The sequence below is a fragment of the Anaerococcus obesiensis genome (genome assembly GCF_016599815.1).
Taxonomy (GTDB): domain Bacteria; phylum Bacillota; class Clostridia; order Tissierellales; family Peptoniphilaceae; genus Anaerococcus; species Anaerococcus vaginalis.
This window is the reverse complement of the sequence record NZ_CP067016.1, coordinates 1,499,460-1,557,130: the sequence shown is the minus strand read 5'-3', so window position 1 is coordinate 1,557,130 and position 57,671 is coordinate 1,499,460. Positions and strand designations below refer to the sequence as shown.

The following is a 57,671-nucleotide window of genomic DNA, read 5'->3' as shown; positions in this document are numbered from 1 at the left end:
GCTTCAGATTTTTTGTAAGTTTTTTTAACAATTGGAAAATCTTCTTTTATTAGATTTTCCATCTCTTTTTTTATTTTTTCTATATCTTTATGTAAGATTTTAAAATTTTCAACTGATAAGTATAAGCAATTATTAACAGAATATTCTATATTAACTTTTTTGTTTTTATAAATTTTTTCTATTGCAAGCATACAAATCAAAGCTATGGTAGATTCATAGGATAAATTTGCTATGTGAGTATATTTTTTTATTAAATCTATTTTGTCATCTTGAGAAATTTCATAATTAAGATCTACAATTTTACCTTTCACATTTGCTAAAACATAATCTTTAAAATTATTTGGGTATTTTTCTTTTATAATTTCATATAAAAATTTTTTATTTGTTTTTAAAAACTCATCATTTAATAAGATTTCCATAGAAGACTTCCTCTTTTAGGTCATTAATTTTTCCTACTTGTCTTGAAATAAATATTTTTTTATCTAGATATGATAAATCTTCAATAAAATCAAATTCTAATTTGTAGGCTAATAGAGCTTGATTTTTAAGATTTATTTTTTTATAATCTATATTTGATTTACTATATTTTCTATCGCCGATTATTGGTGTAGAATTTTTGCTTAATGAATATCTAATTTGATGGGTTTTTCCAGTAATAAGCTTACACTCTAGTAAAGTAAAATTATTTTTTGTTTCTAGAGGATGAAATTTTGTAATAATCCTTTTTCCATCTTCTTTTTCTTTTACCATGTTTTTATTTTCATTTTTTGAAATTCTAGTATCAATTTCAAAATCTTTATGAATTTCTCCTTCAACTATAGTAAGGTAATATTTATTTATCTTTCCTTGACGAATTGCTTTGTTAAGACTTCTAAGTGCTTTTGCATTTTTTGCTCCAATAATAAGCCCTGCAGTATTTCTATCAAGTCTATTTACTATACTTGGTTTAAAGGTTAAATCTCTACTGTTTACCTTGTTTGTTTTATATAAATATGAAGTCATCTGATCTACTATATTATTTCCATAATCATTTTTATTGGCAGCATGAGATAAAACTCCAGATTTTTTGTCGATTATAATAATATTTTCATCTTCATATATTATATCAAGGTCAAAATCACTAGCTTTAAATTCTTTTTTTCTAACCCATTTTTTGTAATCTTCATCTTTAATATACATTGTAATAATATCGCCATTTTTGACGAAATCATCTTTTTTTGCTCTTTTATCATTTATTTTAAAATTTTTCTTTCTAATATTTTTTTGAATAAGTGATAAGGGAGCATTTTGTAAATATTTTCTTAAAAATCTGTCAAATCTTTGATTTGCATCATTTTCATTAATTTTAACTTCTATCATATTAATATGATTTATTAACATAGGAATCAATCATAGATATTTTTGCTTCATCCAAAAAACATTCTCTCTCTTTTAATTTTTGAAGAAGATTTTTATTTTTTGAATGCAGTATCAACTTATCAAAATCTTTTAGATATATCTCAAATATTTCACCTGTTAATCTTTTTGATTTTAATTTTATGAAATAAGCTTCTATATCCTTATAATCTATCAATTCAAGCAATTTTTCTGTTGCTAAATCTTTTAAATAATAATAATTTTCCCTATTGTTTATTTCTTGTTGATATTTTTTCTTTTTTCTAGAAATAAAAGTAAGAGCCATTTGATTAGATCTTTTTGCCATTATATTGTAATACTGATAATTATATACAGCTTCTAAAACAGAAGAAATATTTGAAAATGGTTTTAAATCAAGCTTTACCAAATACCTATAATTTAATTCTAAAAATTCATCTTTACCAATTTTTTGATTAGTTAATAAATCAATGCTTTCCTTTCTCCATTTATTGAAAGATTCTAATTTTTTTACTTCATCTAACATAATATCAAAAAACCGTCTCTTAGAGACGGCTTAAATTTAATCTAATAATTTTGTTTCGTGAATTTCTGCATCAAGAGATTCAGGTATATCACTTGACTTACAATCTAGGCCAAGATAAATATCTACATTACATTCATTTGAAAGTTTAGTTAAGTCATCTGAAAGTTTCTCAATATTTTCACTATTAATATCAATTATATCGTAGATACCATCAATATAAATTTTTCCAATATCATAATCTCTTGCTAATATTCCAGCTATAAATCCTCTAAAAGATTCTACAGAATCTATAAAAAAGTTTGAGGCATCAATTAGTCTTACAGAATGGTCAAGTGAATAAATTTGTTCATTATCACTATCAACAAATACTATATTTGTGTTTCCTTTACCTTTTTCATCATTAGCTTGGTCTATTAACCATTTTGTTTTTCCACTTCCTGATGGTCCTAATACTAAATAAATCATTTCATCTCTCCCTTTAATTTTTTATATTCTTTTTGGCAAGTCATATCGCCTTGAAAAATATTATTTTCGTTCATATAATCTATAATTTCATCTCTAATCATCCACCATGAACAGTTCCAATTACAAAAAACAGAATCTTCTTTAGGTGCTCTTCCTACAAGTCTTTGTATTGCTACATCCTTATTAATATATCTCAAAAACAAAATAACATTTTTTTGATAATCTTCTTTTGAGGGCATTTTAAATTCATTGTTTTGATACATTTTTTCAAGTTTTGTATTTTTTATTACAAACAAGGAATGAATTTTAACCTCTTTTACTCTAAGTACATTAATAATCCTAGCAGTTTCAATTATATCTTCATCATCATCCCAAGGAAGTGATAAGATAACATGAGTACAAATCCTAAATCCATATTCATTTATCATATTGCAAGCTTTTATAAAGTCAGCCAAATCTTCACATCTATTAAGAATATTTAGAGTTTTATAATTTGCAGTTTGTAAACCCAATTCTATGATTATATCAATCCCTGTTTTTTTTGAAAAATCACTTAAAAAATCTAATTTTTTATATGTGATACAATCACTTCTAGTTGATATTGATATAGCTACAATATATTCTTTGTTGCAAGCTTCAATAATATTTTTAAATTTTTCGAACTCTACATAAGTATTTGAAAAGTTTTGAAAATAGGCTATGAACTTTTTTGCTTTATATCTACTACCTATATAATTTTTATTTATCTCTAATTGCCTATCAACTGTCAAAAATGAAGGTAAATTTTCAAAACTTCCCCCACTTTCCGAGCAAAAAATACATCCTTTTGTACTTTTTTCTCCATCTCTGTTTGGACAGGATAAAGATAATTTTACAGGTAGTTTATATACCTTTTGTCCATATTCTAATTTGTAATATTCTGATATAGGAAAATATGGTAAATCCCTATTCATTTAAATCACTATCTTCTAAATCACTTTCGTATTCACTTACAATCTCATCAATTGTATCGTAATCCCAATAATGTGAAAATAAATGATATATTTCATCAAGTTTTTCTTCATCTTCTAAAGAATTTAATTTGATTTCTCCGCTTTCTTCATCCTCTAATTCATACAAGAGAATAATAAGTTCGCTGTTTTCAGAATCAACTAAGGCTATATAATCAACGCCATCTACAGAAAATATATCAATTAAATAACATTGTCTTGGATTCTCTTCCAATTGCAATTCAATTATTGCTTTTCCTTCATTTTTTTCAAACTCAATTTCATGATTATGAATTTCTAATTTTTTTGACATCTTCACTCCAAATTTTTATTTAGTTTAAACAAAACTTCCTTAATTAAAGAAAAAGTTTTTAAAATATCTTTAAAATCACAAGCAGAATTTATCATATCCACTTGTTTATATTTTACCCCAATTGATATCATATTAACATTAAATTTATAAAAAATCAGGTTGCAGTCTAAAGAATATTGTGTTTTTATTATCTCTAAATTGCTCTTATATAAATAATCATAGGTATCTTTAAATATAAGAGCCAGATCATTTTCTTTATTTTGCCATGAAGGAATTGATAACCTATTTGTAAATTCTCCCCCATTAATATCACTAGCAAGCTTAGTTTGTTCTAACATTCTGCTTAAACTTTCTTCTGATAAAGACCTAAAAATCATAACAGCATTTAATTTATAACTTGAAGTTCTTACTTTTGTTAAAACCGAAGAAGAGATTGTGGTTTTTGTATTACTATCTACAGAAAATGTTCCATTTAATGATAATTCAACGAAAGAAGCTATGTGATTGTATGATTCTTGAGTCATTGGATAAAATTTTAATTTATCTATCTTCTTTATTTCAAATTTTAAATTTGGTTCAATTTTTAAATTTGCAGTTAAATATTCGCTTTCAAATAAATAAAATACATCTAATAAATCATTTTCGAATTCATTTTTACAAACTAAGTCTACAAAACAATAGGATGGTGTTTTGTCGTGCTTGCCACCGCCTTCAATATTAATTACATCTAAATCAACTTTTGATTTTATTTTTCTAATAAAAGTCATCAACATTTTTATTGTATTTTTGAAAACATTATTGAAATCATTAGAAAAATTATCGCCAGCTATATTTTTAAGACTTATTCTATAAATTAAATTATTTTCTAAGAAACTTTCTTCTTCAATTTCTTTCCTATTTATAGGAATTCCAACTGTACTAATCGTATGTGAAGCAAAACTTTCTGCTATGCAATCAGATTCATTTAAATTTAAATTAATAATATTTTTTGATCTTATAACGGATCTTAAAACAGAAAAATCTTTATTATAATCATTTATATAATTATTTGTTAATAAAATATCAAAATTATTTATACCTTCTTCCAAAAGCATTGTTATCGATAAAATCCCGCTTATTTCAGTTGGATTTAAATTTGTTTCAAATGAAAAATCTTCATCTTCCTTAATTTTAATAAAAGAAGATTGGTTTATTTTATCACTAATATTTAGGTGTAAAACAGCTTTAGAATTTTCATTTTTTATATAATAACAATCGTTTATTAAAAGTATAACTAATTTTCTTTCCTTAGCTTTTGACAAAACGAATTTTATAAGTGATTTTTTATCATCAATTACTTTAATATATTCACTTAAATCTTTTGCAATTGCCCTTAGCTTATTGGAATAATTCGACTTTTCCATAAAATTTCCTTCTTAGTAATATTTTTTAACTTCTACCTTCTCTTTGATTTTTCTTGTTTTTTCTAGATATTTTTCTTGTCTTTTTATCATCAAAAGTGTATCGTGAATTCTATCTTTTATTTCATCAAATTCTGGTAAATACTCATCATGTGTATGGTCTAATTTTATTATATGATAACCAAATTGTGTCTTTACTGGTTTTGAAATTTCTCCCTCTCCTAGTTTATCAAGGGCTTCTTCAAATTCTTTAACCATAGTTCCTTTTGGAAATTCTCCCAAATCTCCATTTTTTGAGCCATTATCTTTTGAATATTTATTAGCAGCATCTTCAAAACTTAAACCATCATTTATTTCATTTAAAATATTTTTGGCACTTTCTTCATCGTCTACTAAAATATGACTTGCTCTGTAAGATTTTGGTTTTTTTACCACTTCTTTATTGTTATCATAATAATTTTTAATTTCTTCGTCGCTTACTTCTATGCTTTCAAATAATTTGTGCATTGCATAATTTTTGAGCATATTTTCCTTTGTTATTTCTAACTCTTTGGTAAATTCTTCATCTTCGTCTAGTTTATTTTCTAATGCATCTATATACATCAATTCTTGATTAACTAATTCGTCTGTAATTTGATGAATTCCTTGTGGATTCAAAAATTGTTGTCCGCCTTGCATTTGTGTAATAAAGCTTACAACTTCTTTTTGACTAATTTTTTTACCATTTACTTCTGCTAATATATCCTTATTTTTTTCTGTCATTTTACCTCTCCAATAATTGTATTTTTTTAGGATAAATCTTAATATATTTATCTTTATAAAGTCTACCTATAGCTCTTTTATAGGCAGATTTTGAAAATCCAAATATTTTATAAATCTTATCAGGAGATGACTTATCTCCCAAATTTAAGAAACCATTATTTTCTTCCAAATAATCTAATATTTTTTGACAATCATCATCTATTTCAAGATAAGATCTTTTTCTATTAGATAATTCAATTTTACCATCTTCTCTTACTTCTTTTACTCTTAATTTTAAAAGTTCTCCCTCAATATGAACTCCATTTAATTCTTTAATTCTAATTAACGAGTCAAATTGATTATTAATCGCAATGAAAGCTCCTATATGTTTATTTATAGAATAAATTCTTCCTTCAACAATATCATTTTCTTTAAAATTATGGTCAAACGATAACATATCCCTAATTTTGCTTGTAAGAATAGGCATATTTTGATCATCTATGATAAGTCCAACTGGATAAGTCATATCCTTAATAATCCTATAAGTTTTCTCACTAGCTGGCATTAATAATTTTATTTTATCTTGATATAAAAAATATGCTCCATTTTTTTTGACATCTATACACTTTAAACTATATATTTTTCCACTTTCAATATCAAGATTTATGCTTGCTCTTAAAGTATTATTCTTATCAAAATAAATATATGTCTTTATTTCATCGCCTTGTTTGTATTTTTTTACTTCATTTTTGTCAATTATAGCATCGCCATACTTTGTTTGTATGTATGCCTTATTTTTATTAAATCTTTTTATTTTTAAATTTTTAATTTAAATCACTCCCATTTATTCAAAAACTTGATATGTAAATCCTTCGCCTAATACTTCTGATATAGCATGAGTAAAAACAAATGCATTTTTGTCAATTTTTAATATATCATCTCTAATAGGTATGTATTTTCTAAAAGGAACTACAGTTAGTATTATATTTCTTTCTTTATGAGAAAAACCTCCCTCTGCTTTGTAAAGGCTTACTCCTCTTCTATATTTACCCAAAATCATTTTATTAATTTCATCACTATAATCACTAATAACAGTAATGGCAATTTTTCTTCCTAATCCTTGTATGAAATAATTAAAACCAAATGATTGAATAATAACAGATAAAACCGCATACAAAGCAGTTTCTACACCAAATTCTTTGACTGCCATCAAAACTACAAGAGAGTCAATCATAAATAAAGATTTTGCTACTGTAATATTAAAATATTTGTTTATGATTGCAGCAATTATATCTGTTCCTCCAGAAGATGCATCATTAAAAAAAATACAACTTAAAGAATAAGATACAATACCTGCACCAAAGAATACGTTTATTATCAAATCATCAGTTAAAATTGTTTGTGGAAAATATCTTTCAAAAAACATTATAGCCAAGGAAATTATTGATGCAGACAAGACCGTCTTTTTTCCAAAATCTTTTCCCATAAGTAAAAAAGCCATAATAAATAAAATTATATTTAAAATTAAATACCATTGTCCAACCGTGAAAAAATTAAAAAGTTTTGCCATAATTAAAGAAATTCCAGTGACACCACCTGGTGCAATATTATGTTTTACTAAAAAAAAATACAATCCGAACGCTAATAATATTGAATTAAATCCAATATTAATAAATTTTATTAAATTTTTTGCCATACTTTCTTTCCTTTTGTAAATATTTATATAAATTTTATCATATTTTTTAATTTTCTACAATAAATCAAAATTTGATTTTAATTTACAAAAAAATAAAAGGCTAAAAAAATTTACTTTCTTAGCCTCTTTATAAAATTTATTTTGCCCATGTAGGAATGATTTCTGAAAAATTATCATACATATTTAAAATCGCTTCAATTTCTTGCTCATTTAAATATGGTTCTTTTTTATCTCTAATATCAACCAAAGATTCTAGAATATAATAAACTTGGTAGAAACTTAATAGCCTATAAAATTTTCTTGAAATCACTTCATCGTTATGATAAGAATCAAGAACTCCTTTGGCAAATTCAGGATATTTTATAGCAATTTTATTTATATTTACAAAATCACTAACTCCATCTCCAATTTTAATTTCTTTTAAGCCTCTAATATCAATTTCCCCATCATCAAATATCCTAATATTTTTTTCACTAATATTTTGATACAAAGAATTAAATGCAGTATTTTTGCATATATATTTATTTGAGGTCAAATAATCAATCAAAATATAATCGTTATTATCATTAATCTTATTTAACCCATGCCTATAAAGTAAGAAATTGACTTTTGTATCTACATTTTTATACCAATCAAATCCATCATACTCATCAATTTTTTTGATATGAATATTTTTTAGAATTTTACCAAATTTTATACCAATATTATATATTTCATCTTTTTTAAGCTTATCTAAATAATCTCCCAAGGAAATTTCATCCCTGTACTCAAATATTTTGTAAGATTTGTTAATATCTGGCATTATTCCTATTTCAAATAAATCCAAAGTATCTAATAAATCTATACTTTTTAGATAATTATTAATAATTTCTTCTTTTTTTAATTTATCAAAATCATCCATTGAATACAAACCCAAAACATAAGATTTTTCATTTGAAATCACTCTAATTTTATTAGATGAAATATCCTCGATTGAAGATATATTTTTAATTTTATCTGTAAAAAATTTGGTTCTTTTAATAATATCTAGAGATTTATCATTCATTTTTTTATCCATTAATTATGTTTTTCTATTGACTCCTCAACATCTTTAACATCTTCTAAATCTAAAATAGTTAAGGCAAATTTTTCTTCTTCTTTAAAATTAGAATTTAAAATAATATCTTTAACTTTTGGAAGTTTTGAAGCTGAGCCTGAAAATTCGTCTAATCCAAGTCCTAACAATAGTTTTGTTGCCTTTGTATCTGAGGCAAATTGTCCACACATTCCAGTCCATTTTCCAGCTTTGTGACTTTCATCAATAACATGTTTAATAGATCTAATTACTGCTGGATTAAAATTGTTATAAATATCTGAAATATTTTCATTTCCTCTGTCACAAGCTAAGGTGTATTGGGTAAGGTCATTTGTTCCTATTGAAAAGAAATCAGAATATTTTATTAATTTATCTGCCATAATAATTGAAGCTGATGTTTCAACCATAATTCCAAGATCTATGTCTTTATTATAAGCAATTCCCTCTTTATCAAGGTCTTTTTTCAATTCTTCAAGTATTAGTCTAGTTTGTTTTATTTCATCAGTTGAAATTACAAAAGGAAGCATTATTTTTAAATTTCCATAAGCTGATGCTCTTAGTAAAGCTCTTAATTGGTCTTTAAAAATATCTTGGTGGTCTAGGCAAAATCTAATTGCTCTGTAACCTAAGAATGGATTTTCTTCTTTTGGAAAATCATAATAATCAAGCCCCTTATCTCCACCTATATCTAAAGTTCTTACAACCAAAGGTTTTTCTCCAAGCATTTGTGTAGCTTCTTTGTAAACTTCATATTGTTCTTCTTCTGTTGGGAAATGATCATTTTCCATATATAAAAATTCTGTTCTAAATAAACCAACCCCATCGCAACCATGTTCAATTGCTACTTTTAAATCTTCAATATTTCCAATATTTGCAGAAACTTCACAAACTTTACCATCCAAAGTTTTAGCTTCTAGATTTTTAACTTTTTCAAGTCTTTGTTTTTCTTCTTTTTCTTTTTCAATTAAATTTTTATAATCTTCTATTTCTTTTTCGCTAGGATCTACAATTAAAATTCCTTGATTTCCATCAATTATTGCTAGCTCTTCGCCTTTAATATTACTTGAAACATCTTGCATACCTACAAGCGCTGGAATATCTAAATTTTGTGCAATTATTGAAACGTGAGAAGTTTTTCCTCCAAGGTCTGTTGCAAATCCTAAAACTTTTTCCTTATCCATATTTGATGTATCAGAAGGTGTAAGTTCCTTAGAAATAATAATGCATTCTTCATCTAATTTTGACAAATCTTTAGGTACAACATTTTTAATTTTGCAAAGAACTTGAAATCCTATATCTTTGTAGTCATCAGCTCTTTCTTTTAAATATTCATCTTCTAGAGCTGACATAACCATTACCATTTGCTCAACTGTTTCATTTGTAGCAAGCTCAGAATTTTTATTTTCATTTTGAATTTTTTCTTTGATTGTATCTACAAAATAAGGATCTTGTAATAATTCCTTATGTGCTCTAACAATATTTAAAACTTCTTCATTTTGTTCATTTTTTTCTTTGTAATCTAAGTCGTTGAAATAGGAACTGATAGCATCTTCTACTTTTTTATCGTGTAAATCTTTATCTTGATCACTAATATTTGACTTATCAATAACTAATTCTTCTTTACTAAATAGAAAAAGCTTTGCAATAGCAACTCCATTTGAAGCTATAATACCTTTTAGTTTATTAGACATATCTTAAATTTCCTTTCTATTATAAAAATATAGGGGTACTTGATGTACCCCTTAATTAATTATTCTGATAAGTTATCTATAAAATCAGTTAATTTATCTGCAAATGCTTCTTCGTCTTCGCCTTCAACTATGATACCAATTTCTGTACCTTTTGAAATTCCAAGACTCATAACATTGAAAATGCTTTTTGCGTTAGCTTCTTTTCCATCTTTAACTAATTTTACATCACCTGGGTAATTTTTTACAAATTGAACCAAAGATGCTGCTGGTCTTGCGTGAAGACCTGTTTCGTTAGTTACAACAATTTTTCTTTCTGCCATAATTGCCTCCTAAATTATTATATTATTATTTTAACATTTAAATAAGTTACATTCAACTAATGCTTTTTGTACTATCTCTTTCTATTAATTGAGCATCCAAAACCCAATCATTTTCTAGTATATCTTCTTCGCCTCTTATTCTTTTAATCAAAGCCCTTATTCCTATTGCTCCTATATCATAATTTGGTATAGAAACAGTAGTTAATTTTGGTCTGTATACTCTAGAAATTTCAAAATTTCCAAATCCTGCTACTGAATAATCTTCTGGAATTTTTATATTGTTATCATAGCAATATGAAATAAATCCAACTGCAGTTTGATCGTTATAAAAGCTTATAGCACTTACATTTTCACTTTTAGCTTGAGATATAACTTCTTCCCCAATATTATACCCATCATCACTATTTTTTCCATCAGCTTCTATAATAATAGATTTTAAATTATTTTCATTAACAAATTTTTCATATCCTTTGATTTTTATATCAGTTAAATAATTATGTTCTTTTAAAGTAACGTAAGCAATATTTTCATGCCCTTGTTCATATAAGTATTTTGTTAATTCATATTCTTCTTTTTCATAATCTATTTTTACAGTGTTTATTTTTTTGAAATCGTGGAATTTATCTAATAATAAAAATGGTATTTTATTATCTCTCAATTTAACTAGAATTTCTGCAGAAATATCTTCACTTATTACTACAATTCCTTCAACTTGTTTTGTTGACAAAAAGTCTATCGCATTTTCTAGAGAATTATCATCTCCATAAGTACTTGAAAGAATTATATCGTATTTATACAAGTGACCAATTTCTTCAACGCCTCTAATTAGTTGAGCCATATATTCAATTCCAATATCTTCAACTATTACACCAATTAGATTAGATTTTTTCATAACCAAACTTCTTGCTAGTTCGTTAGGTTTAAAATCCAATTTGTTAATTGCATCTAGTACTTTTTTTCTTGCTTCAGGACTAACAGGTTTTGAATCATTCATTACTCTCGATACAGTGGAAATTGATACACCTGCAAGTTTTGCTACATCTTTAATTGTAGGTTGTGCCATATATGCTCCTTTCATTATTAAACAATAATAAAGGCCATCAAATGATGGCCTATCTTCCTGATATTACGCTTCTAACTATATCAAACACATCCATAATTAATGACGCATAATCATTTATTGAAGCAATTCCTTCTCCAAATGTATCAGTTGTATCTATTACGCTTTCTCCAAAATAGTTCACTGTATCTTTTATATCTACAGTTATATCACTTACATTAGAAATAGCCAGATTTGCATTGGATATAGCCATTTTTAGGTTAGGATCAGAAACTAATCCATTTACATTTTCTACTAAAATATTTGCTTGATCAACCAAGTTTGGTAGTTTATTTATTACATTATCTAAATTATCTTCATTTTTGTCAACAATTTTTTGAATAGATTGAACCAAACCTGATGCTTTTTTCAAAAACATAGCAAGAAATACAATAGCGATTATGCCTACTAATACTAAGATAATATCTCCTATTAATCTTAAATTTATGGTAACCATTATCTACTCCTTACTTATTTTTTTTATCTTCTGCTCTTCTTACTTCTCCAGCTTTCTTTTTAGTATCTTCTGCTACTTCTTTAACTTCTTCTTTGCCCTCTTTGACGTCTTTTTTAGCTTCTTTTGCGCCTTCTTTTGCAGCATCTTTAACGTCTTTAGCATCTTCTTTTAATTTTTCAGCTTCTTCTTTAACATCTTTTGCATTATCTTTTAGATTTGCTTTTGTTTTTTCATAAGTATCTTTAACTACTTTTTTTCCTTCTTCAAAGCCTTCTTCAATTGGTTGTAGTTCTGTATATGCTCTATCTTTAAAATCAACGTATGATTCTTTAGCACTTTCTACAAAATCATTTGTTGTATCTTTAACTTGATTAATTGTGTTATCAACAGAATTAACTATATCTTTTCTTAAATTTTTACCAGATTTTGGTGCAAGTAATAAACCAGCAGCAACTCCTGCAACAGCTCCAACCAAAGCTCCTTGAGCTCTCATTCTGCTATCATGATTTTTCATTTTCCAAATTTCATATTTAATTTCTCTTTGTTTTCTTTGTGCTTTACTTTCAATATAATCAGCTATACTCATATTAACTCTCCTTATTTATTATTTTTTAAATTTTTGTTCTTATAAATTTATACCCACTATTGGATAAAAACAACAAAATATAAAAAAAATCCAAGGCGGCCCTATTATTTAATACCTTCGCGTAAGTGAAGGTGGGTTTGCTGTTTGAAATATCTGACTTCCACTCAAAGGAGGCTTGCCATCAAAGTCAAAACTCCGCAATCCCTTATAAATGTTGTAGGTTTAAATTTGGACCTTGCCCCTTGGAATACCTTTATTATATATCATGAAAAGCATAATTGCAAATTAGCTATCGCCTCTTAAAAGGCTAGAATTTAAATATTTATCAAAATTTGGTCGTGATAATATCGTTATTTTTTCTTCATCTCTAAATCTTATAAAACTTACCTTGTATGAATGCAATAAAAACCTATCCAATTTATATTTTGAACCATAAAGTTTATCTCCAATTATTGGATGATTTAAATTTGATAAGGAAATTCTAATTTGATGAGTTTTGCCTGTATAAATTTTGCAATAAATTAAGGAAAATTTATCGTATAATTTTATATTTTTAAAATATGTTTTTATTTCATAGCCTTCATCTGCTATTTTCATTTTTTTATTATTTTCATCATAATTTATCTTCAAAAAAATTGTTTTATCTATTTCTAAATTCCCTTCTACAAGCGCCAAATATTCTTTATTAAAATCATTATTTTCTATCAATTTTTGGTAATATGCTTGGGCATAAGGATTTTTTGCAATCAAAATAATTCCTGATGTATTCATATCTAGCCTATTTATAAATCTAACTTGAGATTTTATATTATTTTTCAAAAAATAATAGCTAATATAATTTGCCAAACTTTCTTGACCTTTAGAATTTACAGTAAGATTTGCGTCTTTGTCTATAGCAATTATATCTTGATCTTCATATAAAATTTCAAGCTCTTTATTTATCGGCTCATAATTAAGAATTTCATCTTCAATAATTATTTTAATATTGTCATCTGGATTTAATTTAATATTTTTTTCTATTTTTTTGTCATTAACCAAGATAGAATTTTTAATTATTTTTTTGTAAGCCCTATTTGAAATATTCTTATCTAACAAGAATTTTTTTAAACTAATCTTTCTATCTGTTTTAAATTCAATATATTTCATTTTTTCCTCAAAAATTTTTTTATGTTATAATTAATTATATCTTAAGAAAGGTAAGTAACAATGAATAAAACGATTAATATTTTCAAAAATAAATCTAGATATACTAAAAATATTTATAATAAAACTAGAGCAATATTAAAAGATTTTGGATATGAAATTTCTAATAACTATGATCCAAACGCTTGCTTAAACCTTGTTATTGGAGGAGATGGAACGTTTTTAAACGCTGTAAAGCTTTCAAAATTTTCTCAAATTCCTTTTATAGGTATAAACACAGGACACTTAGGTTTCTATCAAGAAGTAAATCCTGACAATATTGAAGATTTTGTAAGAAGATTATCTGAAAAAAATTATTATATGGAAAAACTTGCAATTCTCGAATCAAATATTGGTAATAATAAAATTAATGCTGTAAATGAAGTTGTAGTAAAAAGCAATAGAAATCAAATTGTAAGGCTTAGACTTTTCATTGACGGAAATTTTATAGAAAATTTTTCAGGAGATGGTCTAATAATATCTACTCCTCATGGTTCAACAGCTTATAACTTATCATCAAACGGTGCAATTTTGCACCAATCTCTTGAGGGCTTTCAACTTACACCAATCGCTCCTATTTTTTCAAGTTTAAATAGGTCATTAAAAGCACCAATAATTTTGCCAAAAAATGCTGAAATCGAAATTAACGTAAGCAAAAGAGATAATTATCACACAGTTTTTTTGTTTGATGGCAAAGAATATAAGACAAATAGTTTTAAAATAAGCACAAGAATTTCTAATAAGGAACTAAAAAAGCTTATTTTAAATAAAAACCATTATTGGTCTAATATAAAAAATAAGCTTTTGTAAATTTTTTTAATTATAACTATTTAATCACAATAAAAATGCTTTGGATATATTTTTTTATACCAAAGCATTTTTTAATTATTTTAATTTAGATTGACGTTATTTACAATACTTGTAATTAACTCTCCTGCAATTGGAGCAGCTGTAATTCCTGCCGTATCATCAGAATCTTCAATAACAATAGCAAAAGCTAATTTAGGTTGATAAGCTGGAGCAAATCCAACAAACCAAGCATCTGTTGCTCCGTTTTTTTTATCAGCTGTTCCAGTTTTTCCTGCTATTTGTACAGTTCTGGTGTATGCATTTGTTCCCGTTCCTCTATTTACAACATCAACCATAAAATCTCTAATATAATTAGAATTTTCTACACTTGTAACATCTGATATAACTTTACTTTCACTTTCTTTTATTATTTTTCCATCTTTGTTTACAACATTTTTTACAAGTCTTGGTTGCATCATTTTTCCATTATTAGCAATTGTAGATGCAATCATTGCCATGTGAAGCGGAGTAACTTCTGTCTTACCATATCCAAATCCTGTCATAGCTAAATCAACTTGATTTAAATCATCAAATGGAATTTTGGAATTTATTTTTTCTATATCGAACTTATAATCCTTATTGAACATATATTTTTCAGCTATTTGTTTATAAAAATCTTTACCTAATTCATCTGTTTTTGATGCAAAATAAGTATTAACAGAATTTAAAAACGCTGATCGTAAATTTAAATTCCCGTAAGAATATCCACCATAATTTTCTATATCATATCCTTGAATTTTAACTTTTCCTGTATCGTTATAATGAGTATTTAATTTACTTTCTAATATTGCATTAGCAGTAACAATCTTCATTGAAGAACCAGGTCTATAAATTCCTTGACTGGACCTATTAAGCAAAGGTGCATTTGTATTTTGAATTAACATATCCCAATCTTGGTCTAGACTGTTTGGATCATAAGATGGTTTTGAAACCATTGCCAAAACTTCTCCATTTCTTGGATCCATAACGACAATAGAGCCAATATGATCGCCTAAGCTTTCATAAGCTATTTTTTGAATTGTTTGGTCAATCGTTAGATTCAAATTATTTCCAATTCCAGATTTTTCTACCATATCCCTTATTTTTGATGTTGGTTGGTCTGAAATATCTAATAATTCTTTATTGTAAGTTTTTTCTAAACCACTTTTTCCATACTTAATTGAATTATATCCAGTAAAAGCCGAATTTATTTTTCCATTTTTATAAACTCTTATATTATTTCCATTTTCATCTTTTTCATTATATACTAAAAGATTTCCATTTCTATCGTAAATATTTCCTCTTTTAATTACATTTTCATTTACCCAATTTCTTTTATTATGACTGTTATCAGCTAGAGTTTGAGCTTTAAATAATTGAAAATATACCAAATATAAAACTATAGATAAAAACAAAAGAATAAAAAGCATCATAACATATATTAATCTTTTATTCATAGTTGATTTTTCTAATATATGTTTGTTATCTTCGTCTTTTAATCTTTGTTTTTTTTCCATATCTAAGATTTTTTGAATAAATGGCTTTTGCTTATCTTTCTTCTTTTTCATTATCATCACCATTTTCTATTTTTTGACCACAATATTGTAGGCAGGCTAATAAAATAAAACCTGATACCATTGAGGAGCCTCCTGCAGAAATAAATGGAAGAGTAACACCTGTTAATGGAATAAGTTTTAAAACTCCACCTAAAATTATCAAGGTTTGAAGCGCAAAAAGCCCCCCTATACCAAAAGCAAGTATTGAAAAGAATTTATTTTCTTGTTGAAGAGCAATTTTTATTGCCCTATAAACTAAAATCAAGAACAATAAAACTACTGCAATTCCCATAAAAATCCCATATTCTTCACAAATTGCAGGAAAAATGAAATCACTTTCTGCAACTGGAATATAATCAGGTCTACCCAAGCCTATTCCTGTTCCAAATAGTCCACCACTTGCAAGAGCAAATAATGATTGAGTAATTTGGTAACCCTTATCGTCAATAACAGACCATGGATCAAGCCATGTTTGTACCCTTACTCTAATATGAGAAAATAAAAAATATGCAAGTATAGCTCCCAAAATTGTAAATATTACGTTCAAAAGAATAAGCTTTCTATCTCTTTCATAAACAAATTGTGTCAAAATCATTGTCCCAAAAAAAATTAAAGCTGTTCCCAATTCTTTTTGAATAAAAAACATCAAAATAAAAAAGTAAATTCCAATATTCAAATAATACTTACCAAATGCTTTTTTTCTATATTTATTGTAATTTGTATAAAAGCTTGCCACAAAAAATATAAAAGGAATTTTAATAAATTCTGATGGTTGTATGGTAATAGGGCCAATTACAATCCAGTTTTTCGCACCACCAGATGCAAAACCAAATACCAAAGTTGCCATAAATAAAACTATAGAAATTACGAAATAAAAAATAATATAATCATCCCAATTTTTTATTTTTGGCAATATAAAATAGGTAATAAAAAATACAACCACACCAATTATATAAAACAACAATTGCTTTTTTCCTAAAGTAGGATCTAGTCTATAAATCATAGCAACGCCAATTGAAAACAACATATTTACTATAAGTAATAAAATACTATCGCTTCTTGTAAATTTATTAGCCAAAACTGTAGATAGTATTGTTGTAATTAGTATTGTTAAATAGGAATAGAAATCTCTGCTTTGTAAATGTTTAGCATTGTAAATCATTGACAAACTTAAACTTAAAAATTCAAATACAAATAAAAGAAATAAAGCAGAATTTTTATATTGTCTTTGCCTGGTGATATTTATATTTTCATTTTTAATCATCTTCATCACCGTTTATAAATAAGAATTTAAGTTCTCCAAATTTAATAATATCCTTGTTTTTTAATTCTATCGCTTCATTAATTCTTTCATCATTTAAAAAAGTTCCATTAGAAGAGTTCATATCTTCCAAAAAATAAATACCTTGGTCTAAAATAATTCTCGCATGAAAACTTGATAAAAATTTGTCTTTTATACAAATAGTATTTTTATCATCTCTTCCAATAGTATTATTGTCTCCAATATAATAATATTCTTGTACTTTAAATTTGTGTTCTTGATTTTGATTTATGAATTGTAAATACGTATCAGATATTTGCTCTTTTTTAATAGCATATCTAACATCATAATATATTATTCTAATAATTGAATAGATAAAGTACAAAACAATAACAACAAATACATATTTTAAAATTGTTGATAATAATTGATATAAAGTTAAATTTCCAAAAACTTGAATAGAAAATACTTTATCTATAAAGTTAAAAAATTGATCCATAAAACCTCCTTACTTCCTGTTTACTTATTTTATCAGAAATTTAAAATTCTTTAAAATATCCTTATTAAAAATATCTAATATAAAAGCCTTAGATAAATTTATGTTGAAATCAAGTTTAAACCCACGATAATTTTTGACAATATATATATATATATTATAATGAAATAATAAAATTGAAATATTTAAATAATGAAAATTTAATACAATAAATTATATAAGGAGATAAATAATGAGTTCTGAGCATAATAATATCATAAGAGAATTTAATTTTGAAAGTTTACCATTACCATTTTCTGCACAAAGACATATTCAAGTATATGAAGATGTAATATATTATAATGATACTAAATTATTTGGAAATAATAATTCCTATGGAAAATCAGAGTTGATAGAATATACGATGCCTATATTATGCATTATAAAAGTAATAAACGTCATATATTATTATTACTTCTATTCTTTTTTGCTTTTATCAAGCTCAATAATGCTATATTATTTTTATATCCGTATATTTTCTTTGTAGACTTATTTTATTTAAAAAGTATTTTATAAAATTAGAAATGGAGAATGGTAGTTATTTTGTAATAAATTTTATACATGGGAAGAAGATATATGTCATGAAATTTATGATTCTATTGATTATATGTTAGACAAAAGAGTTGATGATACTAATATAGGCAGATATATTAATAAATAAAATCTGTTTCAATATTAATATTTATATATATGCAATTAATTTAAATAAAAATTAAGTGCCAAGTGGTTTTTCTTGGCACTTAATTTTTAGTCAATTTTATCAATTATTTTATTTACTTCATCTTTCAATTTATCTTTTTTAATTTCTGATTCTTTTTTACTTTTTTCTATTACATTTAGGTATAATTTAATTTTTGGCTCTGTTCCTGATGGTCTTAATACAAACCATGAATCATCTTCTAGATAATATTTTAATACATTTGATTTTGACAACCCTGTATCATCATTTAAGTAATCAACTATGTTTTTAACTTTAAGTCCTATTACTTCTTCAATTGGATTGTTTCTTATTGTTTCCATTATTCTTTTAATTTTATTTGCTCCATCAAGTCCTTCAAGAACTATTGATTGAACTTCGTTTGAATAATATCCAAATTTTTCATATATATCATCCAATACATCTAACAAAGTTTTACCTTTATCTTTATAATAAGCTGTCATTTCGCTAATAAGCATAGCAGAATTTACCGCATCCTTATCTCTGACAAATGTTTTGTAATTATATCCTATACTTTCTTCAAATCCAAAAATAAATTCGCCTTTGCCTTTTCTTTCGAATTCATTTGCTACTTCATAAATATTTTTAAATCCTGTCAAAACTTCATAGACTTCAACCCCATAGCTTTTTGCAATTGGTTTAATTAAATCTGTAGATACAATAGTTTTTACAACTGCTCCATCTTCTGGCAATTCATTATTTTCATCTAGAGCTGTCAAAATATAATTTGTAAGCAATGATCCAATTTGATTTCCTGTTAAAAATTGATAGTTTCCTTTTTCATCTTTAACTTCAACTGCACATCTATCTGAGTCTGGATCTGTTGCAAGCAACAAATCTGCTTCTTTTTCTTCTCCTAATTTTTCTGATAATTTAAATGCTTTTGGATCTTCTGGATTTGGATAACCTACTGTTGTAAAATCAGGATCTGGATTTTCTTGTTCTTTTACTATATAAATATTTTCAAATCCTCTTTCCTTAAGTATTCTTCTTACCAATTTATTTCCACAACCATTTAATGGAGTGTAAACAATTTTTACTTTCTTGTCTACGTCATCGTTAATTGTACAAGCCAAAACTTCTTTTACATAATCTTCTATTAATGAATCGTCTATCCATGAAATTAATCCTTCATCCATTGCCTTGTCAAAATCAATTCTTTTTATTTTTGAATAATCATCATATTCTTTCATATAATTTTGAATTTGTACTGCAATATCTTCAAGAATTTGACTTCCATCAGAACCATAAGCCTTGTATCCATTATATTCTCTTGGATTGTGGCTTGCTGTTACCATTACTCCAGCTATAGATTTTAATTTTCTTATAGCGTATGAACAAACTGGTGTTGGTTGAATTTCTTTGAAAATATTTACTTTAATTCCGTTTGCGGCAAAGACTTCAGCTGTTATTTTTGAAAATTCATCAGATTTGTGTCTAACGTCATAACAAATTGTAACTCCTCTTTTTTTTGCGTCTTCGCCCATATCTGATATTGTATCAGCAAAGGCTTGGCTTGCTTTGGCAACTGTATATTGGTTCATTCTATTTGTTCCAGCACCTAATTTCCCTCTTAGTCCTGCAGTTCCAAATGCCAACTCTTGATAAAATCTATCTTCAATTTCATTCTCATCATTTTCAATATTTTTTAATTCATCTCTTGTGTCTTGGTCAAAAAATTCATTATTTAACCAAGATTCATAAACTTTTTTATAATCCATAATATTTTCCTCCTACATATACGTTTACAGAATATTTACTGATTTTTTTTATATCAGAAACATTTAATCTTTTATTAATTTTACCCTTTTTATCAAATATTTTAACAAGTTCTCTTTGCTCATTAAATATTTTATTTCTTGTTATATCATCAAGTTCATAATCATTTTTTAAAGCATTAAATACTAAATAATTTTTTTTATTTTCAAAATTTATTTTATAAGCTATCAAGAAATCTTCTAGTCCATCAACAAAAGTTAAAACTTTTTTTATATCTTCGCTTTTATATAAGTCAAAAACTTCTAATTTTTTTCTCAATTCAATAAGCTCTTTTACATAAGTAAAAGTTTCCAAATTATCAATTTTATCTTGCCAATTTATTCCATTTATATCAAGGCTCGAATTATATGAATTGCTGTTATTTGATTTTGAATTATTAAATTCAGTTCCTTCATATATAAATGGCTTGCCAAATGATAAAAACAAAATTGCAAATCCAAGTCTTGATATAGAATCAATATTTTCATGATTTGTTAAAGAAATTTTTAACTTATCGTAATAAATGAGATTATCATGACATGCAAAATAATTTATAACTTCGCTTGCATCATCTGCAACTCCAATTCTTTTTTCATCAAAATTAATACTTCCGCTAATTCCTATTTCAATTTCATTTTTTAATGTAAAATTTCCTTGGATAAATCCTTTTGAATATCCATCATTATCTCCCCTAATTGCATTTCTAAATCTATCATTAAAAACTGCAAAGCCATTGGATTTTTGACTTCCTATAAGAATTTGTTTTTCAATAGGTAAGACTGATTCTCCTCCCATCCAAGGCTCTCCATAAATAATTATGTAGGGTTTTATTTTTTTCAATTCTTTTATTGCAATTTTTATTGTGTCAATATCAATCAAAGCCATCAAATCAAATCTAAATCCATCAATATCATATTCATTTACCCAATGTTTCAAGGAATCTATAATCAATTTTCTTACAAAAGCTTTTTCACTTGAAAGCTCATTTCCAACTCCCGAACCATTAGAAAAATATCCATCTTGATTTTTTCTATGATAATAATTTGGTGCTAAAATTTCCAAATTTGAATCTATGGTTTTAAATGTATGATTATATACAACGTCCATAACAACATTCATTCCATTTTCGTGAATTTTATTTACCATTTCTTTAAATTCATAGATTCTTCTTTTTATTTTGTATGGATTTGTAGCATAAGAACCTTCTACATTAAAATACAATTCTGGATCATAGCCCCAATTGTAATTATCATCATCAAAAAATTTCTCATTTTCTTCGAAAGTGGAAATAAAATCATAAACTGGTAAAAGTTGTATGTGAGTCACATTCATTTCTTTTAAATGGCTTAATCCGGTTGTATGTCCTTTAAATTTTGTATTTTCTTCACAAAGACCAAGAAATTTTCCCCTGTATTTTACATTTGAATTTTTATTTGCAGTATAATCTTTTACATTCAATTCATAAATTATTGCCTTATTTTCACAAATTTTCGGGGCAAATTTTTTAAAGTTTTTTGGATTTGTCTTTTCAAAATCAACTACAGCTGACATCAAGCTATTGATAGATGACGCCTTTGAGTAAGGATCTGTTACTTCGTATTTATCCTCAACCAAATATGAGTAAAAAAATCCATCCAAATCTTTATCAATTTTACAATAAAATATATCAAATTTTGTTTTGACCATAGAAAATTTTTCTTTTCTTATTTTTCTATAATCATCTGTTATTAATAAATCTATTTTTTTTCTATTTGGAGCAAAAACTCTAAATTCTGTATATTTTTTTGTATATGTTGCCCCTAATTTTATATCCTTAATTTCTTCGTAATTATATGTCATATTTCCTATTTCAATTTTTCAAAATTTTTATCAAGATTAAATTCATTCGCCCACAAAATATTATCAATTTCCTTATCAATCCATTTTTTCTTATCTAGGTAATCCATGCCCATTTCAAGTCTTTTTTCCAATAGTTGTTCATGATCTTTGAAAATAAAAAATGAATCATTATATGAAATTAAATAATCATATATATTTTTAAAATTATAAGGCAAATTACTATAATCTTCATTGATTAAGTTATCAATCGTTGTTTTGATTATATCATTTTTATAATAGAATTCGCGAGCATTATATGAATTTTCTTCTTTAATATTTTCGATTTTTTTGTAGTCATCTGCAAAAGTATAAATTTTATTTTCTTTTTGAATATTTGTAAGTATTCCACCCTTTGCTGAAATAATATTTGAAAAATTAAAAATAGAATTTAGCATATGAAAACTTTGATTATCGTATAAAGGAAGAGTTAAATTGCTGTAAATATCACAAGCAGGATAAATTTTCCTAAGTTTTTCAACATTTAAATCTTCAATAAAAATTATTTTTAATTTTTCTTTGATTAGCTTGTCCTTATCCAACATATATTTTAATGCCAAAATGAATTTTATTATCTCTTTTGCCATAAAATATCCATCACTGGCTTTTCCAGAAAATATATAAGTTGTTGGTGGAATTAAAATATTTGAATTATCTTTCAACTTATAATACATGCTTGCTATACATATTGCACTAAGAAGTTGTCTTTTTGCCTCATGAAACATAGTAAGTTGCATATCAAATATAGAATATGGATTTATAGGCTCAGTTTCATTTATTTTAAAATAATCAATTAATTGAAGTTTATTTTTGTATTTAACATCTTCAACTTCATCATAAAAATCCATATTATTTTTTAATTTTTCCAATTTTTCTATGCTATTTTTATCACTAATATTAATATTATAATTTTCAAGCAATTTTTTTAAATTTTTATTGTTTGATTTTGCGTACAAATACCTATCAATCCCAAAATTTAAATGTGAAAAATTATCTGACCTATCCTTATAGTTTTCAACAATTGTTTTAGACAAATAAAAATATTTTTCAGCAAAAAAATAATTTAACCTATCATATTGCAATTGGTTATTTTCAATTATTGGTAAGTTGAAATTTATTTTTGCATAGTCATTTAATTTTATAACTATATCAAAAAAAGATTCATCAATTGATTTTATCATAGAAATATCATAGCTCTCCCTAGAATCTGGAGTAACCAAAAATCCAATATGATCGAAAACTTTTCTAGAAATATCTACACATTCTTCGATTTCTAAATTATAACCTTGGTGCAAACTTCTAATAAATTCTACTATTGCTAAGGAAGGATGTATGTCTGCAAGGACAATTTTGATCTTATTTTTAATATTTTTTATTTCAAAATTCCTTTTAAAATATCTTCTAAAAATATCTTGAATAGAAGATACACAATAAAAATATTCTTGTTTTAGCCTAAAAATTTTTCCTTCATAGGTCGAATTATCTAAGTACAAAAATTGAGTAAGAGAATTGTTGTTTATATAATCGTCGTAAGCACTTTTTAAATCTCCACTTTTTAAATTTAAGTAATCTATTTTATTTATAGATTCAGATTTCCATAATCTTAAACTATTAACAAAATTATTTTCATTATTAAAAATTGGCATATCATAAGCAACAGCTTTGACTTCTTTATCTTGAATATTTAAAATATAAGAGAAATCTTTTTTATGTTCCCATTTATTTCCCCTATATAACCACTCGTTAGGATTTACAAATTGCCTACCTTCTCTTATTTCCTGTTTCATCCCTCCGCTTTCATATCTTAAAGCATAGGCCATTGATTTTATTTTATTTTTACTTAATTCTTTCATCAAATACCAAGAGCCAATACCTATATCGCTATTTCCAAGACTTGCTTCTTTTTCATAATTAACCAAATCTTCCATAGAAATATTTAAACTATCAAGACACTTATTAACTTCATCAGTATAGTCTAAGGATTCAATAGCGCTTTCAATAAATTTTCCTGGATTATATTCAAAAGATAGTAAGTAAACTTCTTTATTTTTAAAAATTTTTTTTGACTTTGTCCAATTTTTTCCTATATCTTGCATCAAAGCTTTTACAAGCCCATCATAAATTTCACTTAATCTCGCATCATCTGTTTCTTTAGCATAAAAAGAATACAAAAAATTTTGTATTCTTTTTAAGATAAAATTATTATTATTTTTTTCCATTCTAAGCCTTAATATCTTCGTATAATTTTATATATTTTTTAGAAGATTCTTCCCAATCATTTTTCTCTTTCATTGCATTAACTACAAGTTTATCAAAAGCCTCTCTATTATTTTTGTATAAATCAATTGCATTTTTGCTTGCAAAAAGTAATTCGTGAGCATTTATATTTTCAAATGAGAATCCACTTCCTTCTCCAGTATACTTATTGTAAGGTTTTACTGTATCTTTTAAACCACCAGCTTCTCTTACAATTGGTAAAGATCCGTATCTCATAGCAATTAATTGACTAATTCCACAAGGCTCTGATATTGATGGCATCATATATAAATCGCTAGCCGCATATAATTTATGACTTTCTTTTCCATCATAATAAATTCTTGCAGCAACCTTGTCAGGATATTTCCACTCAAAATACTTAAACATTTCTTCGTAAGTATAATCTCCTGTGCCCAATACAACCAATTGAATATCTTCTTGTAATAATTCATCCAATATATATCTTACAAGATCAAATCCTTTCATTGATGTAAGCCTTGAACAAATTGCAATCATTGGCACATCTTTATTAACTGGGAGTCCATATTCTTCTTGTAATTTCATCTTATTTTCTATTTTATTTTCCAAAGATTTTATATCATAATTTTTGAAAATATTTTTATCAGTTTTTGGATTCCACAAATCATAATCTATTCCATTTACAATTCCTGAAAGCTTGTTTTGATATTCTCTAATTATTCCATCAAGACCTTCCCCATAAAATGGATATTTGATTTCTTGGGCATAATTTTCACTTACAGTATTAAAAGCTGTTGAATGAACAATTCCGCCTTTCATAAAATTAATGGCATCAAAATATTTTAAATCATGTTCATTAAAATAATAACCATCAAGTCCTGTTAAGGTTAAATATCCCGAATCAAAAACTCCTTGGTATTTTAAATTATGAATAGTAAATAAAGTTCTTATATCATCAAAATAGTGATCGCCTTTTCTAAAATCATTTACATAAATATTTACCAAAGCTGTGTGCCAATCATTAGCATGAATTATATCTGGTTTAAAATCAATTTCTTTTCCTAATAAGGTAGCAGCTTTTGAGAAAAATATAAATCTTTCAGCATCATCGTCATAGCCGTATGCGTTTGGTCTGTCAAAATATTCAAGATTATCTATAAAATAAAATGTAACGCCTTCCCATTTTAGGCTAAAAATTCCAGCGTATTGATGTTTCCAATCAAGATCTACATAAAAATCTTTTATTTTTTTCATCTTTTTTCTATAAATATCATCAATACTTGAATACAAAGGCATAACAACTCTTATATCGATACCTTTTTTTGCAAGTTCTTTTGGCAAAGAACCTGCTACATCTGCAAGACCTCCTGTTTTTATAAAAGGATCAGCTTCACTTGTTAAAAATAATACTTTCATCTTACACCCCTTAGTTAATGTGTTCTCCCTTATCTGTTAAGTAAGGATGGGTTCTGTTTCCAAATAGTTTAACATCTTCAAAAACTTTTGTGTCTTTATCAGTTATAACGTGATTTAAAATTGCACCTTCGCCTATCTCAGAATTTTGGAAAATAATTGAATTTTTGATTACTGCACCTTTTTTAACTGTAACTCCTCTAAAAATAATAGAATTTTCAATTTCTCCTTCTATTATTGCTCCATTTGCTACCAAAGAATTTCTTACTTTAGAACCTTTTAAATATTCAGTTGAAGGCTCGTCTTTGCTTTTTGTATAAACCATTCCTTGTTCATAGAAAATTTCATCAAAAAAGTCCCTATCTAACAAATTAAAACTAGCTTCAAAGTATGTCAAAGTATCCATAATAACACTCAAACTTTCTTTTGATTTATAAAGACCAATTGATTTTTTCTTTGGATATTTGAATAAAGCATCAAGTACATTTGTAGCATTATTTTTTTCAATTGAATATCTAAGAAGATCCATAAAAATATCTTTTTTAATCAATATTGAACCTGTAAATAAATTTATTTCTTCTTCAAGTCCAAGATTAATTCCAACACTAACTGGATTTTCATTTTCGTCAGTATTAATAATTCTTCTATTCAAATAATATCCATACTCATCATTCTTTTTTTGAGTAAAAATTAAAGCATCCAAATTTTCATCTTGCATTTTTTCATAAGCATCTGAAATATTTACCTTAGAAATATACATTGGATTTGTAATATAAACATACTCACGTTTATTTCTCATAAAATGTTTCATCGTGTTGTAGTAGGTTTCTATTTCATTAGCAAGTCTTGACCTTAAATATACTGGCGGATTAATCATCAAACCACCGCTTCTTCTATTTAATTCCCAATTTCTTCCATCTCCTACATGATCAAGAGTTGATCTTAGAGGTTCTCCACCATATAAAATAACACTTGATATATTGTGATTTGTTATATTAGATAAAGTAAAATCTATAACCCTATACCTACAACCAAAAGGTAGCATATAATCAGGTCTATATTTACAAAGTGTATCATAATTTTTTTCATCAAATTCTGAACTATAAATTAAAGCAAGTATATTTTGCATCTTATTCCTCCTCTATCCCATCTTCACTTACAAGATAAACTGATGTAGAATTTTTATCTCCAATATTTTCACTGATTTCCATATTTTCAGTAATTACAGAATTATATACTTTTACACCTTCTTTTATAGTAACCCCTGATAATATTACACAATTATTTACACAAGCATTTTTTTCAATTTTTACATTTGAAAACAATACAGAATTATTAACCTCTCCATCTATAATACATCCTTCATTTATTAGCGCATCATTTAATACACCATTTTTACCAACTCTATGAGGAGGCAAATTTAATGCAGTTGTATATATTTTCCAAGAATCATCTTGAATATTTAGAGGGTTTTCAGGATCAATTAAATCAAGATTAGCTTGCCAATAAGATTTTACAGTTCCTACATCCTTCCAATATCCATCAAATTTATAAACAAATAAATCTCTATTATTATTTAGTAAGTAAGGAATAATATCATGACCAAAATCATTTGTAGATTCAGAATTATTATGATCTTCAATCAAAGCAGCTCTTAAAACTTTCCAATTAAAAATATAAATTCCCATTGAAGCAAGATTTGATTTAGGATTTTCAGGTTTTTCTTCAAACTCAACAATTCTTCCCTCATCATCAGTATTCATAATACCAAATCTAGATGCCTCATCCCAATCAACTTCCATAACTGCAATAGTCGCATCAGCACCTTTTTGCATATGTTCAGAAAGAAGTTTTGTATAATCCATTTTGTAAATATGATCTCCAGATAAAATCAAAACATATTCTGGGTCAATACTATCAAGATAATTAATATTTACAAAAATTGCTCCAGCAGTACCTTCAAACCATCTTCCACCTTCTTCTGTGTAGTAAGGAGTTAAAATTCTTAAACCACCAAAATTTCTATCATAATCCCATGCTGCACCAATACCCAAGTGCTTATTTAATAATTGAGGTTTATATTGAGTTAAAACACCAATATCTCTAATTTCTGAATTAGTTGCATTTGACAAAGCAAAATCTATAATTTTATATTTTCCACCAAAAGGAACTACAGGTTTTGCCATTTCTTTAGTAAGAGCCTTTAATCTAGATCCTTGACCACCAGCAAGAAGCATAGCTGCAATTTTATTATTATTTCTCATAAATCCTCCTATTACTTCATGATTAAAAAAATCTGAATGACTTAATATAATAATACCCAAAAAATAATAATTTAATTTACTATAAATAATTTTATAAAAAATTAAGATTTTGACATAAAAATAATTTTTAGTATAATATAAATGTTAATTATAAGGGGATGTTTTGGTTTCGACGTGCTTGTTAAGATTTAAGCTGCAAGTCGTTTATCAATTCGTAAAATTGAAAATTAAATATAAATGCAAACAATAATAGCGAAAGACAATTCGCATTAGCTGCCTAATTTAGGCAAGCAGCAAATAAAAATTAAGCCACAGTAGTTTTTATTTGTTTCATAATTTTATGTGGCAACTAATATACAAAGCTTTGAGTATATTTAGTATCCATGAAGCTAGTCTAGTAAGTTATTTGTAAGTAGATAAGTGCTAGATGAAAATCAAATACTTACTAAACTTGTAGATGCTTTTATTAAGACTCGTGCGGACACGGGTTCAAATCCCGTCATCTCCACCATAAATATTTAAAGCCTTGATTTTCAAGGTTTTATTTTTTCATAATAAAATATTGATTTAATTTGAATTTTATATTATATTATTTACAATAACAAAGCACATACGTGACCCCCTAATAGAATTTTCTTTGGGTTGCGCCCTGTGCTTTGTTAACTTTTTTATGAATTTATAGTATATTATTAATATTAGAGGTACTTTCCACCTTCCGCATTTGTGGGGGAGTGAGTTAGTATCTCTATTATTTATTAAAGTCAAATAATCAAAATATTTTTTAATTTTAGTAAGCTAATATTTTTTTGCGTCATTATCTCCAAATTAAAAATCGTGAGTAAAATTTTAATACTCACGATAATTAAATTTATTTATAATTAATCTTACATTTTAAAATCACAAATCTATAATAAATACAGACTAAAATATAATAAAAAAAGATGATGTGTAAAATGAACTGACCCCCAAAAGTTAGACCAAAAAACTAACTAAAGGAGGTCAGTTTTTTTAATGGCAAAATATAGCAAAGAATTCAAAACAAAAATAGTAAATGAATATTTAAAAGGAAATATAAGCTTTAAAAAATTAGCTGAAAAATATAAACTTTCTCATCAAGAAATAGTAAAAAGATGGGTAAATGCATACAAGTCGCAAGGCAATGAAGGACTAAAAGTAAAGAGAAAAAATACACAATACACTTTGGAATTCAAGTTAAATGTAGTAAACTTGTACTTAACAGGAGAAATGTCCTATCAAAGCCTAGCAAATGAATTAAAGATAAACAACCCATCAATAATAGCAAGATGGGTAATAGACTTTAGAGAAAAAGGCATAGAAGGACTGAAATCTAAAAAGAGAGGAAGACCTTCAAAAATGCCAAAATCCCAAATAAATCAAAAGCCACAAAAATAGAATCATCAGCAAACATAACTAATATAGAAAACGAATCATTAACACAAGCACAATTAAAAGAAAAATAAAGAAATTAGAAGAAAAAAACTATTGGCTTAAATTAGAAAATGATGCAATAAAAAAAGATAGAATTGTCTCAAATGACAGAAGCAGAAATAAGACAATTACTGAAACAATCAAGCTCTTAAGAAACAAATACAAACTAAAAGACTTGTTAAAATACTTTAATATTTCAAAATCAACATACATGTATTGGCAAAAACACTTAAATAGACCGAATAAAGATATAGAAATAGAAAAGAAAATACTTAAGATAAGAAAAGACAATCCAAACTATGGCTACAGAAGAATAACAGCCATGTTAAAAGATTAGGACTAACAACAAATAAAAGAAAGTACAAAGGCTGATACAAAAGTTAAAACTACAAGTAAAAAGTTATTCAAGAAAATCTAGAAAATACTCATCCTACAAAGGGACTATTGGAAAAATAGCTGATAATAAAATAAAGAGAAACTTTAAAGTAGAAAAACCATACACACAAATAACAACAGACACAACAGAATTTAAGTATTTAGAAAAAGATAAATCAGGAACCTATCAAATAAAGAAACTCTATTTAAACCCATACCTAGATATGTACAACAGTGAAATACTAAGCTATGAAATATCAAAACACCCAACAATAGAACCAATCATAAAAGCCTTAGATAAAGCTATAGAAATAACTAACAAAGCAAAAGAAGAAAGAATATTCCACTCAGATCAAGGCTGGGCATACCAAGTAAAACAATACACATCAAAACTAGAATCAAATAGTATAATCCAATCCATGTCCAGAAAAGGCAACTGCTTAGATAACTCGCCAATGGAAAACTTCTTTGGAATATTAAAACAAGAAATATATTACGGAAATAAATTCTATTCATATGAGCACTTAAAACAAACAATCGAAGCTTTCATAAAATATTATAACGAAGAAAGAATAAAAGAAAAATTAGGATACTTATCGCCAGTAGAATATAGAAAGAAGAATGCAGCATGAAAATTTCCTACCCCTAGGGGTAGGAAAGGAAAAAGAAATACCAGAGCTAGTTTAGTCCTAACTCTGGTATTAGGTCCAACTTTATGGGGTCACCTTAAAATAGTTTTATCTATTTCAAACATCATCTATTAAAAATTATTTTTACTAGCTTATTTAATTTCTTTTAGTAATTGTTTTAAATATGCATACACTCTTTGTACTGATTCTATTTCAACTTTTTCTTCTGGAGAGTGAGCTCCTGTTATGTTTGGTCCTATTGAAATTATATCTAGATTTGGATATTTTTCATAAAATGCTCCGCATTCTAGTCCAGCGTGTATTACTATCGTATCAAATTCTTTTCCTTCAAATTCTTTGTATACTTTTTGAGCTAGTGGTCTAAGTTTTGAATCTTCTTTGTATTCCCATCCTGGATATATTGAATCAATTCTATAATTAATTCCTAAATCTTCTATAACTGTCCTGATTTTTTTGGATAATTCTTCTAGTGCATCATTATCTGAAGATCTTAAAGAAATTTCACTTTTAATAAATCCGTCTTCTTCTTTTATTAGGGCTAAATTATCTGAGGATTCTACTGTTTCTCCATCTTTCATCATAGTATTTGTTCCACAAGCTACATTTGCTATCATTTTTATTATTTTTTCTGATAATTCTTTTGAATAACTTTTTCCGCTTGCTTCGTTAATTTCTATTTTTAATTCGCCTTTTACATCTTTAAATTTATCTAGAGTATTTTTCTTAGCTTCTTCTAATTCTTCTAATTTTGCTCCATAAACTTTCACGCTTCCTGATGATGGAATTATATTATCAAGACTTCCACTTGTAAATTCTCCTATTGTTATATCTGAATTTAAATTATCTAAAATGGATGCAAATACTTTTAGAGCATTTCCTCTATTGTCATTTATATCCATTCCTGAATGTCCACCTAGTAAGCCTGAAACTTTTATTTCATAACCATCTTTTTGTTCTTCTTGTCCAATTTTTTCTTCTACAAAAATTGTAATTCCTCCAGCAGAACCAACTGTTAAGACTCCTTCTTCTTCTGAGTCTATATTTATTAAATATTCTCCTTCAAGTACATCATCTGCCAAGTTCAAAGCTCCTGCCATTGAAGTTTCTTCTTCTGTAGTAACTAATAATTCAATTTGTGGTCCAACATAATTTTCATCTTCAAGCAAAGCTAATCCCATAGCAACAGCAATTCCATTGTCTGCTCCTAAAGTTGTATCTTTTGCAGTTAAATATTTTCCATCAATTACTGGAATTATTGAATCTTTTAGGAAATCATGGTTTGAATCTTCTGTTTTTGATGCAACCATATCCATGTGACCTTGCAAAATTACTTTTGGTGCATTTTCATATCCTTTAGATGCTTTTCTTTTCAAAATTACATTTAAACTTTCGTCTTGATATGTTTCAAGATTTAATTCTTTTCCTGTTTTTACTAAAAAATCAGAAACTTTTTTTTCGTGAAAGCTTGGTCTTGGAATTTCCATTAATTTTGAAAAATAATAAAAAACTCTTTCTGGTTGTAATTTTTCCATTATTTACTCTCCTTAGCATTTAACTCTACAATATTTTTTAGAACTTCGAGTGATTTTTCCATTATATCTACTGATAAAATTTCATATCTACCGTGGAAATTGTATCCACCTGTAAAAAGGTTAGGTGTTGGAAGTCCTTTGTATGAAAGACTTGCTCCATCTGTTCCACCTCTTACAGGTTTTACAATTGGATCCATGCCTGCTTTTTTGATTGATTCTTTTGCAAGCTCAACAATTTCTATACATGGCTCGATTTTTTCTTTCATATTGTAATAAGAATCTTCTATTTTTAAATCTATTATATCATCATATTTTTTATTTAGGAAATTTACTATTTCTTCTAATAATTTTTTCTTTTCGTTAAATGAGTCTGTGAAAAAATCTCTTATCAAATAAACAATATCAACTTCAGCAGATGTTCCATAAATTTCATCTAGCATAAAAAATCCTTCATATCCTTCTGAATATTCTGGTCTTTCATTTACTGGAAGCATTGAATTTAATTCTTGGCCTACTAGAAGAGCGTTTATCAAAACATTTTTTGCAGCTCCTGGATGAACTGATTTTCCTTCGATATGAATTTTTGCTGTTGCAGCATTAAAGTTTTCATATTCTAATTCTGCAACAGGTCCCCCATCAATTGTATAGGCAAAGTCAGCTCCAAATTTTTCTACATCAAATAGATCTGCTCCCCTACCAATTTCTTCATCTGGTGTAAATCCTATTTTTATATCTCCGAATTTTAAATCTCTATTTTCCATGAAATATTTTGCTATTTCCATAATTATAGCAATTCCAGCCTTGTCATCTGCTCCAAGCAAGGTTGTTCCATCGGTTGTAACTAATTTATGTCCTACTAATTCTTTTAAAAATGGATATTCTTCTTCACTTAATTTATATTTTTCGTTTAAAACAATATCTCCACCCTTGTATGAATCAATAATTTGAGGATTAACATTTTTACCTGTTAATTCTAAAGCTGTATCCATGTGAGAAATGAAACCAATTGTAGGAACATTTTTTACTGTTCCCTCAATTGATGCATAAACATATCCATTTTCATCTACATGAGCATTTTCAATTCCAATTTCTTTTAAATCCTCAACGATAACTTTTGCAAGTTTCATTTGTCCTGGTGTTGATGGACATGATTCGTTTTTGTCATCACTTTGAGTATCAAATTTAACATATTTCAAAAATTTGTCTAGCATAGATTCTCCATTTCTAAATTACAGTTTGTATTCCTAACATAACTATAGCTAATACTAACAATATTCCCATTAATGGTGCAATAAATTTAATCCATTTATTATATGAAACATCTACCATCTCGAGAGTTGCCAAAATTAATCCTGTTGGAGCTATTATTGCCATCCAACCTTGTCCAAAATTATATGCTGATACTACAACATCTCTTCCAAGAGAAACTGTATCTGCAAGTGGAGCAATAATTGGCATTGACAAAGTAGCAAGTCCTGATGATGAAGGAATAAAAATTCCCAAGAATGAGAATAAAATCATTTGTACTGATGAGAATAATACTCCATTTATTCCGCTAATAATATTTGATGCTCCATAAAGCATTGTATCTGAAATCATTCCGTCATCTAAAATTATATTAATTCCCCTAGCTACTCCTATGATTAAGGCAACTGATACTAGATCTGCTGCTCCATCTAAGAATGATCCAACTGCATCTTGTTCTTCTAAACCTGATAGAATAATCAATAAAATTCCAACTACCAAGAACAAGGTTGACATTTCTTCAAACCACCATTCTAAATTCATAACACCATAAATCATTATAGGAAATGCTAGCATAAATACAACAAGCATTGCAATTCTTCTAAAATTAAATGGTGCTACATTATCTGGATCATAATCTTTTAGATATTGATCTTTAATTCTAGGCATATCTTCTTCAATTATAGAATTTGATGGGTCTTTTTTAACTTTTTTAGAATATCTATAGATATACCAAAGAGAAATAGCTTGAGCTAAAACTAAGCTTATAATTCTTACACCCATTCCTTCTTTAAAGGAAATTCCTGCAGCATTTGATGCAACTACAACTGAGAAAGCATTTGTTGTTGAAAACATTGTTCCTATTGATGAGCCCATATAAATTGCAGCAATTGTTACCATAGCATCAAATCCTGATGCTAAAAATATTGGCATTAAAATAGGATAAAAGGCAATTGTTTCTTCTGCCATTCCAAAAGTTGTTCCACCAAGAGCAACAATACTTGATAAAATTGCAACCATCAAAAATTCTTTTCCCTTTGTTAGTTTTGACAAAGCAGCAATTCCCGCATCAAAAGTACCTGTCTTATTTAAAACTCCAATACAACCACCAAGTAGCAATACAAAAACAATAATTCCTATAGAATCAGCTACACCATCTATTGGTGCTCTAGCTACCTTTAGAAAACCTTGTGGTTGTTGATCAAGCTTATGGTAAGATCCTGGTATAGCTACAGGCTTTTTAATATCTTCCTTGACAAAACTTTTTAATGGAACAGTTATTTTTAACTTATCCAAAACATCTTGAGTTGCTGGAAGTTTTTCTTCCTCTCCATCAACTCCACTTCTTATGAATACATTTTCTTCCTTATTATACTCTAACCTATCATAAGAACCTGCTGGTACTAGGTAAGTTAAAATAGAAGCTAATACTAAAACTATAAATAGTACAGTAAAAGCTGAAGGAAACTTAAATTTCTTTTTCTTTTTTTCACTCATAATTATACCTCCAATTCAAACCATACAGGTTTTAACTAAGATTGTCAATAATATTGTAATGTTGAGCAATCAATCTAAAAGATTGAATCATATTTGTGATTTAATTGCTATAATTATATTTTTTCACTTAATTTTATCTAACTATCATATTTATTTATAGTAATCAATAAATATTAAAGCATTTATTTGTTTTTAGATAAATCTTTTTTATAAATATAATAATTTTATATATCTTTATTCATTTTTTCATATTTGATTATTTCTCCAATCAAATAAAGAGATCCACACCACAAAACCAAATCATTTTCTTTAGCTATTTGTTTTGAATATTCGTAAGCATTTTTTATATTATCTATTGCCTTAATATTTGTAAATTTTTCTCCAACAATTTTTTCCAATTTACCTAAATCAAATGCTCTTGGATTATCAACTTTTGTTATAACAATTTCATCTGCTATTGATGACAAATTTTCTATAATATAATCATAATCCTTATCTTTTAAAACAGAAAAACCTACTATAAGCCTATTATATTTGAATAATTTTAATGATTTAATTAAAGCATCTATTGATTCTTTATTGTGACTTCCATCTATTAAAACTTTTGGATTTTTAGAAATAAGTTCCATCCTTCCCGAATTTTTGCTTTCAAATATCCCCTCTTTAATAATATTCTCATCCAAGAAAAATTCCTCTTTAAAATAATCCAAAAAATTTATAGCATTGCAAGCATTATAAATTTGAACCTTTCCTATTAAAGAAGTTTTTATATTTTTATAATTTCTAAAATCAAATTCATTGTAGTTATAATTTTGAGTTTTTATTTTTATCTCATCAAAATCAAATTTATAAATCCTAGAATTTTTTTCATTCGCTTCTTTTAAAATGACATCAAGGGCTTCTTGAACTTGAGGATAAATAAATACAGGAACATTTTCTTTAATAATTCCCGCCTTATTCCAAGCAATTTCTTCAATAGTATCACCCAAAATATTTGTATGGTCCATTGATATTGTTGTAATAATAGTAGCAAGAGGTTTTTGTACAATATTTGTAGAATCCAATCTTCCTCCCAAACCTGTTTCAACAACACATACATCAACTTTTTTATCATAAAAATACTTATACATAAGAGCTGTCATAACCTCAAAATATGTATTTTTTAATCCTCTTACATCCAATTTTTCACATATAGGTCTAATTAAGTTTATATAAGAAAAAAAATCTTCATCACTAATTGCTTTTCCATTTATTTGTACTTCTTCATTTATTTCAATCATATAAGGAGAAGTAAATAATCCACACTTAGAAGTTTTTGCTAGGGTATTTGCAATATAATTTGCAGTAGAACCCTTTCCATTTGTTCCTGCTATATGAATAACCTTTATTTTATCTTGAGGATTTCCAAGCTCATTTAGTAAAGCCTTTATATCCGATAAATCTCTCCTTTTGCCAGCAGAATTTCCTCTTCCATAAATCCAATCCAAATAATAATCTTTATCTTTAATCATTTCTACCTCTTTCTTAACACAAATATTATATTATAATAAAAAATAAAGTAAAATAATAATGGACACTCTTATTTTAAAGGAAAGAAAATGAAAAGAAACTACACACTAGATAAGTACAGAGGCTTTACAATAATATCTATGGTATTATTTCATCTTTGTTATGATATAAACCTATACACAAGGCTTGACTGGTACAATAATATTTATATAAATAAAATTTGGCAATTATCCATAGCCATATCATTTTTCATAATTTCAGGAATCAGCTCAAATTTTCTTGATTGGAAAATGAATTTAAAACGTGGAATAATAATTTCAATCTTAGGAATTTTAATTACTTTAATAACATATTTTTTTGTACCCGACCAATTAATAATTTTTGGGGTACTAAACGGTCTTGGTCTATCAATGATAATAATATCTTTTTTACAAAAAAATATAAAAATAAACAAAAACCTACTAATTATTTTTATTATCTTGTTTGCCATAACTTATAGCCTACCTAGCGGAAAATTTTTAAGTAAAAATATAGAGCTTTCTTTATATAATAAAAATTTATTTATTCTAGGATTTCCATCAAATAGCTTTCATTCAACGGATTATTTCCCAATTATTCCGTGGTTTTTTGCTTATATGAGCGGTTATATCATAGGAAAAATTTTAATAGAAAAAAATTTTTATAATCATTACGGCAAAAATTCTTTTCTTGCAAAAATCGGTCAAAATTCCCTAAAAATTTACCTCTCCCACCAGATAATAATATATGCCCTTGTTTATTTTGTTTTTGAAATAATTAAATAACAAAAGAAGGCGATAAATAAAAAATAATTTATCGCCTTCTTTTATTTTTTACAATTAGGACAAATTCCTCTAATTGTTATATCTACACTATTTATTTTATAGCCTTCTAATTCTTCTAATTTTAGATTGTCGATATCAACATTTAAATCCAGAATATTTCCACATTTTTCACAAATAAAATGAGAATGATTTTTTTGATAAAAATCATATCTTTTTCTTGATTGATTAAAATCTAATTCACTTACTATATTATTTTCAACAAATAAATTTAAAGTATTATAAACCGTTGCCTGAGATATAATAGGATCGTAAGATTTTAAATTTTTATAAATATCATCAGCAGTTGGATGATTTCTATTATTCACAAGAAAATCTAGTATCATTAGCCTTTGATGACTAACTCTAATCCCATGTTTTTTTAGTATATGTTTTTCAATCTCAAATTTTTTATTTTGATCGACATTTTCAAGAGAATCAATAATTTCTTTCATATTCTCCTCTTTCCAAAATTAAAATCCTTCATTTTTAATATACATTATAAACTAATAAGTGTCAATCTTCGCAAAGAAAAAAGGCTCAATTGAGCCTTTTTATAAATAGAAACTATGCTAATTCTACTTCTGCACCAGCTTCTTCTAATTTTGATTTTAATTCTTCAGCTTCGTCTTTAGCTACGCCTTCTTTAACTGGTTTTGGAGCTCCATCAACTAATGCTTTAGCATCTTTTAATCCAAGACCTGTAACTTCTTTAACTACTTTGATTACGTTAATTTTTGAAGCACCTGCTGATTTTAATACAACATCAAATTCTGATTTTTCTGCTGCACCTGCTTCAGCTGCTCCTGCTGCAGCTACTGGAGCTGCTGCTACTGTAGCTTGAGCTGTTACATCAAATTCTTCTTCTAATGCTTTTACTAATTCTGATAGTTCTAATACTGTAAGTTCTTTAATTTCTTCTAATAAGTTTGTTACTTTTTCTGACATTTTTAATCCTCCGATATTTTAATTTAAATTGTTATTATATTAAGCTGCTTCGTTTTCTTTTTTTTCTCTAACTGCATCAAGTGCATAAACAAGTTTTGCATTGATTTGTGATAAATCACCAGCAAGTTTTCTAATTGGTGCTTGTAATGTATTAACAAGCATTGAAGCAAGTTCTTGTTGTCCTGGTAATTTTGCAATTGCTAACATTTCGTCTGGAGTTTGATAGTTTCCATCAACTACACCAGATTTAATTATAAGCTTATCTTTGTTTGCATCGTCTTTAACGATGTATTTTCTTGCTACTTTTGGTCCATCAACCATTTCTTCATTTGAAAAAATTAGTGCGTTAGAACCTTTTAGCTCTTCTGTAAATTGGTCAAATCCTAGTTGTTGGAATGCAAATCTCATCATAGTATTTTTGTATACTTTGTATTCAGTATTTGCATCTCTAAAATTGTTACGTAAATCAGTAATTTCTTTTACATCCATTTTATCAAATTCTACAAGAGTAACTGATTTAGCATTTTCAATTTTTTTAACTATTTCATTAACAATTACTTGTTTTTGTTGTATAGCTTTTTCAGACATATTTCACCTCCTATGGCTTTTGGTAGGTATATAAAAATCCCCACAATTAGGCATAATTATTATGCCTACATCGGTGGGGATGTAGATTCTTATTCCCACCTATACGGAATAATTAAACTATTAAGTCTCCGTAGTCTTTGGTAGCCTATTTATTTGACTATGATAGTATATCACTTGATATATATGTTGTCAAATATTTTTTTATTTTTCAACCAAGTCCATTGCTCTTGCTGGAGATAATTTTACTCCAGGACCCATTGTTGAAGCAATAGTAATTGATTTTAAATATTTTCCTTTTGCTGAAGCTGGTTTTGCTTTAACAATAGCAGTGATTAAAGCTTTTAAGTTGTCTGATAATTTTTCTTTACCAAATGAAACTTTTCCAGTTGGTACGTGAACTAGATTGTTTTTATCTGTTCTATATTCTACTTTACCTGCTTTTACTTCTTTAATTGCGTTTGCAATATCATTTGTTACAGTTCCTGATTTAGGGTTTGGCATTAATCCTTGAGGTCCTAAAACTCTACCAAGTCTACCTACTTGTCCCATCATGTCAGGGCTTGTTACTATTACATCAAAATCCAACCAGTTTTCTTTTTGGATTTTATCTGTATATTCTTCACTACCTGCATAGTCTGCACCTGCATTTAAAGCTTCTTCAACTTTATCATCTTTTACAATTGCAAGTACTTTAACATCTCTACCAGTTCCGTGTGGAAGTACAACAGTACCTCTTACTTGTTGGTCAGCATGTCTTGAATCTACACCTAATCTTACGTGTAATTCTACAGTTTCGTCAAAGTTTGCTTTTGCAGTTTTTTCAACTATATCTAATGCTTCTGATAATTCATATTCTTTTTGAGTATCAAAAGATTTTTTTGATTCTATATATTTTTTACCTTTTTTAGCCATGTTGCCTCCTTGTGGTATAACGAGTTTCCTCTTCCACTTATTCCTCTACAGTAATTCCCATGCTTCTGCATGTGCCTTTTATCATGCTCATTGCAGCTTCTAGGCTTGCAGCATTTAAATCTTGCATCTTAGTTTCAGCTATTTCTTTTACTTGTTCAAGTTTTATTGAACCAACTTTATTTTTGTTTGGTTCTCCACTTGCTTTTTCAAGTCCTATAGCTTTTTTGATTAATACTGGTGCTGGTGGTGTTTTGGTGATAAAATCAAATGATCTATCCTTATAAATTGTCATTTCAACCGGTATTATCATTCCAGCTTGGTCAGCTGTTTTAGCATTAAATGCTTGCACGAATTCCATGATGTTGATTCCGTGTGGTCCTAGTGCTGTACCTACTGGAGGTGCTGGTGTAGCTTTTCCTGCTGGTACTTGTAATTTAACTTTTGCTTGTACTTCTTTTTCTTTTGCTGGCATATTAAATCCTCCTTTGTGGTTTTTGGCGGGTTATCCCCTCCCACTTACATTACGTAAGCCAGTTTAAATTGTCTCAATATCCTCGAAACTTAAATCAATAATTGTATCTCTTCCAAACATATCAATTAAAGCTTTAATTATTTGTTTGTCTGTATCAACTTCTTTTACTTCAGCTACTAAATCTTTAAATGGTCCTTGGATAATATTTATATTATCTCCTACATTTATATTAATATTTAGTACAGGCTTATCTTCTTTAATACCAAATTTTCTTACCTCTCTTTTTGTTAATGGAACAGGTTTAGAATCTGGTCCTACAAAGCCTGTGACGCCTTGAGTATTTCTAATTATATACCAAGATCTGTTAGTAATATTCATCTTTACCATTACATAACCTGGGAATAATTTTCTTGTTTTAAGTTTCTTTGATTCATTTTTTACTTCAACATACTCTTCTTCTGGCACTGTTACATCGATGATATCAGGATTTTGTTCGTTGTCTATCATCATTTGGATCTTATCTTTGACCCTATTTTCGTAGCCAGTATATGTGTGAACTACATACCATTTTGGTTGTTTTTCTGAATCTTTAGAATCAATTTCTTCTTTAGTATTGTTTGGTTCATTTGAATTATTGTTATTAGATAAATCAGTCATATCTTACCTACATCAAAAATCCAAGCATGTTTCCAAAGACTATATCTAATAACCAAATGAGAAGTCCTGTAATCACACTGACAATAATAACAAGTAATGAGTAATTTAAAGTTTCATTTTTTGTTGGCCATGTGATTTTTTTGAATTCTCTACTTACAGATTTAAAAAATCCATCTTTTTTCTTAGCCATTTTAAAACTCCTTACTATTTTGTTTCTTTATGAACAGTGTGTTTTTTACAGAAAGGACAATACTTTTTAAGCTCAAGTCTTTCTTGAGTGTTCTTTTTGTTTTTTGTAGTATCGTAATTTCTATTTTTGCAAACTGTGCATTCTAGTTTTACTTTATCTGCCATTAAAACACCTCCTAATTTATATGGATAGTCCCATACAAACACATATATTACCATCAAATTACAATATTGTCAATATTTTTTATTGACTTTTTTCTAGGCTTTCATAAAGTTTTTTTCTTTTATTTATTAAAAAATCTCTAAGATCATCTAAGTCGTGATTAGAAAAACATGAATCGCTATAATCAAGAAGTATTTCTTCTATATCTAAAAGCTCATATACTCCTTCGTCATAAATTTTCCCCAAATAATTTTTATTTTTATCATAAAATATTTTTGGCGGATAGCCTTCTAATTTTCTTGTGTCCATGCTTATATAAGATTTTTTTGAATATATTTTATTTCCTACTACAAGTACAGCTTCTTTTATATTTATCTCTCTACCTGTAAGATAATCTTTCATTAATTAAAGTCCGCTTTTTTCTATTGCTTCTACTATATTGTTTACTTTTTTATCAGCGATTTCCTCTGTTTCTGCTTCTGCCATTACCCTAATCAATGGTTCTGTTCCGCTTTCTCTAACTAAAATTCTTCCTGTATCTTTTAGACTTTCACTTTCTTTTTCTATAATATTTTTTATAGATTCATCATTTAATACAGCTTTTTTATCATTTACTCTTACATTTTTTAAAACTTGTGGATAAATTTTTAAATCTCTTCTCAATTCTGATAGGCTTGTTTTGTTGTCTATCATAGCTTCCATTAATCTAAGTGAAGTTAAAATTCCATCTCCTGTGTTTGCATATTTTGAAAAAATAATATGACCTGATTGTTCTCCACCAAGTTCATATCCATTTTCGCTCATTTCTATGTGGACATATTTATCTCCAACTTTTGTCTTGCTATAATTTATTCCAATTTTGTCTAGTGCTTTGTACAAGCCTATATTTGACATTATTGTTGTTACAATTGTATTTGATTCTAAATATCCTTCTTCTTTCATGTGTTTTCCACAAATATAAAGAATAGCATCTCCGTCAACAACTTCACCATTTTCATCGACTGCTATACACCTATCAGCATCTCCATCATAAGCAAATCCACAATCAAGTTTATTTTCTTTTACATATTTTTGTAAAACTTCAATGTGTGTTGAACCACAATCCACATTTATATTAAAGCCATCAGGATTATTATTTATTACGTAGGTTTCTGCTCCTAGAGCATCATAAACACTTTTTACTATTGATGATGCAGCTCCATTTGCACAATCTAGTCCTACTTTTTTGCCTTTAAAAGATTTTGATACAGTTTGAATTAAAAATGCTGTGTACCTATTTCTTCCACCAACAAAATCATGAGTTCTTCCTATCTCTTCTCCAATTTTTAAATCAATATCTTTAATATCCGCATCAATATAATCTTCTAATTTTTGCAAAAATTCATCATCCATTTTTTCTCCATCAGAATTTATAATTTTTATTCCGTTATCATGATATGGATTGTGGCTTGCTGTTATCATTACACCACAATCAAAATCTTCACTTCTAACTACATAAGATACTGAAGGAGTTGTTGTTACATGAAGAAGATATGCATCAGAGCCTGATGAAGTTATCCCTGCTGATAAGGCATCTTCAAACATATATGATGATCTTCTCGTGTCTTTGCCTATTACAATTTTTCCGTTTCCATTTTTTTCTTTATTAAAATAATATCCTAAAAATCTTCCAATTTTAATTGCATGATAAAGGGTAAGATCTTGGTTAGCTTCTCCCCTAAATCCGTCTGTTCCAAAATATTTCATTCTAACCTCCTAATTTACTAATATAATTATAGATTAGTAAGTTCATTGATTCAAGTTCTTGTTATATAAAATTGCATTTTTACTTTATTTATAATAATTCTTCTAATATTTCTATTGTTGTTTTTATTGATTTTGTACAGACACTTTCAAATAAACCTTTTTCTTCAGCCAATTTCATATTATCATCTTCTAAAATCTCCATAGATAATAACTCTTTGCAATTTTTAGCTTTCATTTTTCCATCAAATAATTCGTTTAATTTTTTGATTTTCTTTAAAAGTTTCATTCTATCATCAAAGTCTGTTGATCCATATTTCAATCCAAGAATCATATATGCTGCAGATAGTGCTCCACAAGTCTTGCTTTCATATATTCCCATCTCAAAAGGAGTTGCAAGTTTCATAGCAGTTTTTTTATCTATTCCATAGTCCTCTGCAAAATAGCAAAAAACGACTTGGCTACAATTATATCCTTTTTCCATCATTTCATTTATCTTTTCATAGTCCATAATATTTTTCCTACTTTCTATAATTTTTAAATTTAAATTTCAAAATATTTTTTCCATAATTTGATGATGCACTTTCATTCACACCTAAAATTTCAGATAAAATATTTTTAACATTATTTAGTTTATATTGATTAGTAAAAATTCCAGAGCAAGATGAACAATAGGTATAAATATTGTCTTCATTTTTTTCTTTCATATAATTAGATATGTCTTTTACTAAATCTTTTTCACAGTCTATAGCTCCTCCTCCAAGACCGCAGCAGTTTATTTTTTATAGGGATTTTTATAATCTTTTATGTAGTACTTTATATCTTGAAATATTTCTTTATTATATCTATCACTACAAGGAAAGAATATATTAACTTCTCCTTTGATTTTTTGACCTATATTATTTTCTTTTAAAAATTTATATATACTGATAACTTCTATATCTATCTTATCTTTCAAAAAATGATAGCAATTTGGACAACAACAAATAAGCCTTCCTACATTTTTAATTTTACATAATTTTTTTATCTGACTTATTTTTGCATATCCTCCTTTTTCATAAACTGGTTTTTTACAGCAATCTACACTATAATCAATTCCTTTTTCTTTGCAAATATCTATTAACTTTTTCGAAGTTTCAGGAAAAAAACCTGGATAATTACATCCCAAATAGAGCAAATCTTTTGATTTTTTTTTACTATTGTTTGAAAATTTATAATTATTTTTAATAAATTTTGTTTTTAAAACTCCTCTAGGTTTTTTCTTTCTCATTTCTAAAGCAAGATCTCTTCCCGATAGGTTTTTTGGGCAAACAGACTCACACTTATTACACATAAAGCAAGAATATCTTAAATCTTTTCTATCTACAAATTCTAAAAGATTTATATTATATTTTTCTAAGAAGCTACAATTATTTTTACAAATATCACATCTAATGCATTCATCTTTTATTTTACTTACAATATTTTTTTGATCTCCCAAAACTTCTCCTATTCTTTTTGCTCATAAACATTATATATATCATCTATAATTTTATTTACATATCCTTTTTTTCTAGCTTTTCTATAAGTTTTTTGCAATTTATGCATCATCCTATTAGTTTTCAAAATTCCATTTTTCATATATCTTCTAGATGATGTTGTTATGGGTGTATTTAGTCGTTTTATTGGAATATCATTTTCTTTTAACATAATTGAAAACTCATAATCTTCCATTAATGGAATTGGCTTATATCCTCCTAGTTTTTTAAATAATGATTTTTTTATAAATATTCCTTGATCTCCAAATGCAATTTTTCTTATGTCAACTCTTAAATTAGATCCTATTTCAATCATTTGTAAAAGTAAATTTTTCTTATCAAATTTTAGCTTAAAACATCCAACAGCATCTAAATCACTTTCTTCAATTTTTTTTATACTCAAAGGATCTACAATAGAATCTGCATGCAAAAACCAAAGAATATCTCCTTGTGCATATTTTACAGCTTTATTCATTTGGTTTGACCTGTATTTTGCTTGTCTAATTTTTTTATATTTGATTAAGTCATAAGTCCTATCAGTTGAAAATCCATCAGAAAAAATAATTTCAAAATCACCCTCTAATTTACTTAAATTATTTTGAAATTTTTTTATATTTTCTTCTTCATTATATGTAGGGACTATTATTGTTACCATCAATTCTCCTTGTTTACACTATCTTTTAAAAATAATTTTGAAATTATAGCAGAAATTATTACTAAAATAAATAAAAATAATAAACTAACAAAAAATTCTTTACTTCCAATCTTTAATACATTTTCTCCAATATTTATAAACACTATAATTCCTGGTAAAACTCCTATAATTGTAGTCAGGATATAAGGGATAAATTTTATTTCAGTTATACCTGATATATAGTTTACTAGATTATAGCTAAAAATTGGACTTAGCCTTATTATAAATAAAACTAAGGATAAAACTTTTTGATTTTTGCTAAAAAGTGCATTTTTTATTTTTTCACTTACATGATTCTCTACAAAAGAATTTACAAAATCTTTAAATAAAAATCTACCAAGAAAATACATTATTGTTGTATTTACAATAACAGCCATAAAAGTATAAATTGAACCTTTTGTTAATCCAAATAAACTTCCACCAGCTACAACTATTACCGGAACAGGGAAAAAGAAAATTGGTAAAATTATAAAGGTTAAAATATATATTATAGCTGCCCATTTGTTATTTATAAGCACCCATTTTTTTATATGTTGTATACTAATATTTCTAACCAAAAAATAACTTACCAATCCTATTATGATAATTAGAAAAATCTTTATATATTCTATTTTTTTCTCATTTATATTTAATTTATTTTTCAATTTTTTTGCTCTTTTGTTTTTCTTGATAAATTTTCTTTCCTACATAGGCTATAAGAGAAAAAGCAAACAGACCTAAAAGTCCATACATCAACGCTTGAGCTCCTCCTGTAAGTTGACCTCCAAAATAAGAATAAATTATTGTTGCAGGTAATTGACCTATTCCTGTCGCAATAAAAAATGACCAAAAATTCATTGATGTCAATCCTGCGGCATAACTTACTGGATCAAAGGGAACAAAAGGAAGTAATCTGCATATTAATATTGCCTGTTTTCCAAATCTATCAAAAAATTCTTCCGCTGATTGCAAAGCTCCATTTGTAGCAATTTTTTTAACTACATCTCTTCCTAAAATTCTTGCAATAAAAAAACATAACAAAGCTCCTGCCATTGCTGAAGACCAAGAAAGAATAGCTCCTTTCCACCATCCCCAAATCATAGAATTTGCAAGAGTTATAAAAAATGCTGGTATAGGGGCAATTATAGCTTGTAAAATCATCAATAAAAATGATATTATAACAGCTAAACTTCCAAAACTTCTTATATAACTTGCGATTTCATTTATGTCTAATTTTCTTAAAACATTAAAAGCATAATTTATTTCACTATTTATTTGTGGTACAAAAAAATAAACTAATACGCATAATAAAACTATAGAAATGAGTATAATTCTATTTTTGTTTTCATTACTTATTTTTTTTGCTTTTTTCATTTAAACTCCTCATATAATTTACTTAACATTTCTAAATATTCTCGGCTTAAAAATTTGTTTATTTTTTCTATAGTATCTTCATTTTTTATTTTTCTTTCTTTATTATATTCAACTTTTGCCATAGAACACCAAGTCACTCCTCTTAGAGAATTAAACATTAGATATTTGAAGAATTTATACATATCCACTTTTCTATACTTTTTATATATGTTCAAAAAATCCAACATATCTTTTTTTTCTAAGATTACATCCGTTTTCCAATTTGTTGTAGTTGGAACTAAAAAATGGGCTAAGTCTTGCTCGCATTCTCCGATTATTGGTTTTTCCCAATCTATGACCTTAGAATTTTCTCCAATAATAAAATTTCTATTATTTAACTCAGTATTAATAATACAAGGATTTTCAATTTTTTTATTTAATCCTGAGCGTTTAGCAATCAACATAAATTTATCTATATATTTTTCTATATCTTTGTTTTTATTTTCCCAGCCTTTATAATAAGAATACATCTGTTCAAATTCTTCATACATATTTTTGAAAGGTTTATCAGCAAAAATCAATTTTGAATCTTCAATTTTTGTACTATGAATTTTTGAAAGCATATATGCTGCTATTTCTAAATCTTTATTATAATCTAAAGCTCTTCCTTCTATAAATTCCATAGTCAAAAATCCAAATGGCAAATATTTACCTTTATCATAAAGTTCGTATGCTTTTGGTGTGACTGTACTTTTTTCAAGCTCTTTTAGAGCATTATATTCGTATTTTATTTGTTCTTTTCCTAAACCAAGCTGAGATTGTAAATTAATTCTAATAACCTTATTTTTATATTTATAGTTAATATTATATTCTCCAGCTCCTAATAACTCTATATCCTTGCTTGAAAACTCTGCCTTTAATAAATCTGTAAAATCATCTATATCATAAATTTCATCAAGCAGTTTGTAAGTTTTATTCATTTCTTTTATTTTTTTTATTGTCTCTTCCAAAACATTTGACTTAGAATAAACAATATTAGAAAAAATATCTAAAGATTCTTTCATACCTACAAGCCCATAACCTCCATCATCTGAAGGAGAAATTACAATATCATAATAATCTAATTGTTCAAAAGCTCTATTTATTTCTTTTTCACTTAAATTAATCAAATCAGAACCTATAAGAATAACTTTATCAGAAAGAATTAGCTGTTTATCTATTGCATTTTTCATTCTAGCTCCAAGGTCATCTCCTTGTTGATGAATTTTTTCTCCACTTAAAAAATCTATATCGTTTTTTGAACCATCATAATAAATTACATAATCCTTATTGGTTTTTTTTATTTTCTTATAATTTTCATTTATTAAATCTATTGTTAGTTGTAATCTTTGATTTTCATCAAGATAATTTTTAAGTCTTGATTTGCCAAATCCAAGTCTTGGAGCTTTTGTAAAAAAAATAATTTTGTCCATAGAAATTCCTTTCAAAAAAACTTTAAGAATAAAAGTCTTTATTTAACTTTTATTCTTAAAGTTTTTAATAGGTCTTATTTAATTAATTCATATCCATCATATTCTTTTGTTCCATCCCATGCATTATAAACTTCATGGCCTTCTTTTGATAATTTGTCTGCAACTGTCCAAGATTTATTTCCACTATAACAATATGTTAAAAATGGTTTTTCTTTAGGCAAATCTTTAATATCTTCATCAATTGTATCTACAGATGTATGAATTGCATCTTTCATGTGTCCATCATTATAATCTTTTTCATCTCTTGCATCTATAATTGTATAATTTCCAGATGCAGCTTTTTCTTTAAATTCTTCTGGAAGAATTGTAGCAACTTTTGTCATTGTTGTATATTCAAAATCTTTTACGCCTTGAGCATTCCAAACATTTTTAAATCCTGCTTCAACAAGTTTTTTTGCCATCTCTGAACTTTTTTTGCCTGTATTACAAATTGTTACTACGTTTTTATCTTTGTAATCACTTATTTCAGAGATTTTTTTGTCAGCATCATCAAGAGGAATATTTATAGCATGTTTTACATGACCTTCCTTATATTCTTCCTCACTTCTTACATCAATTACAAGATAATCCTCTTTTTTCTTATTATCTTCCTCAATTTTATCTAGCTGTTCGCCTTTCATTTCTTGATATTCGCTAATTTGTGTGCTAGCCTCATTTGATTTTACTTCTGTAGAAGTACTATCAACTGCATTATTTTGAGAACAACCAGTTAATAAAGCTAAACTAGTAAATATACTTACTAACAATAAATTTGATTTTTTCATAAAACTCTCCTTATTAAAATTTATTTTTTAAATAAAATATAATATTTAAACATAGTTATCATTGTATGATATACAAATATATTGTCAATTTATCCCCTATTTTGTTTACTTACAAAAATGTTAGAATATAATCTATAATATGATTAAATTAGATTACATACCAAAAACAAATTTATATATGAAGCACGTAGAGAAATCTTATTCTTTTGGGATTGATTCAATACTACTTGCAAATTTTTCAAAAATGAAAAAAAATAAAATCTTAATTGATATTGGCTCTGGCAGTGGAATTTTATCTCTTTTTTGTTCTTCTTATTACAATTTAAGTAAAGTTTTTTCTATCGAAATTCAAAAAGAAAAAGCTAATCTTTTAAAAGAAAATATAAAATTAAATGGAATTAATAATATTGAAGTTATAAACGATGACTTAAATAAGGTAAATTTTCCTAATAATTTTTGTGATTATATTATTACAAATCCTCCTTATTATAAAAAGGGAGCTAATATAAAGAATGAAAAGAAAGAATTTTTATTGTCTAGGCAAGAAATTAAAATGAATCTTTCTGATATTTTTAGATTTTCTAATAAGTGCCTAAAAGATAAGGGAAAATTATTTATGATTCACAAACCCGAAAGGCTTGTTGATATTATAAAAGAAAGTGGAAACTTAAAATTGAAAAGAATAAAATTTGTTCAATCTAAGGCATTTGAAAAACCTGTTTTTATTTTAATGGAGTTTGTAAAAAATGCAAATGATGGATTAAAATTTGAAAATCCCCTTATAATATATGATGAAAATAATAATTATACAAAGGAGGTCAAAGAAATAAATGGATTATAGTATATATTTTGTCCCAACTCCCATAGGAAATTTAGACGATATGACATTGAGAGCTATCAATGTTTTAAAAAATGTTGATATAATTGCTTGCGAAGATACAAGAGAAAGTAAAAAACTTTTAAATTATTTTGAAATAAATAAAAAACTAACTTCATATCATAAATTTAATGAAAAGCAAAAATCACAGGAAATTATTAAAAACGCCCAAGAAGGTACAAGTTATGCAATTATAACTGACCAAGGAATGCCAGGAATTTCTGATCCAGGTCATATTCTAATTAAAGAATGCATTAAAAATAATATTTCTTACACAGTTTTGCCAGGTCCATCATCAATTCTTACAGGCTTAATTGCAAGTGGCTTCGATAATGATAGGTTTGCTTTTTATGGTTTTATTCCCAAAAAAAATTCTGATAAGAAAAAATTATATGAAGAGCTAAAAATTGAAAATAAAACATCAATTTTATTTGATACTCCTCACAACTTAGAAAATACAATCAATGATTTTAAAATAGAATTTCCTAATAGAAAATTGGCGATTACCCGCGAATTAAGCAAAAAATTCGAACAATATCAAATTTTTGATATAAAAAATATAAACACAGATGAGCTTACTTTAAAAGGAGAATTTGTTCTTATTTTGGAAAAAAATAATGAAAATGAATCTTTAGATATTTCATCATACAAAGAACAAATTTTACAAATGAAAAAAAATGGCGAATCAACTAAGGATATTGTAAAATCCTTGAGAAAATCCACCACTTTTTCAAAAAATGATATTTATGAATTTGTAATCAGCTTAGATTAATTTTCTAATTTATTTACTGGATATTCTTTTAAATATTCAACTATTTTCTCCAAACTTTGTCCTGCTGATGCTTCAACAGCAATTTGAACACTTGTTTCAACAATTGGTGTTCCAGCAAGATAAACTTTGGATTTTTTTTCATCATCCAACATATCAATTGCCATTTGACAATTCATCATAGAAGAACCCAAATCAAAAAATATAACCAAACCATCATTTGTAGCATATTCATTTATGATTTGATTAATTTCATCAAAATTTGAGCCAATATTTCCATCCTTATCTCCGCCGCTTACCAAAATATTTACATTTGGAGCCATTTGAATGAGAATTTCTCTTAAACCTTCAGCCAATTTTTTGCTGTGGCTTGCTATCAATATATTAATCATTCAAATCTCCCACTATGCTTTTTATACACAAATATGAAGAATATGCGCCTGGATCAATATGTCCAATTGACCTATCCCCAAGATAGGCAGCTCTTCCTTTTCTAGCCTTAATTTCTTTTGTTTTTTCCATTTTTTCTTGTGCAATTTTAAGAATTTCATCAAAGCTTGAATCATTTTTTAAAGCCTCTGCTACAGGATATAAAACATCAACCATAGTTTTATCTCCAACTTGAGCCTTGCCTCTCATTATTACTCCATCAACTCCGTCAGAAAAAGCTTTTGAAAATGAATTTTTATCCAATTCAATATCTCCATCAAAAACTTGAGCAAATTTCATAAAAAATGTTCCATATAATGGCCCACTAGCTCCTCCAACATTAGAAATCAAAGTCATAGCAATCTTATTAAAAAGTGTTTTTAAATCTTTGTAATCATCATTCATGGCATCTTTCACTTTATTAAAACCTTTTGCCATATTAAAACCATGATCACCATCGCCAATTGCCCTATCAAGATCTGTCAAATATTCTTCATTTTCAATAATTATATTTGATAAAGCTATTACCTTTGACTTAACTTTTTCTATATCCATATTAACCCCTAACTATATCTACATTTTCTTCAAGCAATTTTAAAATTTCTTCATCAACTTTAAAAAGCGTTAATGAAAATCCAGCCATATCCATGCTTGTCATAAAATTACCCAAGAAAGTTTTTTTGATATTTATATTTCTTTCTTTCAAATAATCACTTGCAAAATTATTTACAATAAACAATTCCATTTCAGTAGTTTGACCCATGCCATTAACCATTAAAACAAAATCTCCATCTAGATTTTCATAATCGCCAAGAATATGATCCAAAAGCTCCTTAGAAATTTCGTCAGCTGTTTTAATTTTTTCTTGTTTTACACCAGGCTCTCCATGAATTCCTACGCCAATTTCCATATCATCTTCAGACAAATCAAAACTTTCTTTTCCAGAAATAGGATTTATGCAAGCCTTAGTAGCCATGCCCATTGATTTAATATTTTTTACAATTTTTTCAGCCATAGCTTTCATTTCTTCCAAACTTTTTCCACTTCTTGCCATAGCTCCCAAAACCTTATGAACAAAAATTGTTCCAGCGATTCCTCTTCTACCTGTTGTGTATGTGGAATCTTCAACTGCCACATCATCATTTACGATAATATAATCAACATTAATTCCTTCCATCTCTGCCATATCTTTTGCCATTTCAAAATTCATGACATCTCCAGTATAATTTTTAATTACCATAAATACACCTTCGCCAGAATCCGCAAGTTTTATAGCTTCTAAAACTTGATCTGGAGTTGGAGAAGTAAAAATTTCTCCGCAAATTGCACAATCAAGCATTCCATCTCCGACATATCCAGCATGAGCAGGCTCATGTCCACTTCCACCACCAGAAATTAAACCAACTTTTCCTTTAATGGGAAGATCTTTTCTGTAAACTATTTTTAACTCTTCATTAATTTTTACCTTGTCCTCATTAGCCTTTTGAAGACCATTTAGCATTTGACTTATGATTTTATCCTTGTCATTAATTATTTTTTTCATACAAACCACCTTTCTTAATAAAAATATACCCAAATAAAAAATTTTTATGGTTATTATTTCTCAATACTAGGAAGTGCTTATGGAAAATTTAATTTACTTAATTTAAAAAATCCATTCAAAATCTAATCTTTAAATCCTAAAAATCAAGTCAATTTAAATTTTTCGATTTATTTAGAAGTCTGATATTAAAATTATGACATTGATTGAAATTTAAATTTTAAATTTAGTGTGGAAATTCATCTATACTATGAAAAAAATTTTCTTATTTAATTTATTTCAAAATTAATTATCCTGCTTGTAAAATTATAATATTTGATTTTTCAAATTGCTATTTTTAAATTTACAAAGTAGAGTTTTTCGGATAAATTTTTTTTATTTAACGTTTTGCTTGTCATTTATTCCCATATATTTTTAATTTGAAAATTTTTCTTTAGTTAAAATTTTTTTACTTTGAAAAGTATTTAATTTTCAATATTTTTTTATTTTATTTAAAAAAATTCTTAAAAAAATGCTTGACAATATTTTTACAAGTATGTATTATTATCTTAGATATTGATATAGGTTATCAGTATCAAAGAAAAATTTAAAATTTTTAAGGAGAAATTTATGAAAAAAATTGCTATTGTTTATTGGTCAGGTACTGGTAACACAGAAGCTATGGCTAATGAAATTGCAGAAGAACTTAAAAAAAATGATGTAGAAATTGAATTATTAGATCCAAATTCTTTTACAAAGGACTCAATTGATTCTTTTGATGGATTTGCATTTGGTTGTCCTGCTATGGGAAGTGAAGAATTGGAAGAAACTGAATTTGAACCTATGTTTGAAAGTATTGAAAAAGAACTTTCTAACAAACCTGTTTTAATTTTTGGATCTTACCAATGGGCTGATGGCGAATGGATGGAAATTTGGCAAGATAGATGCAAGGAAGATGGAATAAATCTTGTAAGAGATGGTCTAATTGCTTATGATAGTCCAGATGATGAAGCTTTAAGCGAATGTAGAAAGGCGGCATTAGATTTATCTAAAGCCATAGGTTAATTTTATGAACGAAGAATTGTTAATTGATTACGCATCACAAACTTTAGCGAATCAAAAACTTGCTAATTTATTTACTTTTAAAAATTCTGAAAATATTGATATAGAAAAGATGGTTTTTGAGTGGAATGAAATACTTAATGAAAAAAATATGTACGTGGAAATACTTAATAACAATAAATCTTCCGCCCAAATTTATGCATACAGACCTCACAAGCTAAAATACGTATTAAATGAAACAAAAACAAAAACTCTCCTAAGTAAATTGGGTTATAATACCAATGACTTAAATCAATGCATAAACCATCTAAAATTCAGATTTAAAAAAGAAAATTTCCCACATGAAATTGGTATTTTTTTAGGCTATCCTTTTGAAGATGTTATGGGATTTATTGAGAATAAGGGAAATAAATTTCTAATAAATGGATATTGGAAAGTCTATGCCAATGAAGATAAAAAAATAAAAATCTTTAATAACTACAATAAAATTAAAAAATCTTATAAAATCTTATTTAACCGTTACAAAAACATAAGCCAACTTTGTGTAAATTAACAATTCTTTAAAATTATATTAACCTACTAAAAAGGGATTGTTGTAAAAAGATTACAAATCTTAAAATATTTAGAACAACTCAAAGGAAATTTTTCTAGATTAGCTAGGAAAATTTCCTAAAAGAGTTTTCTAAAATTAAAAGATTATCTATCAGAATGTAGACAAAGTATACAAATCCTCATGCTAAGAATATCATACGTAAAAAATTGATTTGATTTCAAATTTTAAAATTCGTCAAAAATCGCACTGTTTGAGCGTTAGCGAGTTTGCGATTTTAGAATTTTGAAATTTAGAAATCAACAATTTTTGGAGTCAGATATTCGTGCTTGAGGGTTTGTCTACGCTCTGATCTATTTTTACAACAATCCCTTTATTTTTAATAAATCACTGATTCTTTCAATTTTATAATCTGATAGGTCTCCCTCACTTTCTTTACCATAGCCGTATTTTGCAAAAATGGATATATTATTATTTAGAAAACCAGCTTTTATATCGGATAGCCTATCTCCCACCATTATAAAATTATTAATTTTATTTATTCTTATTATTTCTGCTTTTGATTTGTAATTGTAATCTTCTCCTACTAAATATTTACTAAAATATAAATCAAGATCATAGATTTTTCTTGCATTTTCTATATATTTTTTTGTACAAGAAGATAAAATTATAAGTTCGTGTTTTTCTTTTAGGAAATTTAATACTTTTTCTGTTTTTTCATATAAACTACCAAAATCTTTCATATTTTCTATCATAAAATCCCCTGTTATTTTTATTAATTTTTCTTTATCGTAGGAATCGTCTAGAAAATCATCCCAAATTTTTCTTGGTGGATCTCCAAGATATGATTTTGGATCAAGATTTGGTTTTTTTATTTTATATTTTTTTAAAGTATCATAAAATGCTTTTTCATAAATTTCGTCACTTTTATGGATAGTTCCATCAAAGTCAAAAATTATTTTCATATAAGATCCATTAGATTTGCCATTTCTATTGCAGAAATTGCTGCATCACTTCCTTTATTTCCAGCTTTTGTTCCTGCTCTTTGAACAGCTTGTTCTATTGTATCTGTTGTAACAACTCCAAAAATAATTGGCTTTCCGCTTTCAAGTGATACATTTGCAATTCCTTTTGAAACTTCTGAGCAAACATAATCATAATGAGAAGTATCTCCTCTTATAACTGCTCCCAAACAAATTACAGCATCATAATCTTTGTGAGCTAATTTTTTTGCAGCAAGAGGGATTTCAAAAGCTCCAGGAACTCTTACAAGTTCTATTTCTTCATCTTTTACTTCATGTCTTTTTAATGTATCAAGACAGCCTTCTACAAGCCTATCTGTTATAAAATGATTAAATCTTGCAACAACAATTGCATATTTTTTACCATTTGAAACTAAATTTGCACTATATTCTTTCATTTATCTCTCCTTAAATTCTCTTAAATCGTGACCCATTCTGTCAGCTTTTGTTTTTAAATAAATTCTATCTATATGATTTGAATGAATTTCTATTGGAACTCTTTTATTAACTTTAATATTATATTTTTCCACTTGTTCGATTTTATCAGGATTATTTGTGAGCAAGTCAATTGATTTCACTCCCAATTCTTTCAACATAAGACAAGCTATTTTATAATTTCTCAAGTCTGGTGCAAAGCCAAGTTTTATATTTGCATCTACTGTATCATAACCTTCTTCTTGAAGATGATAAGCTTTTATTTTATTAAATAAACCAATTCCTCTTCCTTCTTGTCTTAAATATAAAATAATTCCTTCTCCTTTTTCATCAATCATCTCCATTGCCTTGTGAAGTTGATTTCCACAATCACACCTGTTTGATGAAAACACATCCCCAGTCAAACATTCAGAGTGAATTCTAGTTAAAATATTTTCTCCATCAATCTTGCCTTTGATTAAAGCTAAGTGTTCTTTTTTTTCAACTTTGTCATAAAAACTTATGGCTTTAAATTTTCCGTGATCTGTTGGTAGATTGATAATATTTGTTTTTTCCAAAAAATTTTCTTCATTTTTTGAAAAATCCAAATTGTTTTCTTTTATATATTTTTTTATCTCAGCAACACTTGTCATTTTCATTCCAAGTTTTTGAGCAAGCTCTACTACTGCTTTTCCTCTTAGCATGTGACCATCATCAGCCATAATTTCACAGCATAAACCAATTTCTTTTAAATTTGCAATTTTCATCAAATCAATTGTAGCTTCTGTGTGGCCTTCTCTTACCAAAACTCCTCTATCTTTTGCAATAAGTGGAAAAACATGGCCAGGTCTTCTAAAATCACTTGCTTTTGTATTATTATCTGCAAGTGCCCTTATAGTTTGTGCTCTTTCAAATGCTGAAATTCCTGTTTCTGTATCAACATGGTCAATTGAAACTGTAAAGGCTGTTTCGTGATTGTCAGTATTATTTTTAACCATCATTTCTAGGTCAAATTGTCTAGCAATATTTTTACCAATCGGTGTGCAAATCAAACCTCTTGCATATTTTGCCATAATATTAATCATCTCGCCTGTAACTTTTTCTCCAGCACAGATCATATCGGCTTCATTTTCCCTATTTTCATCATCAGTTACTATAATTATTTCGTTATTTTGTAATGCTTTTATTATCTCTTCCATATTTTTTAAAAACCATTTTCCAATAAAAAGTTTTTATCCAACCTTTCTTCTTTTTTATTTGCCATAGATTTTCGGATAAATCTATTTATAATATCAGTTTCAATATTTATTTCATCGCCAATTTTTTTGTATTTAAAATTTGTTCTTTCTATTGTTTCTGGAATAAGTGATACCTCAAAACTTGTAATTTTATCATCAGAAACAGTAAGAGAAATTCCATCAAGAGCAACTGAGCCTTTTTTCACAATCAAAGAGCAAATTTCTGGACTTGCTGAAATTGTATAAACATTTTTATTTATATTTTTAATTTTCCCAACCCCATCAACATGCCCTTGAACAATATGACCATCAAGCCTATCAGAAAGCCTCAAAGCCCTTTCAAGATTTACATTTTTATTTACAATTGACCTATCAAATTTAGTCATTTTTAAACTTTCATTCATAAGATCCGCCTTGTAAGTTTCATCAGTAATTTCTGTTACTGTAAGGCAAACCCCATCAGTCATAATAGAATCTCCAAGTTTTGTATCTTCCAAAACAATACTAGCTTGAACTTCAATTTGAACATGGTCATTAATTTTTTTAAAAGAAATAACCTTGCCCATTTCCTCAGATATTCCAGTGAACATTTTTAGCCTCAATCATAATATCATTATCAAATCTTTTCACATCTTCAATCTCAAACTCATAAGCATCCTTAATTTTATCTACTCCCCTTCCATAGAAAGAAGATTTAGAATCAAAACCACTAATTATTTTAGGCGAAATAAATTCATAAATTTTATCAACCAAGCCTTCTTCTAAAAATCCATAATTAAGACTTGAGCCACCCTCAACCAAAATCGAACCGATTTTCATTTGGTAAA

65 protein-coding genes, 2 other RNA genes and 1 pseudogene (2 of these 68 cut by a window edge) are annotated in these 57,671 nt (G+C 26.8%); 10 read left to right on the top strand and 58 right to left on the bottom strand.

The annotated features are described in order from the left end of the window. The 19 genes and pseudogenes from I6H46_RS07870 to I6H46_RS07785 all read right to left on the bottom strand — a co-directional run. Positions 1–419, bottom strand: the 5' portion of a protein-coding gene (locus tag I6H46_RS07870; RefSeq protein WP_200225776.1) for a nucleoside kinase. The gene continues 1,210 nt to the left of window position 1, outside the view; the window shows 419 of its 1,629 coding nt (coding positions 1–419); the start codon lies at positions 417–419; its stop codon lies beyond the left edge, outside the window. Beyond that, positions 400–1,380 (bottom strand): RluA family pseudouridine synthase, encoded by a 981-nt coding sequence (locus I6H46_RS07865; protein ID WP_019117718.1) that lies wholly within the window; start codon positions 1,378–1,380, stop codon positions 400–402. Before I6H46_RS07865 ends, I6H46_RS07870 begins: the two co-directional genes overlap by 20 nt. Then, positions 1,361–1,900 (bottom strand): DUF6648 family protein, encoded by a 540-nt coding sequence (locus tag I6H46_RS07860; RefSeq protein ID WP_019117719.1) that lies wholly within the window; start codon positions 1,898–1,900, stop codon positions 1,361–1,363. The genes I6H46_RS07865 and I6H46_RS07860 overlap by 20 nt, the downstream gene beginning before the upstream one ends. Positions 1,901–1,936: 36 nt before the next feature. Continuing rightward, positions 1,937–2,365, bottom strand: a complete 429-nt coding sequence (locus I6H46_RS07855; RefSeq protein WP_019117720.1) for a hypothetical protein — start codon at positions 2,363–2,365, stop codon at positions 1,937–1,939. Then, positions 2,362–3,318: a TIGR01212 family radical SAM protein gene (locus tag I6H46_RS07850; protein ID WP_019117721.1), complete on the bottom strand. Its 957-nt coding sequence runs from the start codon at positions 3,316–3,318 to the stop codon at positions 2,362–2,364. The genes I6H46_RS07855 and I6H46_RS07850 overlap by 4 nt, the downstream gene beginning before the upstream one ends. Continuing rightward, positions 3,311–3,667 (bottom strand): DUF1292 domain-containing protein, encoded by a 357-nt coding sequence (locus I6H46_RS07845; RefSeq protein ID WP_019117722.1) that lies wholly within the window; start codon positions 3,665–3,667, stop codon positions 3,311–3,313. Before I6H46_RS07845 ends, I6H46_RS07850 begins: the two co-directional genes overlap by 8 nt. Positions 3,668–3,669: 2 nt before the next feature. Continuing rightward, entirely contained in the window at positions 3,670–5,070 is a 1,401-nt protein-coding gene (locus tag I6H46_RS07840; protein WP_019117723.1) for a zinc-binding metallopeptidase family protein, read from the bottom strand. Between the two features lie 12 nt (positions 5,071–5,082). Further along, on the bottom strand, positions 5,083–5,829 hold the full coding sequence (locus I6H46_RS07835; RefSeq protein WP_019117724.1) for a peptidylprolyl isomerase: 747 nt from the start codon (positions 5,827–5,829) through the stop codon (positions 5,083–5,085). Position 5,830: 1 nt separating this feature from the next. Continuing rightward, positions 5,831–6,373, bottom strand: coding sequence for a S1 RNA-binding domain-containing protein (locus tag I6H46_RS07830; protein ID WP_019117725.1), 543 nt, complete (start codon positions 6,371–6,373; stop codon positions 5,831–5,833). A gap of 159 nt (positions 6,374–6,532) precedes the next feature. Beyond that, positions 6,533–6,592 (bottom strand): annotated as a pseudogene (locus I6H46_RS10135) (hypothetical protein); the annotation flags it as partial. A gap of 60 nt (positions 6,593–6,652) precedes the next feature. Then, on the bottom strand, positions 6,653–7,504 hold the full coding sequence (locus tag I6H46_RS07825; protein WP_019117726.1) for a YitT family protein: 852 nt from the start codon (positions 7,502–7,504) through the stop codon (positions 6,653–6,655). A gap of 136 nt (positions 7,505–7,640) precedes the next feature. Continuing rightward, positions 7,641–8,561, bottom strand: a complete 921-nt coding sequence (locus I6H46_RS07820; protein WP_004838742.1) for a hypothetical protein — start codon at positions 8,559–8,561, stop codon at positions 7,641–7,643. Next, positions 8,561–10,270, bottom strand: a complete 1,710-nt coding sequence (ptsP, locus tag I6H46_RS07815; protein WP_200225774.1) for a phosphoenolpyruvate--protein phosphotransferase — start codon at positions 10,268–10,270, stop codon at positions 8,561–8,563. Before ptsP ends, I6H46_RS07820 begins: the two co-directional genes overlap by 1 nt. A gap of 59 nt (positions 10,271–10,329) precedes the next feature. Beyond that, positions 10,330–10,590 carry an HPr family phosphocarrier protein gene (locus I6H46_RS07810; protein ID WP_004838740.1) on the bottom strand — a complete coding sequence of 87 codons (261 nt, stop codon included), beginning with the start codon at positions 10,588–10,590 and terminating at the stop codon, positions 10,330–10,332. A gap of 52 nt (positions 10,591–10,642) precedes the next feature. After that, positions 10,643–11,653 (bottom strand): LacI family DNA-binding transcriptional regulator, encoded by a 1,011-nt coding sequence (locus I6H46_RS07805; protein WP_019117730.1) that lies wholly within the window; start codon positions 11,651–11,653, stop codon positions 10,643–10,645. Between the two features lie 49 nt (positions 11,654–11,702). Next, positions 11,703–12,146 (bottom strand): hypothetical protein, encoded by a 444-nt coding sequence (locus I6H46_RS07800; protein WP_004838738.1) that lies wholly within the window; start codon positions 12,144–12,146, stop codon positions 11,703–11,705. Positions 12,147–12,156: 10 nt separating this feature from the next. Then, on the bottom strand, positions 12,157–12,732 hold the full coding sequence (locus I6H46_RS07795) for a YtxH domain-containing protein (RefSeq protein ID WP_004838737.1): 576 nt from the start codon (positions 12,730–12,732) through the stop codon (positions 12,157–12,159). 83 nt (positions 12,733–12,815) lie between these two features. Beyond that, positions 12,816–12,984, bottom strand: a non-coding RNA gene (gene ssrS, locus I6H46_RS07790) — 6S RNA. 33 nt (positions 12,985–13,017) lie between these two features. Further along, entirely contained in the window at positions 13,018–13,878 is an 861-nt protein-coding gene (locus I6H46_RS07785; protein WP_019117731.1) for an RluA family pseudouridine synthase, read from the bottom strand. A 60-nt stretch (positions 13,879–13,938) separates the two neighbouring features. Between I6H46_RS07785 and I6H46_RS07780 the strand changes: the two genes are divergently transcribed. Continuing rightward, complete coding sequence (locus tag I6H46_RS07780) at positions 13,939–14,724, top strand: NAD(+)/NADH kinase (RefSeq protein WP_004838735.1); 786 nt, start codon at positions 13,939–13,941, stop codon at positions 14,722–14,724. A gap of 80 nt (positions 14,725–14,804) precedes the next feature. Here the strand turns inward: I6H46_RS07780 and I6H46_RS07775 are convergent, their stop codons facing one another. The 9 genes from I6H46_RS07775 to I6H46_RS07735 form a co-directional block, all read right to left on the bottom strand. Beyond that, positions 14,805–16,310, bottom strand: coding sequence for a peptidoglycan D,D-transpeptidase FtsI family protein (locus I6H46_RS07775; RefSeq protein ID WP_019117732.1), 1,506 nt, complete (start codon positions 16,308–16,310; stop codon positions 14,805–14,807). After that, positions 16,291–17,568 (bottom strand): FtsW/RodA/SpoVE family cell cycle protein, encoded by a 1,278-nt coding sequence (locus I6H46_RS07770; RefSeq protein ID WP_026074031.1) that lies wholly within the window; start codon positions 17,566–17,568, stop codon positions 16,291–16,293. The genes I6H46_RS07775 and I6H46_RS07770 overlap by 20 nt, the downstream gene beginning before the upstream one ends. Beyond that, a complete protein-coding gene (locus I6H46_RS07765) occupies positions 17,555–18,058 on the bottom strand; it encodes an FHA domain-containing protein (RefSeq protein ID WP_004838732.1) in 504 nt (167 codons plus the stop codon). The genes I6H46_RS07770 and I6H46_RS07765 overlap by 14 nt, the downstream gene beginning before the upstream one ends. A 783-nt stretch (positions 18,059–18,841) precedes the next feature. After that, complete coding sequence (locus I6H46_RS07760; RefSeq protein WP_019117734.1) at positions 18,842–20,533, bottom strand: phospho-sugar mutase; 1,692 nt, start codon at positions 20,531–20,533, stop codon at positions 18,842–18,844. Continuing rightward, entirely contained in the window at positions 20,523–22,409 is a 1,887-nt protein-coding gene (gene pulA, locus I6H46_RS07755) for a type I pullulanase (protein ID WP_200225772.1), read from the bottom strand. Before pulA ends, I6H46_RS07760 begins: the two co-directional genes overlap by 11 nt. A 5-nt stretch (positions 22,410–22,414) precedes the next feature. After that, the gene (locus I6H46_RS07750) at positions 22,415–24,664 is read right to left on the bottom strand and encodes a glycogen/starch/alpha-glucan phosphorylase (RefSeq protein WP_200225771.1); all 2,250 of its coding nucleotides are present in this window, start codon (positions 24,662–24,664) and stop codon (positions 22,415–22,417) included. Position 24,665: 1 nt separating this feature from the next. Further along, positions 24,666–26,096 (bottom strand): glycogen synthase GlgA, encoded by a 1,431-nt coding sequence (glgA, locus tag I6H46_RS07745; RefSeq protein ID WP_019117736.1) that lies wholly within the window; start codon positions 26,094–26,096, stop codon positions 24,666–24,668. Between the two features lie 10 nt (positions 26,097–26,106). Then, a complete protein-coding gene (gene glgD, locus I6H46_RS07740) occupies positions 26,107–27,222 on the bottom strand; it encodes a glucose-1-phosphate adenylyltransferase subunit GlgD (RefSeq protein WP_004838726.1) in 1,116 nt (371 codons plus the stop codon). Position 27,223: 1 nt separating this feature from the next. Next, on the bottom strand, positions 27,224–28,357 hold the full coding sequence (locus I6H46_RS07735) for a glucose-1-phosphate adenylyltransferase (protein WP_019117737.1): 1,134 nt from the start codon (positions 28,355–28,357) through the stop codon (positions 27,224–27,226). Between the two features lie 154 nt (positions 28,358–28,511). Here I6H46_RS07735 and ssrA point away from each other — a divergent pair. The 4 genes from ssrA to I6H46_RS07715 all read left to right on the top strand — a co-directional run bounded on the left by ssrA (position 28,512) and on the right by I6H46_RS07715 (position 30,813). Then, positions 28,512–28,868: a transfer-messenger RNA gene (gene ssrA, locus I6H46_RS07730) on the top strand. Positions 28,869–29,368: 500 nt separating this feature from the next. Beyond that, positions 29,369–29,770, top strand: a complete 402-nt coding sequence (locus I6H46_RS07725) for a helix-turn-helix domain-containing protein (RefSeq protein ID WP_200225768.1) — start codon at positions 29,369–29,371, stop codon at positions 29,768–29,770. 247 nt (positions 29,771–30,017) lie between these two features. Beyond that, positions 30,018–30,143: a hypothetical protein gene (locus tag I6H46_RS10335; protein ID WP_267907441.1), complete on the top strand. Its 126-nt coding sequence runs from the start codon at positions 30,018–30,020 to the stop codon at positions 30,141–30,143. Between the two features lie 31 nt (positions 30,144–30,174). Beyond that, complete coding sequence (locus I6H46_RS07715) at positions 30,175–30,813, top strand: IS3 family transposase (protein ID WP_198482183.1); 639 nt, start codon at positions 30,175–30,177, stop codon at positions 30,811–30,813. Between the two features lie 149 nt (positions 30,814–30,962). On the opposite strand, the gene pepD is transcribed toward I6H46_RS07715, so the two are convergent. The 4 genes from pepD to I6H46_RS07695 all read right to left on the bottom strand — a co-directional run bounded on the left by pepD (position 30,963) and on the right by I6H46_RS07695 (position 36,616). After that, positions 30,963–32,363 carry a beta-Ala-His dipeptidase gene (pepD, locus tag I6H46_RS07710; protein ID WP_019117740.1) on the bottom strand — a complete coding sequence of 467 codons (1,401 nt, stop codon included), beginning with the start codon at positions 32,361–32,363 and terminating at the stop codon, positions 30,963–30,965. Then, positions 32,363–33,574: a peptidase T gene (pepT, locus tag I6H46_RS07705; RefSeq protein ID WP_019117741.1), complete on the bottom strand. Its 1,212-nt coding sequence runs from the start codon at positions 33,572–33,574 to the stop codon at positions 32,363–32,365. The genes pepD and pepT overlap by 1 nt, the downstream gene beginning before the upstream one ends. 13 nt (positions 33,575–33,587) lie before the next feature. Further along, the gene (locus tag I6H46_RS07700) at positions 33,588–35,105 is read right to left on the bottom strand and encodes a YfcC family protein (protein ID WP_019117742.1); all 1,518 of its coding nucleotides are present in this window, start codon (positions 35,103–35,105) and stop codon (positions 33,588–33,590) included. A gap of 224 nt (positions 35,106–35,329) precedes the next feature. Next, a complete protein-coding gene (locus I6H46_RS07695; protein ID WP_019117743.1) occupies positions 35,330–36,616 on the bottom strand; it encodes a bifunctional folylpolyglutamate synthase/dihydrofolate synthase in 1,287 nt (428 codons plus the stop codon). A gap of 87 nt (positions 36,617–36,703) precedes the next feature. Between I6H46_RS07695 and I6H46_RS07690 the strand changes: the two genes are divergently transcribed. Continuing rightward, entirely contained in the window at positions 36,704–37,417 is a 714-nt protein-coding gene (locus I6H46_RS07690) for a heparan-alpha-glucosaminide N-acetyltransferase domain-containing protein (RefSeq protein ID WP_019117744.1), read from the top strand. 41 nt (positions 37,418–37,458) lie between these two features. Here the strand turns inward: I6H46_RS07690 and I6H46_RS07685 are convergent, their stop codons facing one another. The 18 genes from I6H46_RS07685 to I6H46_RS07605 form a co-directional block, all read right to left on the bottom strand. Next, positions 37,459–37,908, bottom strand: coding sequence for a Fur family transcriptional regulator (locus I6H46_RS07685; protein ID WP_019117745.1), 450 nt, complete (start codon positions 37,906–37,908; stop codon positions 37,459–37,461). Positions 37,909–38,020: 112 nt separating this feature from the next. Beyond that, entirely contained in the window at positions 38,021–38,401 is a 381-nt protein-coding gene (gene rplL, locus I6H46_RS07680) for a 50S ribosomal protein L7/L12 (protein ID WP_019117746.1), read from the bottom strand. A gap of 39 nt (positions 38,402–38,440) precedes the next feature. Beyond that, entirely contained in the window at positions 38,441–38,989 is a 549-nt protein-coding gene (gene rplJ / locus I6H46_RS07675; protein WP_019117747.1) for a 50S ribosomal protein L10, read from the bottom strand. A gap of 201 nt (positions 38,990–39,190) precedes the next feature. After that, complete coding sequence (gene rplA, locus I6H46_RS07670) at positions 39,191–39,901, bottom strand: 50S ribosomal protein L1 (RefSeq protein WP_019117748.1); 711 nt, start codon at positions 39,899–39,901, stop codon at positions 39,191–39,193. A gap of 37 nt (positions 39,902–39,938) precedes the next feature. Further along, the gene (gene rplK / locus I6H46_RS07665; protein ID WP_004838714.1) at positions 39,939–40,373 is read right to left on the bottom strand and encodes a 50S ribosomal protein L11; all 435 of its coding nucleotides are present in this window, start codon (positions 40,371–40,373) and stop codon (positions 39,939–39,941) included. Positions 40,374–40,436: 63 nt separating this feature from the next. Beyond that, positions 40,437–41,030, bottom strand: coding sequence for a transcription termination/antitermination protein NusG (nusG, locus tag I6H46_RS07660; protein WP_019117749.1), 594 nt, complete (start codon positions 41,028–41,030; stop codon positions 40,437–40,439). Between the two features lie 7 nt (positions 41,031–41,037). Continuing rightward, a complete protein-coding gene (gene secE, locus I6H46_RS07655; protein WP_004838712.1) occupies positions 41,038–41,220 on the bottom strand; it encodes a preprotein translocase subunit SecE in 183 nt (60 codons plus the stop codon). A 14-nt stretch (positions 41,221–41,234) separates the two neighbouring features. Beyond that, positions 41,235–41,384 (bottom strand): 50S ribosomal protein L33, encoded by a 150-nt coding sequence (gene rpmG / locus I6H46_RS07650; protein ID WP_004816546.1) that lies wholly within the window; start codon positions 41,382–41,384, stop codon positions 41,235–41,237. Positions 41,385–41,463: 79 nt separating this feature from the next. Further along, the gene (locus tag I6H46_RS07645; protein ID WP_019117750.1) at positions 41,464–41,784 is read right to left on the bottom strand and encodes a hypothetical protein; all 321 of its coding nucleotides are present in this window, start codon (positions 41,782–41,784) and stop codon (positions 41,464–41,466) included. Positions 41,785–41,787: 3 nt separating this feature from the next. After that, the gene (glmM, locus tag I6H46_RS07640) at positions 41,788–43,128 is read right to left on the bottom strand and encodes a phosphoglucosamine mutase (protein WP_019117751.1); all 1,341 of its coding nucleotides are present in this window, start codon (positions 43,126–43,128) and stop codon (positions 41,788–41,790) included. Positions 43,129–43,216: 88 nt separating this feature from the next. Next, on the bottom strand, positions 43,217–43,636 hold the full coding sequence (locus I6H46_RS07635; RefSeq protein WP_019117752.1) for a C-GCAxxG-C-C family protein: 420 nt from the start codon (positions 43,634–43,636) through the stop codon (positions 43,217–43,219). 10 nt (positions 43,637–43,646) lie between these two features. After that, positions 43,647–43,832 (bottom strand): hypothetical protein, encoded by a 186-nt coding sequence (locus I6H46_RS10130; protein ID WP_234287345.1) that lies wholly within the window; start codon positions 43,830–43,832, stop codon positions 43,647–43,649. A gap of 68 nt (positions 43,833–43,900) precedes the next feature. After that, entirely contained in the window at positions 43,901–44,605 is a 705-nt protein-coding gene (locus I6H46_RS07630; RefSeq protein WP_234287344.1) for a (Fe-S)-binding protein, read from the bottom strand. 8 nt (positions 44,606–44,613) lie between these two features. After that, entirely contained in the window at positions 44,614–45,297 is a 684-nt protein-coding gene (locus tag I6H46_RS07625) for a TIGR04283 family arsenosugar biosynthesis glycosyltransferase (protein WP_019117754.1), read from the bottom strand. Next, positions 45,297–45,854, bottom strand: coding sequence for a TVP38/TMEM64 family protein (locus I6H46_RS07620; RefSeq protein ID WP_234287343.1), 558 nt, complete (start codon positions 45,852–45,854; stop codon positions 45,297–45,299). Before I6H46_RS07620 ends, I6H46_RS07625 begins: the two co-directional genes overlap by 1 nt. 115 nt (positions 45,855–45,969) lie before the next feature. Continuing rightward, positions 45,970–46,689: a TVP38/TMEM64 family protein gene (locus tag I6H46_RS07615; RefSeq protein ID WP_019117756.1), complete on the bottom strand. Its 720-nt coding sequence runs from the start codon at positions 46,687–46,689 to the stop codon at positions 45,970–45,972. Next, positions 46,686–48,140 (bottom strand): TIGR04282 family arsenosugar biosynthesis glycosyltransferase, encoded by a 1,455-nt coding sequence (locus I6H46_RS07610; RefSeq protein WP_019117757.1) that lies wholly within the window; start codon positions 48,138–48,140, stop codon positions 46,686–46,688. Before I6H46_RS07610 ends, I6H46_RS07615 begins: the two co-directional genes overlap by 4 nt. Positions 48,141–48,214: 74 nt before the next feature. Continuing rightward, entirely contained in the window at positions 48,215–48,964 is a 750-nt protein-coding gene (locus I6H46_RS07605) for a rhodanese-like domain-containing protein (RefSeq protein WP_019117758.1), read from the bottom strand. A 139-nt stretch (positions 48,965–49,103) separates the two neighbouring features. On the opposite strand from I6H46_RS07605, the gene I6H46_RS07600 reads away from it, so the two are divergent. Both I6H46_RS07600 and rsmI read left to right on the top strand, forming a co-directional pair. Continuing rightward, positions 49,104–49,805: a tRNA1(Val) (adenine(37)-N6)-methyltransferase gene (locus I6H46_RS07600; protein WP_019117759.1), complete on the top strand. Its 702-nt coding sequence runs from the start codon at positions 49,104–49,106 to the stop codon at positions 49,803–49,805. After that, positions 49,795–50,613 carry a 16S rRNA (cytidine(1402)-2'-O)-methyltransferase gene (gene rsmI, locus I6H46_RS07595; protein WP_019117760.1) on the top strand — a complete coding sequence of 273 codons (819 nt, stop codon included), beginning with the start codon at positions 49,795–49,797 and terminating at the stop codon, positions 50,611–50,613. Before I6H46_RS07600 ends, rsmI begins: the two co-directional genes overlap by 11 nt. Here rsmI and dhaM read toward each other — a convergent pair. From dhaM to dhaK, 3 genes are read right to left on the bottom strand one after another with little or no spacing between them, the layout of a single operon-like run. Continuing rightward, a complete protein-coding gene (gene dhaM, locus I6H46_RS07590; RefSeq protein WP_019117761.1) occupies positions 50,610–51,002 on the bottom strand; it encodes a dihydroxyacetone kinase phosphoryl donor subunit DhaM in 393 nt (130 codons plus the stop codon). The two genes, rsmI and dhaM, sit on opposite strands and share 4 nt — an antisense overlap. Continuing rightward, positions 50,995–51,594, bottom strand: a complete 600-nt coding sequence (gene dhaL / locus I6H46_RS07585; RefSeq protein ID WP_019117762.1) for a dihydroxyacetone kinase subunit DhaL — start codon at positions 51,592–51,594, stop codon at positions 50,995–50,997. The genes dhaM and dhaL overlap by 8 nt, the downstream gene beginning before the upstream one ends. A gap of 1 nt (position 51,595) precedes the next feature. After that, a complete protein-coding gene (gene dhaK, locus I6H46_RS07580; RefSeq protein WP_019117763.1) occupies positions 51,596–52,582 on the bottom strand; it encodes a dihydroxyacetone kinase subunit DhaK in 987 nt (328 codons plus the stop codon). 606 nt (positions 52,583–53,188) lie between these two features. Here dhaK and I6H46_RS07575 point away from each other — a divergent pair. Together I6H46_RS07575 and I6H46_RS07570 are read left to right on the top strand one after the other, a co-directional pair. After that, the gene (locus I6H46_RS07575) at positions 53,189–53,623 is read left to right on the top strand and encodes a flavodoxin (protein ID WP_019117764.1); all 435 of its coding nucleotides are present in this window, start codon (positions 53,189–53,191) and stop codon (positions 53,621–53,623) included. A 4-nt stretch (positions 53,624–53,627) separates the two neighbouring features. Next, positions 53,628–54,173, top strand: a complete 546-nt coding sequence (locus I6H46_RS07570) for a DUF3793 family protein (RefSeq protein ID WP_004838694.1) — start codon at positions 53,628–53,630, stop codon at positions 54,171–54,173. 356 nt (positions 54,174–54,529) lie between these two features. Here I6H46_RS07570 and I6H46_RS07565 read toward each other — a convergent pair whose 3' ends face one another. The 5 genes in view from I6H46_RS07565 to ribD are tightly spaced (at most 5 nt apart) and all read right to left on the bottom strand, a layout consistent with a single transcriptional unit that may run on beyond the window. Continuing rightward, positions 54,530–55,135 (bottom strand): HAD family hydrolase, encoded by a 606-nt coding sequence (locus I6H46_RS07565; protein WP_019117765.1) that lies wholly within the window; start codon positions 55,133–55,135, stop codon positions 54,530–54,532. Next, entirely contained in the window at positions 55,132–55,590 is a 459-nt protein-coding gene (gene ribH / locus I6H46_RS07560) for a 6,7-dimethyl-8-ribityllumazine synthase (protein ID WP_004838691.1), read from the bottom strand. Before ribH ends, I6H46_RS07565 begins: the two co-directional genes overlap by 4 nt. Continuing rightward, positions 55,591–56,805 (bottom strand): bifunctional 3,4-dihydroxy-2-butanone-4-phosphate synthase/GTP cyclohydrolase II, encoded by a 1,215-nt coding sequence (locus tag I6H46_RS07555; protein WP_019117766.1) that lies wholly within the window; start codon positions 56,803–56,805, stop codon positions 55,591–55,593. A gap of 5 nt (positions 56,806–56,810) precedes the next feature. After that, positions 56,811–57,434 (bottom strand): riboflavin synthase, encoded by a 624-nt coding sequence (locus tag I6H46_RS07550; RefSeq protein WP_019117767.1) that lies wholly within the window; start codon positions 57,432–57,434, stop codon positions 56,811–56,813. Continuing rightward, positions 57,415–57,671, bottom strand: partial view of a bifunctional diaminohydroxyphosphoribosylaminopyrimidine deaminase/5-amino-6-(5-phosphoribosylamino)uracil reductase RibD gene (gene ribD, locus I6H46_RS07545; RefSeq protein WP_200225766.1) — the final stretch only. 823 nt of this gene lie beyond the right edge of the window; 257 of the gene's 1,080 nt are visible here — the last part of the coding sequence; its start codon lies off the right edge, out of view — the gene reads right to left on this strand; it ends in the stop codon at positions 57,415–57,417. The genes I6H46_RS07550 and ribD overlap by 20 nt, the downstream gene beginning before the upstream one ends.

Coding starts and splice junctions, on each gene's coding strand:
- I6H46_RS07605 (WP_019117758.1), bottom strand. CDS start 48,964: ATGAAAAAATCAAATTTATTGTTAGTAAGTATATTTACTAGTTTAGCT.
- rpmG (WP_004816546.1), bottom strand. CDS start 41,384: ATGGCAGATAAAGTAAAACTAGAATGCACAGTTTGCAAAAATAGAAAT.
- nusG (WP_019117749.1), bottom strand. CDS start 41,030: ATGACTGATTTATCTAATAACAATAATTCAAATGAACCAAACAATACT.
- I6H46_RS07575 (WP_019117764.1), top strand. CDS start 53,189: ATGAAAAAAATTGCTATTGTTTATTGGTCAGGTACTGGTAACACAGAA.
- I6H46_RS10130 (WP_234287345.1), bottom strand. CDS start 43,832: ATGAAAGAAAAAAATGAAGACAATATTTATACCTATTGTTCATCTTGC.
- I6H46_RS07725 (WP_200225768.1), top strand. CDS start 29,369: ATGGCAAAATATAGCAAAGAATTCAAAACAAAAATAGTAAATGAATAT.
- dhaL (WP_019117762.1), bottom strand. CDS start 51,594: ATGGATATAGAAAAAGTTAAGTCAAAGGTAATAGCTTTATCAAATATA.
- I6H46_RS07695 (WP_019117743.1), bottom strand. CDS start 36,616: ATGATTAAAGATAAAGATTATTATTTGGATTGGATTTATGGAAGAGGA.
- I6H46_RS07850 (WP_019117721.1), bottom strand. CDS start 3,318: ATGAATAGGGATTTACCATATTTTCCTATATCAGAATATTACAAATTA.
- I6H46_RS07685 (WP_019117745.1), bottom strand. CDS start 37,908: ATGAAAGAAATTATTGATTCTCTTGAAAATGTCGATCAAAATAAAAAA.
- I6H46_RS10335 (WP_267907441.1), top strand. CDS start 30,018: ATGTATTGGCAAAAACACTTAAATAGACCGAATAAAGATATAGAAATA.
- I6H46_RS07565 (WP_019117765.1), bottom strand. CDS start 55,135: ATGAAAATAATTTTTGACTTTGATGGAACTATCCATAAAAGTGACGAA.
- rplJ (WP_019117747.1), bottom strand. CDS start 38,989: ATGTCTGAAAAAGCTATACAACAAAAACAAGTAATTGTTAATGAAATA.
- dhaM (WP_019117761.1), bottom strand. CDS start 51,002: ATGATTAATATATTGATAGCAAGCCACAGCAAAAAATTGGCTGAAGGT.
- ribH (WP_004838691.1), bottom strand. CDS start 55,590: ATGAAAGAATATAGTGCAAATTTAGTTTCAAATGGTAAAAAATATGCA.
- I6H46_RS07780 (WP_004838735.1), top strand. CDS start 13,939: ATGAATAAAACGATTAATATTTTCAAAAATAAATCTAGATATACTAAA.
- I6H46_RS07835 (WP_019117724.1), bottom strand. CDS start 5,829: ATGACAGAAAAAAATAAGGATATATTAGCAGAAGTAAATGGTAAAAAA.
- I6H46_RS07785 (WP_019117731.1), bottom strand. CDS start 13,878: ATGAAATATATTGAATTTAAAACAGATAGAAAGATTAGTTTAAAAAAA.
- rsmI (WP_019117760.1), top strand. CDS start 49,795: ATGGATTATAGTATATATTTTGTCCCAACTCCCATAGGAAATTTAGAC.
- secE (WP_004838712.1), bottom strand. CDS start 41,220: ATGGCTAAGAAAAAAGATGGATTTTTTAAATCTGTAAGTAGAGAATTC.
- glmM (WP_019117751.1), bottom strand. CDS start 43,128: ATGAAATATTTTGGAACAGACGGATTTAGGGGAGAAGCTAACCAAGAT.
- I6H46_RS07760 (WP_019117734.1), bottom strand. CDS start 20,533: ATGGATTATAAAAAAGTTTATGAATCTTGGTTAAATAATGAATTTTTT.
- I6H46_RS07570 (WP_004838694.1), top strand. CDS start 53,628: ATGAACGAAGAATTGTTAATTGATTACGCATCACAAACTTTAGCGAAT.
- glgA (WP_019117736.1), bottom strand. CDS start 26,096: ATGAAAGTATTATTTTTAACAAGTGAAGCTGATCCTTTTATAAAAACA.
- I6H46_RS07830 (WP_019117725.1), bottom strand. CDS start 6,373: ATGCCAGCTAGTGAGAAAACTTATAGGATTATTAAGGATATGACTTAT.
- dhaK (WP_019117763.1), bottom strand. CDS start 52,582: ATGAAAAAAATAATTAATGACAAGGATAAAATCATAAGTCAAATGCTA.
- I6H46_RS07645 (WP_019117750.1), bottom strand. CDS start 41,784: ATGAAAGATTATCTTACAGGTAGAGAGATAAATATAAAAGAAGCTGTA.
- I6H46_RS07750 (WP_200225771.1), bottom strand. CDS start 24,664: ATGGAAAAAAATAATAATAATTTTATCTTAAAAAGAATACAAAATTTT.
- I6H46_RS07775 (WP_019117732.1), bottom strand. CDS start 16,310: ATGAAAAAGAAGAAAGATAAGCAAAAGCCATTTATTCAAAAAATCTTA.
- I6H46_RS07610 (WP_019117757.1), bottom strand. CDS start 48,140: ATGGACAAAATTATTTTTTTTACAAAAGCTCCAAGACTTGGATTTGGC.
- I6H46_RS07805 (WP_019117730.1), bottom strand. CDS start 11,653: ATGGCACAACCTACAATTAAAGATGTAGCAAAACTTGCAGGTGTATCA.
- I6H46_RS07550 (WP_019117767.1), bottom strand. CDS start 57,434: ATGTTCACTGGAATATCTGAGGAAATGGGCAAGGTTATTTCTTTTAAA.
- I6H46_RS07800 (WP_004838738.1), bottom strand. CDS start 12,146: ATGGTTACCATAAATTTAAGATTAATAGGAGATATTATCTTAGTATTA.
- I6H46_RS07825 (WP_019117726.1), bottom strand. CDS start 7,504: ATGGCAAAAAATTTAATAAAATTTATTAATATTGGATTTAATTCAATA.
- I6H46_RS07615 (WP_019117756.1), bottom strand. CDS start 46,689: ATGAAAAAAGCAAAAAAAATAAGTAATGAAAACAAAAATAGAATTATA.
- I6H46_RS07690 (WP_019117744.1), top strand. CDS start 36,704: ATGAAAAGAAACTACACACTAGATAAGTACAGAGGCTTTACAATAATA.
- I6H46_RS07845 (WP_019117722.1), bottom strand. CDS start 3,667: ATGTCAAAAAAATTAGAAATTCATAATCATGAAATTGAGTTTGAAAAA.
- I6H46_RS07735 (WP_019117737.1), bottom strand. CDS start 28,357: ATGAGAAATAATAATAAAATTGCAGCTATGCTTCTTGCTGGTGGTCAA.
- I6H46_RS07635 (WP_019117752.1), bottom strand. CDS start 43,636: ATGGACTATGAAAAGATAAATGAAATGATGGAAAAAGGATATAATTGT.
- I6H46_RS07855 (WP_019117720.1), bottom strand. CDS start 2,365: ATGATTTATTTAGTATTAGGACCATCAGGAAGTGGAAAAACAAAATGG.
- glgD (WP_004838726.1), bottom strand. CDS start 27,222: ATGCAAAATATACTTGCTTTAATTTATAGTTCAGAATTTGATGAAAAA.
- rplK (WP_004838714.1), bottom strand. CDS start 40,373: ATGCCAGCAAAAGAAAAAGAAGTACAAGCAAAAGTTAAATTACAAGTA.
- I6H46_RS07810 (WP_004838740.1), bottom strand. CDS start 10,590: ATGGCAGAAAGAAAAATTGTTGTAACTAACGAAACAGGTCTTCACGCA.
- I6H46_RS07865 (WP_019117718.1), bottom strand. CDS start 1,380: ATGTTAATAAATCATATTAATATGATAGAAGTTAAAATTAATGAAAAT.
- I6H46_RS07770 (WP_026074031.1), bottom strand. CDS start 17,568: ATGAAGATGATTAAAAATGAAAATATAAATATCACCAGGCAAAGACAA.
- pepT (WP_019117741.1), bottom strand. CDS start 33,574: ATGCTAGACAAATTTTTGAAATATGTTAAATTTGATACTCAAAGTGAT.
- I6H46_RS07795 (WP_004838737.1), bottom strand. CDS start 12,732: ATGAGTATAGCTGATTATATTGAAAGTAAAGCACAAAGAAAACAAAGA.
- rplL (WP_019117746.1), bottom strand. CDS start 38,401: ATGTCAGAAAAAGTAACAAACTTATTAGAAGAAATTAAAGAACTTACA.
- I6H46_RS07600 (WP_019117759.1), top strand. CDS start 49,104: ATGATTAAATTAGATTACATACCAAAAACAAATTTATATATGAAGCAC.
- I6H46_RS07840 (WP_019117723.1), bottom strand. CDS start 5,070: ATGGAAAAGTCGAATTATTCCAATAAGCTAAGGGCAATTGCAAAAGAT.
- pulA (WP_200225772.1), bottom strand. CDS start 22,409: ATGACATATAATTACGAAGAAATTAAGGATATAAAATTAGGGGCAACA.
- I6H46_RS07860 (WP_019117719.1), bottom strand. CDS start 1,900: ATGTTAGATGAAGTAAAAAAATTAGAATCTTTCAATAAATGGAGAAAG.
- pepD (WP_019117740.1), bottom strand. CDS start 32,363: ATGGAAAAATTACAACCAGAAAGAGTTTTTTATTATTTTTCAAAATTA.
- ptsP (WP_200225774.1), bottom strand. CDS start 10,270: ATGTCTAATAAACTAAAAGGTATTATAGCTTCAAATGGAGTTGCTATT.
- I6H46_RS07820 (WP_004838742.1), bottom strand. CDS start 8,561: ATGGATAAAAAAATGAATGATAAATCTCTAGATATTATTAAAAGAACC.
- I6H46_RS07700 (WP_019117742.1), bottom strand. CDS start 35,105: ATGAGTGAAAAAAAGAAAAAGAAATTTAAGTTTCCTTCAGCTTTTACT.
- I6H46_RS07625 (WP_019117754.1), bottom strand. CDS start 45,297: ATGGTAACAATAATAGTCCCTACATATAATGAAGAAGAAAATATAAAA.
- I6H46_RS07765 (WP_004838732.1), bottom strand. CDS start 18,058: ATGGATCAATTTTTTAACTTTATAGATAAAGTATTTTCTATTCAAGTT.
- I6H46_RS07555 (WP_019117766.1), bottom strand. CDS start 56,805: ATGGAAGAGATAATAAAAGCATTACAAAATAACGAAATAATTATAGTA.
- rplA (WP_019117748.1), bottom strand. CDS start 39,901: ATGGCTAAAAAAGGTAAAAAATATATAGAATCAAAAAAATCTTTTGAT.